The sequence below is a fragment of the Rudaea sp. genome (assembly GCF_057139185.1).
Genome location: NZ_DBNHDN010000035.1, coordinates 1 through 53,682, shown reverse-complemented (window position 1 = coordinate 53,682; position 53,682 = coordinate 1). Strand labels below are relative to the sequence as shown.

41 protein-coding genes and 1 pseudogene are annotated in these 53,682 nt (G+C 64.4%); 24 read left to right on the top strand and 18 right to left on the bottom strand.

All coding sequences use genetic code 11. From position 1 onward, the window contains the following. On the top strand, positions 1–854 hold an 854-nt coding region (locus AC16HO_RS12380), incomplete at its 5' end, for a GMC family oxidoreductase (RefSeq protein WP_484335458.1). On the opposite strand, the gene AC16HO_RS12375 is transcribed toward AC16HO_RS12380, so the two are convergent. Next, positions 851–2,806 carry a M48 family metalloprotease gene (locus AC16HO_RS12375; protein ID WP_484335457.1) on the bottom strand — a complete coding sequence of 652 codons (1,956 nt, stop codon included), beginning with the start codon at positions 2,804–2,806 and terminating at the stop codon, positions 851–853. The genes AC16HO_RS12380 and AC16HO_RS12375 overlap by 4 nt on opposite strands. A 34-nt stretch (positions 2,807–2,840) precedes the next feature. Then, the gene (locus AC16HO_RS12370; protein ID WP_484335456.1) at positions 2,841–3,428 is read right to left on the bottom strand and encodes a LemA family protein; all 588 of its coding nucleotides are present in this window, start codon (positions 3,426–3,428) and stop codon (positions 2,841–2,843) included. Positions 3,429–3,531: 103 nt separating this feature from the next. Between AC16HO_RS12370 and AC16HO_RS12365 the strand changes: the two genes are divergently transcribed. Next, a complete protein-coding gene (locus tag AC16HO_RS12365) occupies positions 3,532–4,794 on the top strand; it encodes a serine hydrolase domain-containing protein (protein WP_484335455.1) in 1,263 nt (420 codons plus the stop codon). A 19-nt stretch (positions 4,795–4,813) separates the two neighbouring features. After that, positions 4,814–5,434 (top strand): GPP34 family phosphoprotein, encoded by a 621-nt coding sequence (locus AC16HO_RS12360; protein ID WP_484335454.1) that lies wholly within the window; start codon positions 4,814–4,816, stop codon positions 5,432–5,434. Positions 5,435–5,482: 48 nt separating this feature from the next. On the opposite strand, the gene AC16HO_RS12355 is transcribed toward AC16HO_RS12360, so the two are convergent. The 3 genes from AC16HO_RS12355 to metJ form a co-directional block, all read right to left on the bottom strand. Next, positions 5,483–6,475 (bottom strand): energy transducer TonB, encoded by a 993-nt coding sequence (locus AC16HO_RS12355; protein WP_484335453.1) that lies wholly within the window; start codon positions 6,473–6,475, stop codon positions 5,483–5,485. Between the two features lie 183 nt (positions 6,476–6,658). Then, positions 6,659–8,326: a glycoside hydrolase family 44 protein gene (locus AC16HO_RS12350; protein WP_484335452.1), complete on the bottom strand. Its 1,668-nt coding sequence runs from the start codon at positions 8,324–8,326 to the stop codon at positions 6,659–6,661. 317 nt (positions 8,327–8,643) lie between these two features. After that, positions 8,644–9,021, bottom strand: coding sequence for a met regulon transcriptional regulator MetJ (metJ, locus tag AC16HO_RS12345; RefSeq protein ID WP_484335451.1), 378 nt, complete (start codon positions 9,019–9,021; stop codon positions 8,644–8,646). A gap of 295 nt (positions 9,022–9,316) precedes the next feature. Here metJ and AC16HO_RS12340 point away from each other — a divergent pair, with 295 nt between their 5' ends. Then, positions 9,317–9,445 carry a hypothetical protein gene (locus AC16HO_RS12340; protein WP_484335450.1) on the top strand — a complete coding sequence of 43 codons (129 nt, stop codon included), beginning with the start codon at positions 9,317–9,319 and terminating at the stop codon, positions 9,443–9,445. 139 nt (positions 9,446–9,584) lie between these two features. On the opposite strand, the gene gcvH is transcribed toward AC16HO_RS12340, so the two are convergent. Beyond that, entirely contained in the window at positions 9,585–9,983 is a 399-nt protein-coding gene (gene gcvH, locus AC16HO_RS12335) for a glycine cleavage system protein GcvH (protein ID WP_484335449.1), read from the bottom strand. A gap of 94 nt (positions 9,984–10,077) precedes the next feature. Next, entirely contained in the window at positions 10,078–11,163 is a 1,086-nt protein-coding gene (gene gcvT / locus AC16HO_RS12330; RefSeq protein ID WP_484335448.1) for a glycine cleavage system aminomethyltransferase GcvT, read from the bottom strand. 129 nt (positions 11,164–11,292) lie between these two features. Here gcvT and AC16HO_RS12325 point away from each other — a divergent pair, with 129 nt between their 5' ends. From AC16HO_RS12325 to AC16HO_RS12310, 4 genes are read left to right on the top strand one after another with little or no spacing between them, the layout of a single operon-like run. Continuing rightward, complete coding sequence (locus tag AC16HO_RS12325; protein ID WP_395641708.1) at positions 11,293–12,324, top strand: metallophosphoesterase family protein; 1,032 nt, start codon at positions 11,293–11,295, stop codon at positions 12,322–12,324. A 40-nt stretch (positions 12,325–12,364) separates the two neighbouring features. Continuing rightward, a complete protein-coding gene (locus tag AC16HO_RS12320; protein WP_395641707.1) occupies positions 12,365–12,733 on the top strand; it encodes a cupredoxin domain-containing protein in 369 nt (122 codons plus the stop codon). Positions 12,734–12,758: 25 nt separating this feature from the next. After that, a complete protein-coding gene (locus AC16HO_RS12315) occupies positions 12,759–13,337 on the top strand; it encodes a sigma-70 family RNA polymerase sigma factor (RefSeq protein WP_395641706.1) in 579 nt (192 codons plus the stop codon). Then, complete coding sequence (locus AC16HO_RS12310; RefSeq protein WP_395641705.1) at positions 13,327–14,121, top strand: anti-sigma factor family protein; 795 nt, start codon at positions 13,327–13,329, stop codon at positions 14,119–14,121. Before AC16HO_RS12315 ends, AC16HO_RS12310 begins: the two co-directional genes overlap by 11 nt. Positions 14,122–14,161: 40 nt before the next feature. Here AC16HO_RS12310 and AC16HO_RS12305 read toward each other — a convergent pair whose 3' ends face one another. The 5 genes from AC16HO_RS12305 to AC16HO_RS12285 form a co-directional block, all read right to left on the bottom strand. Continuing rightward, positions 14,162–14,389 (bottom strand): hypothetical protein, encoded by a 228-nt coding sequence (locus tag AC16HO_RS12305; protein ID WP_395641704.1) that lies wholly within the window; start codon positions 14,387–14,389, stop codon positions 14,162–14,164. Positions 14,390–14,410: 21 nt separating this feature from the next. Continuing rightward, positions 14,411–14,839 (bottom strand): NfeD family protein, encoded by a 429-nt coding sequence (locus tag AC16HO_RS12300; RefSeq protein ID WP_395641703.1) that lies wholly within the window; start codon positions 14,837–14,839, stop codon positions 14,411–14,413. Between the two features lie 31 nt (positions 14,840–14,870). After that, on the bottom strand, positions 14,871–15,857 hold the full coding sequence (locus tag AC16HO_RS12295; RefSeq protein WP_395641702.1) for an SPFH domain-containing protein: 987 nt from the start codon (positions 15,855–15,857) through the stop codon (positions 14,871–14,873). An 87-nt stretch (positions 15,858–15,944) separates the two neighbouring features. Then, the gene (locus AC16HO_RS12290; protein WP_395641701.1) at positions 15,945–18,251 is read right to left on the bottom strand and encodes a protein kinase domain-containing protein; all 2,307 of its coding nucleotides are present in this window, start codon (positions 18,249–18,251) and stop codon (positions 15,945–15,947) included. 58 nt (positions 18,252–18,309) lie between these two features. Continuing rightward, the gene (locus AC16HO_RS12285; RefSeq protein ID WP_395641700.1) at positions 18,310–18,873 is read right to left on the bottom strand and encodes an ECF-type sigma factor; all 564 of its coding nucleotides are present in this window, start codon (positions 18,871–18,873) and stop codon (positions 18,310–18,312) included. Between the two features lie 170 nt (positions 18,874–19,043). Here AC16HO_RS12285 and AC16HO_RS12280 point away from each other — a divergent pair, with 170 nt between their 5' ends. Then, positions 19,044–22,952, top strand: coding sequence for a hypothetical protein (locus AC16HO_RS12280; RefSeq protein ID WP_395641699.1), 3,909 nt, complete (start codon positions 19,044–19,046; stop codon positions 22,950–22,952). Between the two features lie 164 nt (positions 22,953–23,116). Further along, positions 23,117–25,066: a Kelch repeat-containing protein gene (locus tag AC16HO_RS12275; RefSeq protein ID WP_395641698.1), complete on the top strand. Its 1,950-nt coding sequence runs from the start codon at positions 23,117–23,119 to the stop codon at positions 25,064–25,066. A 137-nt stretch (positions 25,067–25,203) separates the two neighbouring features. Here the strand turns inward: AC16HO_RS12275 and AC16HO_RS12270 are convergent, their stop codons facing one another. Then, positions 25,204–26,538 carry a sensor histidine kinase gene (locus tag AC16HO_RS12270; RefSeq protein WP_395641697.1) on the bottom strand — a complete coding sequence of 445 codons (1,335 nt, stop codon included), beginning with the start codon at positions 26,536–26,538 and terminating at the stop codon, positions 25,204–25,206. A 137-nt stretch (positions 26,539–26,675) separates the two neighbouring features. Between AC16HO_RS12270 and sorA the strand changes: the two genes are divergently transcribed. Further along, complete coding sequence (gene sorA, locus AC16HO_RS12265; protein ID WP_395641696.1) at positions 26,676–27,920, top strand: SorA family sulfite dehydrogenase catalytic subunit; 1,245 nt, start codon at positions 26,676–26,678, stop codon at positions 27,918–27,920. 10 nt (positions 27,921–27,930) lie between these two features. Continuing rightward, complete coding sequence (gene sorB, locus AC16HO_RS12260) at positions 27,931–28,266, top strand: SorB family sulfite dehydrogenase c-type cytochrome subunit (protein ID WP_395641695.1); 336 nt, start codon at positions 27,931–27,933, stop codon at positions 28,264–28,266. 6 nt (positions 28,267–28,272) lie between these two features. Here the strand turns inward: sorB and AC16HO_RS12255 are convergent, their stop codons facing one another. Further along, positions 28,273–29,613 carry a sigma-54-dependent transcriptional regulator gene (locus AC16HO_RS12255; protein ID WP_395641694.1) on the bottom strand — a complete coding sequence of 447 codons (1,341 nt, stop codon included), beginning with the start codon at positions 29,611–29,613 and terminating at the stop codon, positions 28,273–28,275. Between the two features lie 122 nt (positions 29,614–29,735). After that, positions 29,736–32,438: a phosphoenolpyruvate carboxylase gene (ppc, locus tag AC16HO_RS12250; RefSeq protein WP_395641693.1), complete on the bottom strand. Its 2,703-nt coding sequence runs from the start codon at positions 32,436–32,438 to the stop codon at positions 29,736–29,738. A 107-nt stretch (positions 32,439–32,545) separates the two neighbouring features. Between ppc and AC16HO_RS12245 the strand changes: the two genes are divergently transcribed. Then, the gene (locus tag AC16HO_RS12245; RefSeq protein ID WP_484335447.1) at positions 32,546–36,004 is read left to right on the top strand and encodes an NHL repeat-containing protein; all 3,459 of its coding nucleotides are present in this window, start codon (positions 32,546–32,548) and stop codon (positions 36,002–36,004) included. Between the two features lie 10 nt (positions 36,005–36,014). Here the strand turns inward: AC16HO_RS12245 and AC16HO_RS12240 are convergent, their stop codons facing one another. Further along, positions 36,015–37,106 carry a cyanophycinase gene (locus AC16HO_RS12240; RefSeq protein WP_395641691.1) on the bottom strand — a complete coding sequence of 364 codons (1,092 nt, stop codon included), beginning with the start codon at positions 37,104–37,106 and terminating at the stop codon, positions 36,015–36,017. A 129-nt stretch (positions 37,107–37,235) separates the two neighbouring features. Between AC16HO_RS12240 and AC16HO_RS12235 the strand changes: the two genes are divergently transcribed. From AC16HO_RS12235 to AC16HO_RS12220, 4 genes are all read left to right on the top strand, one after another. Then, a complete protein-coding gene (locus tag AC16HO_RS12235) occupies positions 37,236–37,799 on the top strand; it encodes an RNA polymerase sigma factor (protein ID WP_395641690.1) in 564 nt (187 codons plus the stop codon). A 1-nt stretch (position 37,800) separates the two neighbouring features. Then, positions 37,801–38,820 (top strand): FecR family protein, encoded by a 1,020-nt coding sequence (locus tag AC16HO_RS12230; RefSeq protein WP_395641689.1) that lies wholly within the window; start codon positions 37,801–37,803, stop codon positions 38,818–38,820. An 82-nt stretch (positions 38,821–38,902) separates the two neighbouring features. After that, positions 38,903–41,941 (top strand): TonB-dependent receptor domain-containing protein, encoded by a 3,039-nt coding sequence (locus AC16HO_RS12225; protein ID WP_395641688.1) that lies wholly within the window; start codon positions 38,903–38,905, stop codon positions 41,939–41,941. A 217-nt stretch (positions 41,942–42,158) separates the two neighbouring features. Further along, complete coding sequence (locus AC16HO_RS12220) at positions 42,159–44,900, top strand: TonB-dependent receptor plug domain-containing protein (RefSeq protein ID WP_395641687.1); 2,742 nt, start codon at positions 42,159–42,161, stop codon at positions 44,898–44,900. On the opposite strand, the gene AC16HO_RS12215 is transcribed toward AC16HO_RS12220, so the two are convergent. Then, on the bottom strand, positions 44,885–45,181 hold the full coding sequence (locus AC16HO_RS12215; RefSeq protein WP_484335446.1) for a hypothetical protein: 297 nt from the start codon (positions 45,179–45,181) through the stop codon (positions 44,885–44,887). The two genes, AC16HO_RS12220 and AC16HO_RS12215, sit on opposite strands and share 16 nt — an antisense overlap. On the opposite strand from AC16HO_RS12215, the gene AC16HO_RS12210 reads away from it, so the two are divergent. Continuing rightward, positions 45,159–46,007 (top strand): MurR/RpiR family transcriptional regulator, encoded by an 849-nt coding sequence (locus AC16HO_RS12210; RefSeq protein WP_484335445.1) that lies wholly within the window; start codon positions 45,159–45,161, stop codon positions 46,005–46,007. The genes AC16HO_RS12215 and AC16HO_RS12210 overlap by 23 nt on opposite strands. A gap of 185 nt (positions 46,008–46,192) precedes the next feature. Here AC16HO_RS12210 and AC16HO_RS12205 read toward each other — a convergent pair whose 3' ends face one another. Beyond that, positions 46,193–47,653, bottom strand: a complete 1,461-nt coding sequence (locus tag AC16HO_RS12205; protein WP_395641685.1) for an APC family permease — start codon at positions 47,651–47,653, stop codon at positions 46,193–46,195. A gap of 49 nt (positions 47,654–47,702) precedes the next feature. Here AC16HO_RS12205 and dgcA point away from each other — a divergent pair, with 49 nt between their 5' ends. The 6 genes and pseudogenes from dgcA (at position 47,703) to AC16HO_RS12175 (ending at position 53,422) form a co-directional block, all read left to right on the top strand. After that, complete coding sequence (gene dgcA / locus AC16HO_RS12200; protein WP_395641684.1) at positions 47,703–48,692, top strand: N-acetyl-D-Glu racemase DgcA; 990 nt, start codon at positions 47,703–47,705, stop codon at positions 48,690–48,692. A gap of 50 nt (positions 48,693–48,742) precedes the next feature. After that, a complete protein-coding gene (locus AC16HO_RS12195; protein ID WP_395641683.1) occupies positions 48,743–50,245 on the top strand; it encodes an N-acyl-D-amino-acid deacylase family protein in 1,503 nt (500 codons plus the stop codon). 1 nt (position 50,246) lies between these two features. Continuing rightward, on the top strand, positions 50,247–51,251 hold the full coding sequence (locus AC16HO_RS12190; RefSeq protein WP_395641682.1) for an N-acetyltransferase DgcN family protein: 1,005 nt from the start codon (positions 50,247–50,249) through the stop codon (positions 51,249–51,251). 198 nt (positions 51,252–51,449) lie between these two features. Next, a pseudogene (locus AC16HO_RS12185) lies at positions 51,450–51,548 on the top strand (IS5/IS1182 family transposase); the annotation flags it as partial. Positions 51,549–51,747: 199 nt separating this feature from the next. Then, complete coding sequence (locus tag AC16HO_RS12180; RefSeq protein WP_395642149.1) at positions 51,748–52,494, top strand: phospholipase A2 family protein; 747 nt, start codon at positions 51,748–51,750, stop codon at positions 52,492–52,494. Between the two features lie 247 nt (positions 52,495–52,741). Beyond that, complete coding sequence (locus AC16HO_RS12175) at positions 52,742–53,422, top strand: hypothetical protein (RefSeq protein ID WP_395641681.1); 681 nt, start codon at positions 52,742–52,744, stop codon at positions 53,420–53,422. Positions 53,423–53,682 lie beyond the last annotated feature (260 nt).

The window sequence follows — 53,682 nt, the reverse complement described above, 5'->3', positions numbered from 1 at the left end:
AAGCCCGCGAGGTGATCCTGTGCGGCGGTGCGATCAATTCGCCGCAACTGTTGATGCTGTCGGGCGTCGGTCCGGCCGATCATTTGCGCGCGCATGGCATCCGCGCGGCGCACGATCTGCCCGGTGTCGGTGCAAACCTGCAGGATCACCTGGACATCTGCACGTTGCAGCACTGCACGCAGCCGGTCAGCTACGACCGGCTCAACGAAGTGGCGGTGGCGCTGGAATACCTGCTGCGCCACGACGGGCCGGGGACATCCAACATCGCCGAAGGCGGCGCATTCGTGCGCACGCGACTCGCGCCGGACGAGCGCTGCGACGTGCAACTGCACTTCATCCCCGCCCTGCTCGACGACCATGGCCGCCATCGCCTGCCCGGCTACGGCTACACCCTGCATGCCTGCAACCTGCGCCCGCGCAGCCGCGGCACGATCCGGCTCAAATCCGCCGATCCGGCGGCGAAAGCCGAGATTCGCGCGAATTATTTGAGCGACGGCGACGGCCACGATCTTGCAACCATGATCGAAGGCGCCAAGCTATCACGCGAAATCTTCGCCGCCACGGCTTTCGATGCGTATCGTGGCGAAGAAATCTTCCCGGGTTCGGCAGTGACGACCGACGCAGGTCTGGCGGACTTCATCCGGCGCAAGGCCGAGACTGTCTACCACCCGGTCGGCTCCTGCCGCATGGGCAACGACGATCAGGCCGTGGTGGATTCGCAACTGCGCGTGCGCGGCGTCGCCGGATTGCGCGTCGTCGACGCCTCGGTGATGCCCTGCCTGCCCGGCGGCAACACGAATGCGCCGACGATCATGATCGCCGAACGAGCGGCAGATATGATCGCAGCTGCTTAAGCCGCCCGGTCGAGTTGCGGCGGCAACGGGCAGTGCAGCGCCGCACAGATGGTGCGCAGCAATTCCGCTTCGGTCACGCTGACCTTGCCGTCGGCGCCGATTGCGGCAGTGAAGCCGCGCACCAGCAGTTCCTTGCCGGCCGGCGCGAGCGCGTCAAGCAGGGGCAAGGCGCGATCCAGAGCCACGATCCATTCCTCGCGCTGCAGATAGGGCGCGATGTCGTCGGGCAACACTTCGTTCATGCCCACGAGGTAGGCGCGCTCGGCATCGGCTTCACTGTCGGAGCCGTACTCGGCGACGATGGAAATAGCGTCGGCCACTTCGGACGCGCAGGTCGTCAATTTCGTCGAGCCCGTCGGCCGCGCCTTGGAAGGATCCAGCGCATCCATGACCTGCACGCCGACAAGTTTGGCCAGGCAGTACTCCTCCAGATGCACCTCGCCGTCGGCCTGGATCAGTTCGTTGAGCGCGACCAGGAAGGTCTGCAATTGCGGTCGTGGCTGGCGACGCAGTGCCGGAAACGCGAGCTGGGCGAGCGGCAGGCGCTGCATCGGATGCAAGGTGTCGGTGTCGACGAGGATTTCCTCGACGCCCTTGCGCACGTTTGCGTCGTAGCGCTTTTCCAGCAACGCGAGTTGCTTGCCGCGCATCGTCGCGTCGGTGTCGACGGCAAGCGCGAACACGACTTGCTGGCATCGCGTGCCCATGTAGGCGAGCGCGCGCAGCTTGTCGGAAATGGTGCCGTGGATGGCGCCGGCAGTCTGGTAGTCGTCGTTGCCGGGATGCGCGACTTGCTTGACCACCTTTTGCGCCGAAAGCGCAATCTGCGCGTCGGCTTGCGGCAGGACCGCTTCCGCGGCAGGCGCAACCGGTGCAGCAGTCGCCAGGGCGGACGCGATGGGTGCCGGGGCGAAACCCGAGATCGAGACCTGTGCGCCGTCGGACTCGCCCACCGGCACCGGATTCGACCAGGCCTTGGCGATGGCGTCGAGTTCAACCGGATCGAACGCCGGATCAATGGCTTTGATGCGCAAATGCAGCGGTGGATGCGTGGCGAACAGCGCCGAGTAGCCGACACCATCGCCGAACAGCATGTGCGCGACTTCCTCGGTCTCCCCGCTGGCCAGTTTTGAGCCATCTGCCAAGCCGCCAATCTTTTTCAGCGCTCCGGCAATGCCGGTCGTCTGGCGGGTGAACTGCACGGCCGAAGCGTCGGCCAGGTATTCGCGCTGGCGCGAGATGCCGGCCTTGATCAGGCGGCCGAAGAACACGCCGATGTAACCGATGGCGAGGATCGCGATGCCGATCAGCACGGCATAGCCCGAATCGCGGCTGCGCCCGCTGTTCGCCGCGATCTTGCGGCCGATGATGCCGATCACGAGGATGCCGAACAGCACACCCATCAGGCGAATGTTCAGGCGCATGTCGCCGTTGAGCACATGGCTGAACTCGTGCGCGATCACGCCCTGCAATTCTTCGCGGTTGAGCTTGTCCAGGCAACCTTGGGTCACCGTGACCGCCGCATCCGCAGGCGTATAGCCGGCGGCGAAGGCGTTGATCGCAGATTCGCCTTCGAGCACGTAGACCTCGGGCACGGGCACGCCGGAGGCGATGGCGATTTCCTCGACCACGTTGCGCAGGCGCTTGTGCGCGAAATCGGTTGTGGTCGGCTCGACGAAGGTGGCGCCGAGCTGGCGCGCGACCACGCCGCCGCCGCCGCGCAAGGCGGTGATCTTGTACATCGAACAGGCGCCGATGATGCCGATCACGAGCACGCTGTTCCAGAACATCACCGCGCCGATGCCGGGATGCACGCCGTGCCCGGACGAACCGAACGCGAGGAACAGCACGAAGTCGAGCGCGGCGACGATGCACGCCACCGCAAGCACGAACAGCACGAGCATGCGCTTGGTGTGTGCGCGGGCGCGCTCTTGCTGGGCGAAGAAATTCATCGCCGCACTCCGCCGCTGTCAGCCGGAACCGGGATCAGGAAAACGATACCTTGACCGCCTTCTTCGCTTCGGGCGATTCCACTTCCCACGACGTGGCCGGCGCGAAGTTGAACATCCCGGCGATGATCGAGCTCGGGAAGACTTCGCGCTTGTTGTTGTAGTACATCACACCGTCGTTGTAGGCCTGGCGCGCGAACGCGACCTTGTTCTCGGTCGAGGTGAGTTCTTCGGAGAGCTGCATCATGTTCTGGTTCGCTTTCAGGTCCGGGTAGTTCTCGGACACCGCGAACAGGCTCTTGAGCGTTCCGGTCAGCTGGTTCTCGCCGGCGCTCAGCTGCTGCATTGCCTGCGGGTCGCCCGGATTGGCCTTCGCCGCGGCCAGCCCGCCCATCGCCGCGCCGCGCGCCGCGATTACGGCTTCCAGCGTCTGGCGCTCGTGCGCCATGTACGCCTTGGCGGTTTCCACGAGGTTTGGAATCAAATCGTAGCGGCGTTGCAGCTGCACATCAATTTGCGCGAACGCGTTCTTGTAGCCGTTGCGCGCCGTAATCAGGCCGTTGTAGATGCCGACCAGCCAGAACACGATGGCGACAACGACGACCAGGAAGATTATCGTACCCATAACACTTGTGCTCCGATTTGGCGTTACCATGACGCCCCGTGCGAAAAGCATAGCACGGCCGAATCCGCCGCCGTGCGGACGTTCCGGAAGAGGGATTCATCGAATGTTTCACCTGCGTACGCCGGCAACACTGGCGTTGCTCATGCTCGTCGCGCATGCGACGGCAGCCAATGCGCGCGATGTGCGCGAGAAGTGGGTTCATCGCAGCGCCGACCAGGGCGTGCACGTTTCCACGAACCCGCAAGCCATCGCCAAGCAGTTCGGCGAGTGGATGGACCAGGTCGATGCCTCGGGACAGATTTCCGGCATGGCTGTCGCGATCGTCAAGGACGACAAGGTTCTCCTGCAACGCGGCATCGGTTACGCGAACGCGAGCACCGGCGCGCGCATCACGGTGGACTCGCCGTTTCGCCTGGCTTCGCTGTCCAAGGCATTCGCGAGCGCGCTGGCCGCCATGCTCGTCGACGAGGGTATGCTCGACTGGAACACCCGCGTTGCCGGCGTGTTGCCCACGTTCGAGCTGAAGAACATCGAGGCCAGCGACAAACTTACCGTGCGCGACATCTTGAGCCAGCGCGTAGGTCTGCCGCACAACACCTACGACCGTCTGCTCGAACAGGAAGAACCCTACGAAGAACTGGTCGACAAGCTGCGCGACGTGCCCATGACTTGTGATGTCGGCGACTGCTACGGCTACCAGAACATCACGTTCGCACTGATCGGCGACATCGCCTACGCGGTCAGTGGCGACTTTTTCTATCACATGGTCGAAAAGCGCATTTTCCATCCACTGGGAATGACCGATGCCACCTACGGCCGCGCGGCGCTGGAAGCAAGCCGTGACTGGGCCCAACCGCACGCGCGCCACGGTCACGGTTGGGCGCCGATACCGATCAAGGAAGCGTATTACCACGTGCCCGCCGCGGCCGGCGTCAACGCCTCGATCCGCGACATGACGCAATGGCTGATCGCCCAGATGGGCGGGCGCACGGATGTGCTGCCGCAGGAACTTCTCGACACGGTCCACACCCCGCTGGTCGAAACACCGAGTGAGCGTCACGCCACGCCGTGGCGCCGCGCGCGCCTGGATGATGCCCAGTACGCGTTGGGCTGGCGCGTGTACGACTACGCCGGACAGACCCTGATCTTCCACGCCGGCGCGGTGCAGGGCTATCGTTCGATGATCGCGTTCTTCCCCAAATACCGCTTTGGTGCGGTGATGCTGTGGAATTGCGAGTGCGCCCTGCCCAGCGGCCTGATGCCGATGTTGCTGGATCGCTACCTCGGCCTGCACGCCGTGGACTGGGCGGGACTGGAATCCTTGCGCTCTTCGCGGCACACTGTGGCCAGCAGGGGTGCTCAGTAGTCGACGGCGGGAGATGGGAATGTTGATCGCCGAACACTTCTTCCTGATTGCCTGTGATCCGCGCACCGGAATGCTGTCGTGGCCGCGCCGCGGGCTGGATGCCGGCGAACTGGTTGCTGCCGCGATCCTGGTCGACCTGGCGGCGCTCGAACGCGTGCACTTGCACGACACACGCCTGCGCGCTGATTCGCAAATGCCGCTGAATCATCCTCTGCTCAGCGAGGCGATGGAACTGCTGGGCGGGAAGAATGCAACCGTCGCCGAAGCCATGGACCTGATCACGCGCAGCATGGCCCCGTTGCCGCCGAAAATACTGGACGCGCTGTTCCGCCGCGACCTGGTGCACCGCATCGAATTTCGCGACTGGCGCCTGCGCAAACGCCTGCGTTATCCGTTGCGGTCGGTGCAGGCGCGAAACGAAGCACTGCAGTTGCTCCAGTCCGCCGCGCACGCGGACGACACCCATGGCCTGGCGCTGCTGCTGTTGTCCGACGCGAGCGGCATTTTGCCCAAATACCTGAACGCGCACGATCATGCGCCGGCCGTGAAGCGACTGCTCGCACTCAATCAGGTCGAGGCCTGGGCGCCGCAATCACGGCGCGTACTGGCGGAAGTCAGGCAGGCTCTACTGCGCGATTGACCGGTCCGGTGCCGCAGCGTGCCACCGTATCGCCGCGGCACGCAGCGTTCATTTGTTGAGTTTGAATTCGATCCTGCGCGTGGCCTGTTCTTCGGTCGGCTTGCCATCGACCATGCGCGGCTTGAACGTCCAGCGGCGCACAGCCTCCAGCGCGGCCTGGTTGAAGACTCGATTCGGCTGGGCATTGGCGACCTTGGCATTGGTTACCGAGCCATCCGCGGTAATCGTGAACTCCACTTCCACCCAACCCTCGCGGCCGGAGCGGAATGCGTCGGTCGGATACGTCGGCGGCACCGCCTTGAGCAGTTGCGCTGGACTCGTCACGGGCGCCGGCGCGGGTGCGGCGGCGACCGGCGCAGGTGCGGGGGTAACCACGGCAGGCTTCTCTGCGGGCGTGGATGCGGGTCTTTCCGCAGGCGGCGGCGCAGCGGCCGGCGCCGGAGTCGCCGCAGCCTGCGCGGCCTTTTGATCCGCCGCGGCCTTGGCTGCTGCCGCAGTTGCCGCAGCCGCGGCGACCTGCTGGTCATGGTCGGCTTGCTTCTTCCTGGCATCGAGCTTGCCGCGCAGGATGGTCAGCGTGTAGTTGCTCGGATCGAACTTGGCCAATTCATCGATGACGCGCGAAGCCTCGTCCAGATTGCCGCCGTTGATTTCCTGCTCAACCGCGCCGGTCGCGAATGGGAACATTTCGCGCAACGCAGAATCGGCAATGTGGTTTTTCGGATCCTTGGCGAGGACCTGCAGGTAGTACTCCACCGCATTGTTGCCCGGCGGTGCAACATAGCGTTTCTCGCCAAACGCGGCGTTGGCGGCCTTGAGCAACTGATCCTCGGTCATCTCCGGGGCGGGTGCAGGCGTTGCTGCGGTTCCCGATGCTGCCGGCGTTGCCGTCGCCATCGCGGGTGCTGCCGGTTTCGCCGGAGCGGCCGGTGGCGGCGCGCTGCCGCCGCAAGCGGCGAGGATCAGGCCGGGGATGACGACCGCAAGAAACCGGACCACGCCGGAAGCCGCGGGAAACGTGTTGGGTACTTTGTCGGCCATGATCGCATCGTCCGCTGAAGGAAAAGAAACCGCGCTTTTTTGCTTGCAACTTTCCGGCCAACCGCGTCATCGGGCATCTCGGCCCCCTGACACGGCCACAGTGCGGTAAGCGCAAAGGTAACTCACTGTGACGGCCGTCGCAAATGCGCACTCGCTTCCCGCCGGCCAGGCCGGCCCGATGCACTACTCGAAACCGTCCTTGAAGATTTCGTCATTGTCTGGCACTACCAGCAAACTGGCCGATAGCGCCGGTAACGCGGTCAGGGTGAGCGACGGGCTGTTCATGCTGCCGCTGCCGGTTTGTGCAAGCGCCGTCGCGCCGGTGAAGCCGTACAGTTTCCACGCCGCCACATGAGGGGTATTGAAGGTCAGTGACACATCATGGGCGACGCTGTCCTTGTTGGTCAGCAGCACGAACGTACGGGCATCGCCGTGGAAGGCATAGGCGCCGATCTGGTCGACATTGGCGCTGGTCGCACCGACGCTATCGCCCAGCACTTTCGATCCGGAGCCGTCATAGTTCAGGAAAATCGAAAAACCCTTCTCGGCGTTCGTGCCGGCAGCTGGCGCAATCCAGCGCGTGGCCATGTCCACGCCCTCACGAGCGAAGATCGCCAACACTTCGGCCTGCGCCACGGCGCCGCTCACGGTACCGTCGTTGCCCCAGTTGTATTCGGTGATCGCCAGCTTGGTGCCGGGACAGTACTGGCTGATCCAGGCGCGCACCCGCGGAATCAGATCGGGCTTGTCGTAATGGTTGGCGTCGGCATCGCCGAGGTTGGCGATCCACGATTCCGAAACCCAAGTTGGATCGTACAGCTCTTTCAGCGCACGCAGCCGCACGCGGGCGGTCGCTGGATCGTCGGCGTCGCTGAGTGATACGTTGGTGCCTTGCGGGTAATAATGCAGATCGAGATAGTCAACCAGGTGCTTGCCGCCGGACAACGGGTTCGCGCAAACCTGCTGCAGGTACCAGGCCACGAACGGCAGGCCGCCATGGGCTAGGCGATCGGTGCCGTCCACGCAATTGTCCGCGGCCGAACCGAACAGATCGCAGTAGCCCCACGTCACCGGTCCGGTCACCAGCGCACCTGGCTCCTGCTGCTTGATCGCGCTCGCGTAGGCGACGGTCTTGCTCCAGATTTCGTCGTACGTCGCCGGAGCAGGATGCACGTCGCGATGGGTGGAATTCCACAACATCACTTCGTTGTCTAGCGTGTATAGCTTCACGCCGCCGTTCGCCGCAATGCCGAACGCGGATTGCAGATGCGCGATCCAGCCTTGTTCGAACGATGGCGGCGCGACCACCGACGTATCCGCCGGATCGTTGCCGGTAATTGCCGTGCCGTTGGTGCGATACCCGTTGCCGGCGTTGGTGTCCCAGGGATCGACTGACTGTTGTGCGCCGTACTTCGCCACCGAAAAGCCGACCGTGTAGGGATGCTGCTTCGCACTGTCCGGTCGCGGCGTCCAGCCGATGGTCGGAATCGTCAGCAGCGGCTGCGCGCCCGCGCCAAACGCGCCGTGCACAAACGTGTCGGCGGAATTGCCGGCGGGCGGTGTGCCGGCGCAGGTCGGCGCCGTGCAATCCGGGATGTTTTCGAAGTAATAGTCGTTCGCCGTGTTGTGAAAATCCGTCTGCCAGTTGTAGCGCGTGGTCGAATTTCCTCCCCAGCGATCCACGGTGTAACCCATCTGCGCGTTGCGGGACGTATCACCGTAGGCCACGCCAAAAATCAGCGGGCTGAACGGATGCACGTTGGCGGTCAGATCGACGCCGACATTGACCGCGGCAGCGGCCACGATGCCGGACCAAAGCACTGCCGGCAGCGATACAATGATCTTGCGCACGCACCAATCTCCGATGAAGGGATATCGAGACTAGGCATGCCGAGATGCGCAAACCAGCGACTGCATCACAGTGTGGTCTGCAGAAGAAACCGGGAATATGAGAACTGGGGTTAAGGACTCTCCCTGCGCTGGGCAAGTCACAGGGAGAGTGAACCGTACTGCTGAAAGTTATTGCTTTGGCATTTCCGGTCGTGAAGTCGGGCTTGCGCCCGGCTTCAGGACATTTCCGGATGCGGGTTCCTCATCCGGTCGGCTCAGGCTGTTCCGTCAGCCGTGCAAGGAGCCTGGTATTGCAAGTGGTTACAAGGTGCGAAGTCTTACTTCTTCTTCGCGGTCTTGCGAGCGGTCTTCTTGGCGGCCTTGGCCTTCACGGTTTTCTTGGCGGCCTTCTTAGCGGGTTTCTTTTTTGCAGCTTTCTTCGTAGCCATATCGCGTCTTAGCTCCTCGTCAGTGGGTAGTTGCTGCCCAGTAAAAGCGTGCAGGAACGCTTCGCACAGCAGGTCGCTGTTCGTTGCGTGCCTGAGGTTGTTCACTTGCCGGCGTGTACGTTCATCGGAGAGAAGTCTGAGCACGTGAAGCGGTATCGACACCGTCACTTTTTTCACGGCGACAGATTTGTGGCCGTGCTCAATGTAAGGTTGTACGAACTTCGCTCCCGCCATAAATCCTGCAATGCGCGTGTAACGCCGGGGCAAAAATTATTCCCGGTTTTTTTTCCTGTCAACAGGTTTTTGCAACCCGTCCCAGGCAAACCGCGGTTGCGAAACACGCAACGCAAGCGCGATGGCTACGCCACAAATCACTGGCGAGCACACAAAGTCCAATCTGATTTAGACGCCTATACGTCTTTCATCCCAATCCACAAACACAGGCCGATGTCATCCCGCCATTTTGGAAGATGGCGCGCAACCCCAGCAAACATGCGGGCTGCAAGCAATCGCACTGTCTTCGTGACGCAACGACACTCGCGTCATCCGCAATACAACAACCATGCGCACGTATCTTTCGATTCACGATGCCGGACACAGCCCGGCCAGGCGCGAGACCCTCGAATATCACCGCCTGGCCGGCGCTGTTGCCCCTAAAAAAATATTTCTTCCCGAGGTGAAAAACGCGTGATCGAACGCAGTGATTGCGCAAAATTGCGCAACTTTTTCGAACCCGCAAACGCATCGCGCGCATCGGGTGACGATGCGCGCGAGGAAAATTCTGGAAGATTATTTCGTGCAGCGCGTGACACAGCACGCATGCGTTCGCGTCAGTGTTCTTCGTTTTCGATCAGCTCGGCGTACGCATCCGGATCAAGAAGCTCTTCGGATTCTTCGGCAAGGTTGCTCGGTTTCACGACGAAGATCCAGCCTTCACCGAACGCGTCTTCGTTGATCGTTTCCGGTTTGTCCGCGAGCGCGCTGTTGACCGAAACCACTTCACCGGAGATCGGCGCGTAGATGTCGGATGCCGCCTTGACGGATTCGACCACGGCACAGGCGTTGCCGGCCTTGACCTCGTCGCCAACACTGGGCAACTCGACGTAGACCAAATCGCCGAGCAGGCCCTGGGCATGATCGGAGATGCCGACCGTGACCGTGCCGTTGTCTTCGATGCGTGCCCATTCGTGGGACTTCATGAATTTCAGATCGCCGGGGATTTCGTTCATGACCGAGATTCCTAGATGTCGATTATTGCGAGGTCCAATGCTGCGATGTCGAATTTCACGATGCCGATTCTACACACGAACTGGCGGGGTGAGGTCAAACGCCATCGATTGGTTTGCCGTCCCTTACAAAAGGATATTTCACGACGCGCACCGGCGCCAGCCTGCCGCGGATATCGACGCTCACGCCGTCCTGCGCACCAGCGGGCACGCGTGCGAACGCGATCGCCTTGCCGAGAGTCGGCGAGAACGTGCCGGAAAGGATTTCGCCGTCGCCGTGCGCGGTCACGACGCGCTGGCCGTGGCGCAGCACGCCTTTCTCGTCCATCACCAGGCCCACCATCGCGCGCGCGACGCCAGCGGCCTTTTGCTTTTCCAATGCGGCGCGACCGATGAAGTCGCGGCCTTCGTCGAGCGCGACCGTCCACGCGAGGCCCGCTTCCCACGGGGTGATGGCTTCATCCATGTCCTGACCATACAGATTCATGCCAGCCTCCAGGCGCAGCGTGTCGCGTGCGCCGAGGCCCGCCGGCTTGACACCTGCGGCGAGCAGCCTGTTCCACAATTCCACGGCCTGCGCCTCGGGCACGATGATCTCGTAACCGTCCTCGCCGGTGTAGCCGGTCCGGGCAATGAACAAGCCGTCGCCCTCGCAGGCGACGAACTTGCCGATCTTGGCGGCCTTCTCGCGCGTGCCCGGACTCAATAGTGATTGCACCTTGGCCCGCGCGTTCGGCCCTTGCACGGCGATCATGGCCAGGTCCTTGCGCTCGGTGACCTTGACGCCAAACGCGGGGGCGTGCTTTTCGATCCAGGCCAAGTCTTTATCGTGCGTGGCCGCGTTGACCACGACGCGGAAGAAATCCTCGGCTAGGTAATAGACGATCAGGTCGTCGATCACCCCGCCCTGCTCGTTCAACATGCATGAATACAGCGCTTTGCCCGGGACTTTCAGCTTGTCGATGCTGTTGGCGAACAGATGGCGCAGGAAATCCCGCGTGTTGGCGCCGTGCAGATCGACCACGGTCATGTGCGAGACGTCGAACATGCCGGCGTCGCGGCGCACGGCATGGTGTTCCTCGATCTGCGAACCGTAATTGAGCGGCATGTCCCAGCCGCCGAAATCGACCATCTTCGCGCCGAGCGCACGGTGGGCATCGTTCAAAATCGTCTTGTTCGTCATCGGAAGCATCCGGCAGGTCGGGGGCCATTCCCGGCGTTGATCGGCTCTGCCTCTCGAACGCCGGAACTTGTCACTGCAAACGCCGCTTGTTGGCGATTCCAGTAATTATCGCATGCCGGGAATAAAACCGTGCTGCGCACGATCTTGTACGTCGAGTCCCTCACCCGCCACCAGGAAACCACCATGGATACGAACGACAAAACCCCGCCCCTCGCGATCAACGACAGACATGACCCGAATCGCCGCAAAGCCTTGAGTTGCCTCGCCGCCTGGACTGGCGCCGCCGTGGTCTGGACCGTGGCCGGCGGCGTACCGCGCGCGCTCGGCGCCACCACCGACGGCAAGACCGCCGCCGCCGCCAAGAATGCGCTCACCTTCGTCCAGATCAGCGACACCCACTTCGGCTTCAACAAGCCCGCCAACCCCGACATCGTCGGATCCTATCGTCGTGCCGTCGCCGACATCCATTCCCTGCCGCAGGCGCCGGCCTTCATCCTGCACACCGGCGACATCACCCACCTCTCCAAGGCCGACGAGTTCGGTCGGGCCCGCGAGCTGTTCCAGGAGCTGAAGGTCGACCGCCTGCACACCGTGCCCGGAGAACACGACACGATCGACGACGGCCTCACCGGCTACCTCAAGTTCTTCGACCACGACGGCAAAGGCAAAGGCTGGTACAGCTTCGATCAGGGCGGCGTGCATTTCATCGGCCTGACCAACACGCTCAACTTCAAGATGGGCACGATGACCTCGCTCGGCGAGGAACAACTCGCCTGGCTCAAGTCGGACCTGGCGCGCATCTCGCATTCCACGCCCGTCGTCGTGCTTGCGCACATCCCGATGTGGACGGTGTACGCGCAATGGGGCTGGGGCACGGCCGACGCCGACCAGGCGATGGCCCTGCTGCGTCCGTTCGGTTCGGTCACCGTGCTCAACGGACACATCCACCAGGTGCTGCAGAAGGTCGAGGGCAACGTCGCCCTGCACACCGCCATGTCGCTCGCCTACCCGCTGCCGACTCCGGGACAGGAAGGCATCGGCGAACCGGGACCGCTCAAGGTGCCGGCCGGCGAACTCGGCAAGCGCCTTGGCGTCCGCCAGCTCAGCGTCGTGCGCGGGCATCGCGAACTGGCGCTGATCGACCGCCCGCTCGATCGCTGATCACCCGGCGCACAAGCCTCATTCTCGGATGCCCATATATATGTACGAATTCACCACCCGCCTTGCCGCGACGCCTGCCCGCGTCGCCGCCATTCTCGTCACGACCTTTTCGATCGCCTTCGCCACGCCGTCGCTGCTCGCCACCCCCACCCCGGCAACGCCGACCATCGACATCACCAAGTTCACCTACGCCCCCAAGGAGATCACCGTTGCTCCCGGCACCAGGATCGTCTGGACCAACCGCGACGAAGTCCCTCACACCGTCACCGCCAAGGACAGGAGCGTCGACTCCAAGGCCATGGATACCGGCGACAAGTTTGAGTATACTTTTACTCAGGAAGGCGATTTCGAGTACTTCTGCGTCGTCCATCCGTTCATGACCGGCGTCGTGCACGTACGCAAGCAGTAGCAAACCCGTATCGAGGCTCGATGCAGTGACCGCGGCGGCAGCACCCGTCTGGATTGGCGAACTCGCGCTGTGTCATCTCGACGCGGCCTACAACCTCGGCCGCTGGCTGCTCGGCAACGAACACGACGCGGCCGACGCCGTGCACGACGCATTCCTGCGTGCTGCGCGCGCGGCCGACACCTACGCCGGCGGCAACGCGCGCGCGTGGTGGCTGGCGATCGTGCGCAACTGCTGCCTGGCGCGGCTCGAAACGCGCAATCGCGATGTGCGCAATATCTCGATCGACAGCGTGTCGAACGACGACGATGCTGCGCGCGGCGGCGGCGCACAACTGCTGCCGCGCAGCGAAGCCAGCGAAATCGAGGACCGCCTCGATCAAGCGCAACGACGCGCACTCATCACGCGCGCACTGCACGAGTTGCCGACCGAATTCCGCGAAACGCTGATCCTGCGCGAGATCGAGGAACTCTCCTACCGCGAGATCGCCGACGTGCTGCAAACGCCCATAGGCACCGTGATGTCGCGCTTGGCGCGCGGCCGTGCGCTGCTGCAGAAAGCCCTGGCCGGAACCGCTGTGACCAGCGAGGTGACGCATGGACTGTAGGACCGCACAAGACACCCTGCCGCTCTACTTCGACGGCGAACTCGACCGTGCCGCGAGCCGCGAATTCGAAACACACCTCGATACCTGCGCAGACTGCCGCGCCGCGCTGATCGAACTCGATGCGCTGCGCACCACGCTGCGCCGCGATGCGCCGCGCCATGCCGCTCCGGAATTGCTGCGCAAGCGCATCGAGAAACTCGCCGGTGCGCAACTGGATGTGCAGGCTCCGGCTTCCGCGCGCCGCGCCGCCGCGCATCCGCCGCGCTGGCTCGCCTACGCCGCATCGACGGTGCTTGCGTTCGCTGCCGGCGGCATGGCCGTCTCGCTATGGAACTCGACTAACCGCAACGCCGAGTCCACACAGGCGTCCGCCAGCGCGCAACTCGCACGCGACCTGTTCGCGAGCCACTGGCGCGCGCTCGCCGCCACCTCGCCGGTCGACGTGATCTCGACCGACCGGCACACGGTCAAGCCCTGGTTCGAAGGCAAGATCGGCATCGCACCCGCGGTGCACGACTTCGCCGAACAGGGTTTCGCCCTCGTCGGCGGGCGCATCGACTATGCCGGCAACCTGCGTGTGCCCGCGCTCGTCTACCGCCACGGCCAGCATCTGATCGACGTGTTCGTGCTGCCGGACTCCGCCACCCTACCCGGCGATGCCCTGCGGCAAACCGGCTACCGGATCGAGGCAGTCAGGCTCGGCGGTCAGAACGCGGCGATCGTGTCGGACATGGATCCTGCCGAGCTGGCGCATTTCGTCCAGCTGCTGGCCGCGACGAAATAAACAGACAGCCGCGCGATGCGTCGATCGAAGCGCCGCGCTTCTACGGACTTCGCTTCGCGACGGATTGCAACAGAGCCCACCCTTTTCCGGTCAGCGCGACGCGACGGCTGTCGCTGGCGTCGACGAAACCGTCGATGCAGGCGTCCTCCCAGATCGACATGCGCGGACACGTGCTGCGCCAGGCCTCCATCACCTCGGCGTACGAGCGGGGCGACGCTGCAATGAATTCCAGCAATTGCAGGGTCAACGCGGCGTGGGCTTGTGACATCGCCGGATCCCGGTCAGTAGGTCAAGCGGCCGCGCGTACTTTCAACGTGGTGCCATCAACGGCGACAACTTCGACTTCCGCGCCGACCGGAAGATCCGGCCCCTCGGCCAGCCACGGCGAATCGCCGATGCGCACCTTGCCGCGGCCGCCGACGATCGGGGTTTCGAGCTTGTAGCGCTTGCCGACGAACTGCTCCGCGCGACGATTGAGCAATGGCCGGTCGCTGCGCTCGTCGATCACGCGGCGCACGAAACGCCAGTAGACGAAGCAACTCGCCAGGGCGAGCACAGCGAACAGCACGGCCTGCACGAGCAAGGAAATTCCCGGCACCAGGAATGTGACGATGCCGAGCGCCGCCGCGGCGAAGCCGATCCAGATCAGGAAGTAGCCCGGTGCGAGCAGTTCGGCGCCGATCAGGACCAGAGCGAGTATCCACCAGCCATAGTGCATGCGATCACTCCGTATCTACGCTTGCGTGCCTTCAGGCCTGATAGTTCGGCGGCAGCGCGGGCGCCTTCGGCGGCGCAGCCGGCTTCGCCGCAGACGCGCCCTGCTGTTCCTGCAGGCTCGACTTCGCCAGTTCGGCGATGCCGGCGAGCGAACCGAGCACGCCGGTCGCCTCCATCGGCAGCAGCATGATTTTCTGGTTCGGTGCGCCGACCATGGCCTTGAGCGCATCGACGTATTTGGTCGCGACGAAGTAGTTGATCGCGTTGATGTCGCCGGCGCGAATCGACTGCGACACCATCTCGGTCGCCTTGGCCTCGGCTTGGGCCTGACGCTCGCGCGCTTCGGCCTCGCGGAACGCGGCCTCGCGCTTGCCTTCGGCGGAGAGAATGGCGGACTGCTTCTCGCCTTCGGCTTTGAGGATCGCCGCCTGGCGCAGGCCTTCGGCCTCGAGGATGTTCGCGCGCTTTTCGCGCTCGGCTTTCATCTGCCGCGCCATCGAATCGATCAGGTTCTGCGGCGGCTGGATGTCCTTGATCTCGATGCGGTTGCACTTCACGCCCCACGGATGCGTCGCCTCGTCGACGACCTTGAGCAGGCGCGCATTGATCTCGTCGCGCTTGGACAGCGACTCGTCGAGATCCATCGAACCGAGCACGGTACGGATGTTGGTCATGATCAGGTTGAGCACGGCCTGGTTGAGGTTGGCGACCTCGTAGGCCGCCTTGGCCGCATCGAGCACCTGGTAGAAGACGACACCGTCGACGCGCACCACGGCGTTGTCCTTGGTGATCACGTCCTGCGAGGGCACGTCGAGCACCTGCTCCATCATGTTCATCTTGTGCCCGACCGAGTGATAGATCGGCATGAGGATGTGCAGACCCGGCTCCATCGTCGAGGTGTAGCGACCGAACGTTTCCTTGGTCCACTCGTAGCCTTGCGGCACGATGCGGATCGTCTTCGAGATGCCGATGAAGATCAGCACCACCAGCACCAATGCGACTACGCCACCACCGCCCATGCTCCTCTCCCCGATCGGCTGTTTGCAGGATCCGAGTATATCGCGCGCATCGGTTGCAATTGCGAAGGATTCATTGCCGCTGCGGCACTATTTTCCCGTCACCCTCGCGGCAAGGCTGGTTGCCGCGTCCAGCGTCGCCTGTGCTTTTTCGCGCCGCCCCGGCTCCAATGTCTTCGCCGCGGCGTAGATTGCCAGCGCCTCCTTCGCCTGCACGATCGCCGCAGCCGCGTCGCCTTGGGCGAGTGCGATCCGCGCAGCGACCGCGTGCAGGTTGCCGAGCTTCTGGTCGTCGGCGCTGAGCGTTTGCGCGGCGAGGTGCAGAGATTCGTCGATCGCCGCAGCCGCCTCGTCGTGACGGCCCAGCTTGGAATACCACAGCGCGAGATTGCCGAGCTTGATCGTCAGGCCCTGATCGACGCCGAGGATCTTGCGGTTCAGCGCGATCGCGCGTTCCTGCGACTTCACCGCAGCGGAGGTGTGACCCATCTCGTCCTGCAAGTAGGCGAGGTTGTTGAGCAGGATCGCCACGTCGAACTCGGCCGGCGCACCCAGTGTTTCGAGTTCGCCCAGTGCGTTCTGGTAGGTCGCAAGTGCCTCGTCGAAACGGCCAAGGCCATCCTGCGCGTTTGCCAGGTTCGACAGGTTCACTGCATGCTCGCGCGGCGACACATCGGGCAGATTTTCCCTGAGGCGCAGCGATTGCCCCGCGCTCGCAAGCGCCTCGGCGTAGCGGCCGGTGTCGGCGAACAGCGCGGCCTCGTCGTTGAGCAGATCGGCGCGTTGCCGGCGCCCGCGTGCATCGTCCGTGCAATGGGCGAGCGCCTGCCGATACAGTGCGCCGGCCTCGTCGTAGCGGCCCAGTTGCCATTCGAGGTAGGCCTGCGACTGCAGGATTTGCGCGTACTCGTTGCCGCCCGCGTGCATGCGCAGCGCGGCGGCGAGATCGAGCTGGGCTCTGGCGTCGCCGTTGCGATTGAGCACCGCGTAGGCCTGACCGATCGCACGCCGGATATCCGCTTCGAGCAGCGGCTGGCCGGCCAGGCGCAGCGGAATTTCAGCGACGGCGCGATCGATCGCATCGACCAGCAGCGGCGGCTTGCCACCGTAGTACGGATTGGCGTTGCCGATCAGGTTGACCAGAAACTCGTTGCCACGTTCGGCGCGCTCGGCCGCGGCGCGCGCATGCCGCGCCTGGACGATGGCGACGCCGAAGCCGCCGATCAGTGCGAGCATCGCGACCGTCGCGGCGCCCACGGCGATGCGGTTGCGCACGACGAATTTGCGCAAAGTATAGAATTTGCCTTGACCCAGTGCGGCGACCGGTCGCCCTTCGGCAAAGTTGTGCAGGTCAGCGGCGAAGGCTTCGGCGGAAGCGTAGCGTTGCTGCGGATCGCGCGCGAGCGCGGCCAGCAGCACGCGGTCGAGGTCGCCGCGCAGCGCGCGCCGGCGCGCTGCGGCATCGGCCAGGCTCGCGTCGACCGTCGCGCTCGGCAGCGCGGGCTCCTCGCGCAGCAGGGCGTGGATGCGTGCCGCGCCCTCGCCCGCATGCGCAAACGGGCGCACACCGGTGAGGAGTTCGTGCAGCACGACGCCGAGCGCGTAGACGTCGGTAGCGGTCGTCACCGCTTCGCCGCGCTGCTGCTCGGGCGCGGCATAGTCGAGCGTGAGCAGACGTTGGCCGGTGCCGGTCGGCGCGGAGGCATCGCTTGCCTCGAGTATTTTCGCGATGCCGAAGTCGAGCAGCTTCGGCGTGCCGTCGGTGCCGACGAGGATGTTCGACGGCTTCAGGTCGCGATGCACGATCAGGTTCTGATGTGCGTAGCGCACACCTTCGCAGATCTGGAGCATCAGTGCGACGCAGGCACGCACGTCTAGCGCTCGGTTACGCGCGAACGCGGTGACCGGCATGCCATCGACGTACTCCATCGCGAAATACGGCGTGCCGCGCGCATCGACGCCGCCATCGATCAGGTGGGCGATGTTCGGGTGCTCGAGCCGCGCGAGAATCTGCCGTTCCTGGCGGAAGCGCTGCAGCAGGCCCGGCGTCGGATATGCCACCTGCTTGATCGCCACGCATTGCTCGTACTCGCCGTCTGCGCGTTCGGCCAGCCAGACCTCGCCCATGCCGCCGACGCCGAGCGAGCGCAGCACGCGCCACGGACCGAAGCGCCGCGGAACTTCTTCCGCGGCAGCCTGCGCATGCGCCTGTGCGATCAGGCCCGGCGGGATTTCGAGAAAGGTGTCGAGGGACGAATCGGCGGCGAGCCAGCGCTCCAGCGCTGCGCGCAGCGCCGCATCGTCGCCGCAGGCGCGCGCGACGAACGCACCGCGCTCGGTCGCGGGCAGATCCAGTGCGGCATCGAACAAATCGTGCAGGCGTTGCGGTTCTGCCATCGTCGTGCCCTTCACTCCCGCAGCGGGAAACGAGATCCAGCGGACGGAAACGCCACCCTCACTCCGGATTCAGGGTGAGGTACAGTTGCACCTTGGCACGCCGCCAGTCACGGTTGAGCGTGCGTTCGCTGACCTGCTGCAGGTTTGCGATCTGGTCGAGGCCGAGGCCGGCGAAGTAGCGCAGCTCGACCAGCCTTGCCAGACGCGGTTCCTCGCGGTCAAAACGGTCGAGCGCCTCGTTGAGGCGCAACAGCGCTTCGGGCCCGAGCTCGCCACTGGCGACGTCGAACGCGGCATCGATGTCGACCAGTTCGCGCCGCGCGCCGCCGCGCTTGTCTGCCACCTGAGCGCGTGCGCGATCGATCACGATCTGGCGCATCGCACGCGCCGCGAGCGAGAAGAAATGTTCGCGATCGCTGAGTCCGCGCTCACCGGGCTGGGCAAGCTTGAGATACGCCTCGTGCACGAGACCCGTGGTGTTCAAGGTCTGCCCGCCGGCACGGGCAAGCTGGATGTGCGCCAGGCGCTTCAGTTCGGTGTACACGTGCGCAAACAGCCGGCGCAACGCCTCGGCGTTGCCGTCGTTCGCGGCGTAAATCAGTTCGGTAACGCTTTCGGACATCACCCGCCCCTGCAGGGTCGTCGGGAAGTATAGCAATGCGCCGCTCCGATCCGGACGCAGGCAAACTCCCGATGTCGTTTTCGCCGCAGTTTTCCGTTTCCCCCGATGAAACGAGTACTGCCCGGCATCCGTTCCACCGGGCGCAACCGCAGGCCAGCCGGACCATTCCGATGAAAACGACGAAGTGCCTCATCTTCCTGATGTTCGTGACCCTCTGCGCCGCGATGTCGCCCATCGCCGCAGCCCCACCCACCGCGGTCGACCTTGACCAGCAAGGGCTGACCGGCACATGGATCAGCCCGTCCATGCCCGGGCAAAGCCTGTCACTGCAGGTGCTGCCGGATCTCAACGGTCCCGGTCGCGCCAGCGTGTTCGCCGGCTGGTTCACCTTCAATGCCCTGCGCAGCGTCGATGCACGCAACCAGCAATGGTTCACCTTGCAGGGCGAGGCCGTTGCCGGCGAGACCGGCATGAACATGACGATCTACCAGAGCACGAACGGCAGCTTCGATTCGGCGACTCCGACCAGCGTAGTGACTGCCGGCCAGGCGACATTGACCTTTGCCGACTGCAATCACGCCACGCTGGACTACACGTTCGAGGATTCCGCGCGCGGCACGATCGTCGAACCGATCGACTGGCGCCTGCCGAAGAGCGGCACGATCCCGCTGTTGCGCAAAGGGGTCGGCCCGACCTGCGCCGAACCGGGCCCCGGCGCCGCTCCGGTCGGCATCGCCGGCCTTTCCGGCGCTTGGTACGATGTTGGCAAGAACGGCCAGGGTCTGTTCGTCGACGTCGACCCGCTGAGCAGCGTACTCACGGCGAGCTGGGCCACCTATGTCCCGCCGGGCAGCGAAAGCAAATTCGTCGGCACGGGACGCCAGCGCTGGTACACGCTGCGCGCGCCGATCCTGGACCTGGCATCGATGCCCGGCATCCCGATCTATTCCAGCGTCGGCGGCACGTTCGACGGCTCCACTGCGGTGACCAGCATGCCGGTGGGCAGTGCCACGCTCGGCTTCGACGACTGTGGCCGCGCCAGGCTCGACTACGCATTCACCGTGGGCGACAACGCCGGCTTGCTGGGTTCGATCCAGCTCACGCACCTCGCCGACAGCCGATCGTGCAACGCGACCTCGCTTGCCGTTCCGGGCGAAGTGAACATTCCGCAGGGCATCGATCCGGGCGCACTCACCGCGCTCGGCGCATTCAGCGAAACCCGCGTGGACGCGCAAGGTCGCTTCACGTTGCCGCGTAGCGGCGGAGCACCGAATCTGGCCGGAGTCGTCCACGACACCGGCGGCGTATTGTGGTTCGGCATGCTCGACAACGCGATCGCGCCGAAGGTCACCTTCGACGCACACAGCAGCGCGGTCGCGCTGCTGTTCCAGGCGATCGGCGGGCAATTGCTCACTACCGATCAGCGCCGCCAGGCGATACGTTTGATCGAGCAGGATCCGGCCACGACGACGCTCGAGCAGGTGATCATCGCCGAGCAGAAGAAAAATCCGTTCGTCATGGACAACCTGAGTTCCGCGGTCGTCGAGGCGCTCAACTCGGCCGTGGCGGGTTGGCTGCCTTCGGCGCAGGCGGTCGCCACGTTGCGCGGCGCCACGCGCGTGCTCGGTCGCGTCGCCAGCCTGGTGTCGACGTCGAACCATTCGCCACGCGTCACCGCAGCGGCCGAAAACAGCAGCGCGCCGCAACAGTTGCTGCTGCTCGGCGAGGCCGAACAAAGCGGCTTCACCCTGCTGCTGAACGATGACAATGCCAGCGTGCGCCTGCAGAACAGCAAGCGCCGGCCCGGCACGGCCCGGGTTTTCGTCACCGGCTATACCGACGAGGACGGCATCCACACCACCCTGCCCAGCGTGCAGATGCAGGGCGACAAAACCCCGATCCCGGCGACGCGGCGACTGACGGCATTCTCGGCGTTCGGTTCGATCGGCAGCCTGCTGAGCGCGGCATGGCGAGGAAAGGACGTAGCCACCGGAACGATTCCCTGGTCGCCGATCGAGTCGCCGACGATTTCGATCGGCGGCCGCGACCGCGCCGTCACGACCGACGTCGACCTCGTCGTCATGGCCGGCGTGTGGAACGGCCAGCACCCGAGCCTTGGCGCCAGCTACGCGAACTACGCGGACCTGATCGACAACGACCTGTTCCGGTTGCGCGCCAAGCAGGTATTCGACGCGACGATCATGGCGATCCTCGAGAACCTGGGCATCGGCGGTGCTGCGGCGTCGAACCTGCCGGAAGATACGACGATCCGCCTGCTGAACTACATGGCCAACCCGGACTTCGATGCGATCCTGTTGCAGATCCGCGAAGGTACTTCGTTCTACAGCGCGTTCCGCGGCCTCATGAGCTACCTCGACAAGGCCCACCTTGAGACCCTGTTCGAGGAGGAAACGTACTATGCGGCGATCGAACAGTACACGCTGGCCGCCCAGGAAACGACGGCGATCAACGCCGCGGCGCTGCAAGTCAACCTGCAACAGGTGAAGACCGCTGCGACCAACGCGCGCAACAAATTGGTCAATGCCGGCCGGCGCGTGGTCGCGGCCGTCAGCGCCGTGCTCGCGGGCGTCGACACGCTGGCACAGGGTGCCGACCAGCTCAACGGCGACAACCAGATCAGCATCTTCCATCTCAAGGTCGTGCGTCCCACGGTGCGCCTGGAGCCGCGCGACGGCAAGGTCAACCTCGGCGACTCCTTGCGGCTCAAGGCCACCGTGCGCGGTTTCGAGAACGACCCGAACATCAAATACACCTGGCTGCTCGACACCAGCGATCAGTCCCTGCTCGACGACCTCAACGGTCGGCGCGTCGCCGGCAAGGGCAGCTTCGTCAGTCGGCTGCGTGAAGTCAGCTTCGTCACCGGAAACCTCATAACGCAGGTCGATGCGGCGCACCGGGTAACCGTGCAGGCGTACTTCACCGACAGCCACGGCGAAGACCAGTTGCTCGGCACCGCAACCGTGTCGATCACGATCGACGGTTTCCAGGTGCAGCTCTCTCCGGACGAAGTCCGCATGCCGCACAGCGGCACGCGCACATTCGGCATACTCGTCACGCCGTTCCCGGACGCCAGCACGCTGGCCGCGCTGCGCTACGAGTGGAGCGCAGACACCAACGGCCGCTGCGGCACGCTGACTTCGGCCGGCATCAGCAATTCGATTGCGCATCCGGTCGTGATCACGTCGTCCGCGCACGCAACCTACGCCGGCGATGCGAGCAATCCGCCGAATTGCACCGCCGAGATCGTGTACGTCAAGCTGTTCACGATGATCGACGGCGTGCGCAAGGATATCGGCAAAGCCGATGCGAGGATCACGTTCACCGACTTCGACATCGTTTTCCCGGCGATCGCGCCGGTGCAGATCAACTCGGGCACGTCCGTCGTCGCCACGCTGAGCCCGCCGCCACCGGCCGATGCGAGCGTGGTCTGGACCTGGACGGTCAGCGGCAACGCCAGCATACAGTCGCAGACCGATACCGGCGTGCTCGGCTCGGCGATCATCCTGCGCGCGGGCGGTGTGACGGGCACCGCGACGATCACCGTCAGCGCAACCGTGACGCTGTCGAACGGTCTCGTCGAAAACCTCGGCGCGAAAACGCGCCAGGTGCAGGTCGTCAACGACGGCAAGACGCCGGTAACTTCGGGCGCGACGCAGTTTTACACGACCGATCGCTGCACGATTGCCTACCTGGATATTCCGAAAGTGGCTGGCGCGAACTACTACCGCGTCACCCAGGTATCGGGCTTCGGCCCGTGGCCCGACGTCACACCGTCAAACAATACCGGTGGCTTCACCGTTGCGGAAACACCGCGGGTCAGTGCCGGATCGGTACTGGAGGCCATCGACACTCCGTCGGAGATCTCCTGCCTGGCCTCGCCTAGCAGCTCCGCCCTGATCGGCAACGGCAGCTCGTACCGGCTCATCATCGCGCGCGCGCTGATCGTCGACGGCAACCCGACACCGTCCTGGACCGCCGCGTGGCAGGCCATCTTTGCGAACGCCTACTCCGGCGCCGTGGTGCGCATGGAAGCATTCCACTCGGACATCACGCCGTAGCCGATCGACATCGGGAACCGTTCGCCCTTCGCGCAGCGAAAGGGCGAACGGATTAAGCGCATTGTTTTCGGGGTGTGTCGTTTTGCATGTCGCCTTTGCGTTTCTCCTCGAAAGCCGTTGCTACGCAGCGCCGCCTGGCCTTACCCTGATTCCGGAGAAGACGTATGGCTGCCCGATTTTTTCCTGCCCCGCTGCGCTGCGTTACCGCACTCATTGCCTGTGTCATCACTCTCATGCCACCGTTCGCGCATGCGGCCGGCCTGGCGTCCGCGGCACCCATGACCGTGCCGCGTTCCTATGCCACGGCGGACATGTTGTTTTCGACTGGCAAAGTCCTCGTAACCGGCGGCTACGGCAGCACCAGCTACGAAAACCGCGTCGAGCTCTACGACGCGACCAGCGGCTCCTGGTCCGCAGGTCCGTCCATGGCCACCGCACGCTATCGGCACACCTCGACCGTCCTGTCCGACGGCAAGCACGTGCTCGTCGTCGGCGGACGCAGCGCCTTGGGCGCCGAGACGAGCGCCGAAATCTACGATTCCACCAGCAACACCTGGAGCGGCGCCGCACCGATGGCGGCGGGTCGCATTTACCATTCGGCTACCTTGCTCGGCAACGGCAAAGTTTTGGTTGTCGGCGGCTACGGCAATGGTGGCGTCGTACTCGCGAGCGCCGAGGTGTACGACCCGGCGACGAATTCGTGGAGTTCTGCCGGCACGCTTGCGCAGGCGCGCTTTGAACACGGCGCGATCCTGGCCGGCAGCAACAAGGTGTTCGTCATCGGCGGCGACACCGACGTCACCAACCATCTGCGCGCTGCCAGTGTCGAGATCTACGATCCGGTCACCAATTCCTGGAGCGCCGGCGCACCGATGGCGGTCGCGCGCGATGCGTACTTGCGCGTCGTTGGACTGCCTTCCGGCAAAATTCTGGTCGCCGGTGGCGCGGGCAATGCGAGCAATCTTGCCAGTGCCGAACTGTACGACCCGAGCAGCAACACCTGGAGCGCCGGCGGCAACATGGCGCAGGTACGTTCCGGCCACCGCCTGATCGTGGTGCCGTCGGTTTCCGGCAAGGTGCTGGCTGCGGGCGGGTTCGACGGCAGCGCGTATCTGGCCAATGCCGAAATCTACGATCCCGCATCCAACAGTTGGAGCTCAGCGGGTGTGTTATCGGCGCCACGCTCGGCCTATGCAGCGACAGCGATGACCGCGGGCAAGGTATTGATCGCAGGTGGCGCAATCGGCACCGGCGTTACCGGCGCTGCGGATGCGTACACCGATGGCACCACCGCCCCGCCGACGATCGCGGCGAGCTTCAATCCCGTGTCGATCAGCGCGGGCGCAACCTCGACGTTGAGCATCACGATCACCAACCCCGCATCGAACACGGTGCCGCTGACCGGAGTCGGCTTCAGCGCGACGCTGCCCGCAGGGCTCAGCGTGAATTCGTCGACCGGCGGCCCGATCACCACCACCGCCCCGGGCACGATCAGCGTCAACGGCGCGACGATCGCTGTCGGCGGACAGTTCACGTTTACCGTGCAGGTCGCCGGTTCCACGCCCGGCAACTACGCGCCGGCCTTTGGCCCGGCGAGCGCCACCGGCGCTACGGGCACGGGCAATGTCGCGACGGCGAATCTGAGCGTCACCGCGGCGAGCGTGTCGAATCCGACTGTGACCACGCTGAACGCAACGCCTAATCCGGCGACGGTCGGCCAACCGGTGCTGATGCAGGTCAGCGTGAGCGAGGCGGCCCGCCCGGGGAGCGCGGCGCACCGCGGCATCGCCGCCGCCTCCGGCACTGCGCCCACCGCAGCCAGCGGTACGGTCACCGTCGCCGAAGGCACGAACACCTGCACCGCGACACTCAATGCCTCGGGCAACGGCAGTTGCAGCCTCGTCTTCGCCACACCCGGCACGCACACGCCGAACGCAAGCTACGCCGGTGATGCGACGCATCAGGCTTCGACCAGCGCGCCTTACAGCCTCGTCGTTCTCGTCGCCGTGCCGGCCGCGAATGCCGTGCCTGCGCCGTTGCTCGACCGCGCGGGTTTGCTGCTGCTGGCGATCGGCCTCGGCGGTCTCGTGCTGCGCCGCCGCCGGGCGCACTGAGGAACCGCCGAACAACTCCGGATTCCGTCAAATTCACCCCCGACGAAAGGCTGAATTGCGAACTTGCGCAGAGTCTCCACGTTTGCGCGCGCAGGCAGGATCCATTCGACGCGACGCCCCCGCGCACACGGGGAGTGCTACGCGGATCGCGGCAGCGTCAAGCTCACCGCGAGGCCGCCGCCGTCGCGGTTGGCGAGCGCGATGCGGCCGCCGTGTGCCTCGACGATCTCGCGCGCGAGCGCGAGGCCGAGACCGGTGCCGCTGCGCTTGGTCGAGTAGAACGGCAGCAAGGCGCTGGCGAGCACGGTTTCGCTCATGCCGCTGCCGCGGTCGCGCACTTCGATGCGCACATCGTTGCCGCGTTCGGCGAGCGCAAGTTCGACCTCGTCGCCGGACCCGCCCGCTTCGTGCGCGTTCTTCAGCAGGTTGATCAGCACCTGTTCGACCTGCGCGCGATCGAACGCACCCGCCTGCTTCGGCATCGCGCCGACCAGGCGGAACGGGTATTGCTGTGCAAGGCCATCGAAGAATTTCGCCCACGCCACGTTTTCGATGCGCGGCTGCGGCAGCTTGGCGAATTCCGCATAACCGCCGATGAAGCCGTGCAGGTGACGCGCGCGGCCTTCGATCGTGTCGAACACGGGCGCGAGTTTTTCGGTCGCGCCGCGGCGCGCCAGCTCGCGCCCGGAATGCGCCAGCGAGGAAATCGGCGCCAGCGAGTTGTTGAGCTCGTGGCTGATCACGCGGATGACCTTTTTCCAGGTCTGCACTTCCTGACGCGACATCTCGCGCGTCAGGCGCTTGATCAGCAACATGCGATGCTCGCGGCCATGCAGGCGGAACGTCTTCTGGGCGAGATGGAAGGTTTCTGCCTCGCCGTCGATGTCGACGCTGAACAGGCCATCCTGATGGCCGACCAGCGCGCCGCACAAAACCGGCGGGCAACCTTCGGCAAGTTCGGCGAATGCCATGCCGTTCATCACGCGACCGTCGTTGAGCAACGCGCGCGCGGCGAGGTTCGCGTAGACGACGCGCTGCGCCGCGTCGATCAGCACCAGCGCGGTCGGCGAGTTCTGCACCATCGTGTCGAGCAGCAGTTCGCGCTCGATCAGGTTCTGGCGCTGCTCGCGCAGCACGCGGCCAAGTTCGTTGTGCGCGGCGATCAGCTCGCCGAATTCGTCGCGCCGCGCCTCGACGAGAGAGGTCGAGAAATCGCCGTCGCGGTAGCGCGCGACACCCCCGGACAGCGCGCGCATCAGGCTTTGTACGGGCTTCGCCGCCGCATGTGCGAGCAACAACACCGGAACCACGAGCACGGCGACGGCCAGCGCCGCGGCGAACCATGATGGCAACCACAACGCCAGCAACGTGGTCACCGCACAGCCGGCGATCAATGCCGCGGCAAGCAGCGCGGCGAGCTTGCCTTCGAGTGAAAAGAAGCGCATGCCGCCAAGGCTAACCGAACAAGGCATGCGGCGGGAATCGTGCTGCGCCACCGCAACGATGCGACGCAAAAGGAACCGGCGGCGATTTGTACTATGCTTTGCCCCGGCGGCGGCGACGCGAATGACGCGGACCGCCGTGACATTCATTGCTCGGGGGCTTCGCCATGCGCCATCGATCTCGCAGTGATTCGCCCAATTCTCCACGTAGAAACTTCCTGCAACGCGCCGGCATGCTCGGCCACGGCGGCATGTTCGGCAGCGCACCGCTTGCCGCGCTAGCGGCCGACCGTGTCGTCGACCTGCCGTTCGGCAACGGCACGCGCGCCCTGGTGAAGTATCCGCAGAAGCGGCCGCTGCTGCTCCTGACCGCGCGGCCGCCGCAACTGGAAACCCCGTTCGCGGTGTTCGACGAGAGCATCATCACGCCGAACGATGCGTTTTTCGTACGCTACCACCTCGCCGGCATTCCGACCCGGATCGACACGGCGAAGTATCGCATCGCGGTGCAGGGCAAGGTGACGACGCCGCTGTCGCTCGGCGTCGAGGACTTGAAGAACAACTTCGAGCCGATCGAATACGTCGCGGTCAACCAATGCTCGGGCAACAGCCGCGGCTTCTCCGAGCCGCGCGTGGCGGGCGGCCAGCTCGCCAATGGCGCGATGGGCAACGCGCGCTGGAAGGGCGTGCCGCTCAAGGCGGTGCTCGAAAAAGCCGGCGTGCAGGCCGGCGCGAAGCAGGTCAGCTTCAACGGCCTCGACACGCCGGTGCTGCCGACCACGCCCGACTTCGTCAAGGCGCTCGATCTCGACCACGCGCTCGACGGTGAGGTGATGCTCGCCTACGCGATGAACGGTAACGACCTGCCGATGCTCAACGGCTATCCGGTGCGCCTGATCGTGCCGGGCCATTACGGCACGTACTGGGTCAAGCATCTCTCCGAGATCACGATACTCGATGAGACGTTCGATGGATTCTGGATGAAATCGGCCTATCGCATCCCGGCCAACGCCTGCGCCTGCGTCGAACCCGGCACTGCGCCGGCGAAAACCGTCCCGATCGGGCGCTTCGACGTGCGCTCGTTCATCACCAATCTTGCCGACGGCGCCAAAGTGAAGGCGAACCAGGCGCAGACCGTGCGCGGCATCGCCTTCGACGGCGGCTACGGCATCCGCGAGGTGCTGTTCTCCGACGACGGCGGCGCGAACTGGCGCGCAGCGAAACTCGGCGAGGACCTCGGCAAGTATTCGTTCCGCGCCTGGACGATCGAAACCACGCTCGCACCGGGTGCGCACGCGTTGCAGGTGCGCGCACTCAACCGCATCGGCGCCTCGCAACCGCTCGCGCCGCTGTGGAACCCGCCGGGCTACATGCGCAACGTGGTCGAGACCACGCACGTCGTCGCCGCCTGAGGAGACAGCCATGCCAACCCTGCATCAGGTCATCGTCATCGCCACCGCCATGCTCGCCGCGACGCCGGCCAGCGCCGCGGCGCTCAAGATCGATCTGCCCAGGGAGTCGGCGCCGAGCTACAGGCCCGGGCCGAACCTCGAACTCGTCAACGCGCGCTGTCTGATCTGCCATTCGTCGGACTACGCTGCGATGCAGCCGCCCAACTGGCCGCGCAAGACCTGGGAGGCCGAGGTGACGAAGATGAAGAAGGTCTACGGCGCGCCGATCGCCGACGAAGAGATTCCCACGCTGGCGGACTATTTCGCCAAAACCTACGGCAACGAATCCATCACACCGAAGCCGTAGCGTCCGCTAACTTTCGATCCCCATCTTCTCCATGCGCCGGTACAACGCCTGGCGCGACAGACCCAGTTCGGCGGCGGCCTGGCTGATGACGCCTTTCGCGCGCACGATTGCCTCTTCGATCGCGGCGCGATCCGGCTCGCTCTCGGCGCTCGCGCGCACGGGTGCAGGCGCGCGCACGGCGAGACCGAGGTCTTCGGCTTCGATCACGCCGTCGCGACAGAGCAGGCTCGCGCGCTGGATGGCGTTCTTCAGCTCGCGCACGTTGCCCGGCCAGGCATGCGCGGTCAACGCCGCGCGCGCCTGGCCGCTCAACTTCACGTCGCCGCCGGCGAACGCTTCCGCCAGCGGCAGCACGTCGTCCGGCCGCGCCGCGAGCGGAGGCAATACCAGCTCGATCACGTTGAGGCGGTAGTACAAGTCCTCGCGGAACGTGCCCGCGCGAATCATCGCGTGCAGGTCGGCATTGGTCGCGCTGAGCACACGCACCTTTACCTCGCGCGTCTTGCTCGAACCCAGTCGCTCGAACTTGCCGGTCTCGAGAATACGCAGCAGCTTCATCTGCCCCGACAGCGGCAGGTTGCCGATTTCGTCGAGCAACAAGGTGCCGCCGTCGGCTGCTTCGAAGCGGCCTTCGCGCGCCTTGTTCGCGCCGGTGTAGGCGCCCGCCTCGGCGCCGAACAGCTCGGCTTCGATCAGATCCTGCGGCAGGGCGCCGCAATTGACCATGACGAACGGGCCGGCCTTGACCGCCGAGTTGTAGTGCACGATCTCGGCGATGCGCTCCTTGCCCGCGCCGTTGGGCCCGGTGATCAGCACCGGCGCATCGGCGCGCGCCACGCGGCAGGCGAGTTCGATCAGGCGTTCCATCGCGCTCGACGCGAACACGGTACCGCGCAGGTCGAAGCGCTCGCGCAGCGCGCTGCGGTGCGCGCGGCGCTCGCCGTGCAGGCGCGAGACTTCGCGTGTGCTTTCGGAAAGTTCGAGCAGATTCTCGACCGCGGCGACGAGTTTGTGGTCGTCCCACGGCTTGGCCAGATAGTCGGCCGCGCCGGCCTTGATCAGTTCGACCGCGGTTTCCAGATGCGTCCACGCGGTGAGGAGGATCACCGGCAGATCCGGCTCGCGTTCGCGGATCGCGCGGAACAGGGCCACGCCTTCCTCGCCCGAGGTCGTGTCGGCGCGGAAATTCATGTCCTGCAGGACGAGATCGACGCGTTCGCGCGCCAGGGCTGCGAGGCCCTCTTCGGGCGAAGCGGCGTGCAGCGTGCGGATGTCGCGCAGTCCGAGCAGCACGTCGAGCGCGGTGACGATCGCGGGATTGTCGTCGATGACGAGTACGGTTCGCATTGCCTTGCGGAATGAAAAGTGGCCATCGCGCATGTCGACTTGGATGCGCGCAGTCCGATTTTGGTTGCACGCGAGGATACAGGGTGTTGCCATCGCCGCGAAAGCGCCGCCTGCGCCTTGCGTCAACCCGTGTTCTGCATGCCCTGCGCGATGCCGTTGACCGTCGCCACGAGCGCGGCGAACAACGCATCGTCCGCGCGCCCGGCCGCACGCCAGCGCGAGACGAGATCAATCTGCATCAGGTTCATCGGGTCGAGATACGGATTGCGCAAACGGATCGACAGCGCCAGCCGCGGATCCTCGGCGAGCACGCGATCGGTACCCTTGAGGCGCAGTATCCACGCCTCGGTGCGCGCATACTCCGCTTCGATGCGCGCGAAGAATTGCGCATGCAGCGGGCCTGCCAGGCGCGAGAACGCGGCGGCGATTTCGAGATCGGACTTCGCCATCACCATCTCGACGTCGTCGAGCATGGTGCGAAAAAACGGCCAGTGCTGCGCCATTTCGCCGAGCACCTCTTCGCCGATCTCGGCCGCGGCCTTCTCCAGCGCCGTGCCGACGCCGTACCAACCGGTCAGGCCGCAACGGTTCTGCGTCCACGCGAACACCCACGGGATCGCACGCAGGTTGTCGATCGAGCCCGAGCCGCGCCGCGAAGGCCGCGAACCGAGCGTCATGCGCTCGATCACGTCGATCGGCGTGGCCTCGCGGAAATAGTCCATGAAGCCGTCGGCACGGACCAGCGCGCGATAGGCGTCTGCGCCGTGCCGCGCGGCGACGTCAACCGCGCGACGCCACGTCGCCTCGCGCGGCTCGGGCGGGCGCGGGCGCAGCGAGGCTTCGAGCACGGCGCCGACGGTCTGTTCCAGGTTGCGCAGGGCGAGCGCGCGGATGCCGAACTTGCGATGGATCACCTCGCCCTGCTCGGTCACGCGCAGACGCCCCGCGATCGAGCCGCGCGGGGATGCGATCACCGCGCGCGTGGTCTTGCCGCCGCCACGGCTGACCGAACCGCCACGGCCGTGGAAGAACGCGATCTGCACGCCGGCGCCCTGCGCGATCCTGAGCAGTTCCACCTGCGCGTCCTGCAATGCCCAGCGCGAGGCGACGATACCGCCGTCCTTGCTCGAATCGGAATAGCCGAGCATCACCGTCTGGCGATCGTCGCGCGCCGCGATGTGGGCGCGATAGACCGGATCGGCGAACAGCGCGGCCAGCGTCGCCGGTGCGTGCTTGAGGTCATCCACCGTCTCGAACAGCGGCGCGATGTCGAGCGGCACATTGCCGTCTGCATCGACGAACTGTGCCCGGCGCGCGAGCGCGAGCACCGCGAGCACGTCGGCCGCGCTGCGTGCCATGCTGATGATGTAGAGGCCGATCGCGCCGGTGCCGTAGGCATCGCGCGCATAGGCGAGCTGGTCGAACACGGCGTCGAGCATCGTGCCTTTTTCATCCGCCGGCTCGGGCAATTCGGCGTCGCCGCGCGCGTACGCTTCGAGTTTTGCGGCTTGCGCCGCCGCGTCGCGCGCCTCCCATTGCGCATCGTCGAGCGCGGCAGCGAGCGCCGCCGCATGCACGCGCGAGTCCTGGCGCACGTCGAGCCGGGCAAGGTGGAAGCCGAAGGTGCGCACGCGCCAGAGCAAGCGCCGCACCGAGAACCAGCCGGCATTGCGGCCCTTGTTCATGCGCAGGCTGTCGGCGATGAGTTGCACATCGGCGAGGAGTTCCATCGCCGAACCGTACGCCGCATCTTTCTCGGCCACCGTCGCCTGCAGGCGCGCGCGCACGAACGCGAGCAGCACGCGGTACGGCATGTCCGCATAGCGTGGATTGATCGACGCCGCGACCTGCGGCAGCTGCACGCGATAGTGGTCGATGCGCGCCAGCACCGCGGGATCGAACCGGGTGTGGCCCACGGTCTGGCTCAGCTCGCGCGCCAGCTCGACGATTTCGACGTCGTAGCGGCGCAGCGCCAGTTCGCGCTGCGCACGCAGCGTCGCCGCGATCGTGTCGGCGTTGACGTTCGGGTTGCCGTCCATGTCGCCGCCGACCCAGGAGCCGAAGCGCAGCATCGTCGGCAACGGCAGCGTTTCGCCATAGACCTCATTGAGCGCCGACTCGAACACTTCGTAGAACACCGGCACGACGCGGTAGATCGGCCCGCCGAGGTAGAAGCCGACATGTTCGAATTCGTCCTGCACGCGAGGGCGCGCGTGCGAGGCATCGGCCGTCTGCCAACCCGCGGTCAGCGCGGTGCGCAGGCGCGCGAGGTCGACTTCGCGCTCGTGCGGCGTGCGCTGCGCATCGAGGTCGGCGACCAGGCAGCGGAAGATCACGGATTCTTTTTCGAGCAGCGTGCGGCGCACGGCTTCGGTCGGATGCGCGGTGAACACGGGCTCGATGTCGAGCCGGACCAGCCAGGCGGAGATTTCCTGCAGGCCCACGCCCGCGGCTTTCAAGCGTTGCAACACGTCCTTGATGCTGTCGGGCTGCGCGGTCGAACCCGAGCGCTCGTAGTCGCGGCGGCGGCGGATGCGATGCACGCGCTCGGCGAGGTTGACGACCTGGAAATAGGTCGAGAATGCGCGCGTCAGCTGCTCCGCGAGCTGCGGCACAAGGCCGGATACTTGCGCGGCAAGCGCGGCAGGCGACTCGCCCGCGCTGCGCAGCCCGATCGCCGCCGTGCGGATCGCCTCGACCTTGGCGAAGAAGGCATGCCCCAGCTGTTCCGCCAGCATGTCGCCAACGAGCGCGCCGAGCCGGCGCACATCCTCACGCAGCGGTCCGTCGGTCGGAAGGAAATCGATTTCGCGTCGCTTGTTCACGGCCACCGCTGTGCTTCCGCTGATTTTCTGATGGAATGAATGCTTTTATCGAATGGCTACTGTGCCATCTCTTGTGCGTCGCAACAAGATAGCCTGCGCAGTGCGAAATGCGCACAGTTGCCGGAAACAGCCAATCGAGCCATTCTTCGAACGGCGTGAGTTTTGACCAATCCATGAAACGAGGATTCAACCGGGAGGTGCTGATGCGGTCGTCACTGTTGCGCGCGTTTGCGTTGTTTCTGGTTGTCCTGCCTCGATTTGTCTTTGCGTGGGATTTGAGCTTCATCGCAAACGGCTCCCTGCCGTCGAATTTTTCCCCTGCGATCGTTACCCCGGCCGACGCGAGCGGTTTCTGGGCAGGAGGTACCGCCAACGGGATGCCGGTGCTGGTCCGGTACAACAACAACGGCACTGTGAATTTCTCCCGCTATCTTTCGGGAAGCGCCTTGTTCCAGGGGGATATCGGAGGGATATTCGCATTGGCCACCTATCCCGATGGCGGCGTGGTCGACGTTGATTCGGTGACTGTCCTCGGATACTCGCGCTGCTACATGCGGCGGTTCGACGCCAACGGTCGCCTGCGCTGGTCCATCCAGGAAGGCAGCACCACCATCGGTTCCGGTTGTGTCAACAAAGCGCAGGTCGACGGCGCGGGAAACATCTGGCTGTCTCCCGGCATCCGCGCAATCGCCCCGGACGGCACTCGGCTGCCGCCCATCCAAGGCACCACCGTCGGCGGTCAGATCCTCGTCGATCCGCACTCGGATGCGGTCTACGTGTACGGCTCCATTGGCAACGGCTATCTGGAGACCACCACGAGCACGAACACCGCGGCCATCGAAAAGATCACCAGCAAGGCGCTTGTGTGGACGGTACAGGCGTCCGCCAGCACGCCCGCATCCAAACTGGACAGCTTGGCCATCGGCAGCGACGGCAACCTCTACGCATACGGCCGCCGTGTCAGCGGCGCGAACGGCGCCACCACGCTGTACGCAATGAGCGCGACTGCAAACGGTGCGCTGCGCTGGGAGTACTCCACCGAAGAAGTCGCCAACGGCGAGATCGTTGCCGCAGCGGCAAGCAACGGTGACAGCGTCGTGTTCTATGGCGACTATACGAATCTCATGGCGCCAAATCCGACCGCGTCGCTGTGGATCGCAAAAATATCTTCTTCCGGCGCGCCGCTGTGGCGGCGCACAGCCGGGTTCCAGCTGCCCGCTGCCACATTCACGAATTCGCAAGAACAATCAGCGGCGGCGCTCGTGGCCAACAATGGGGACATCGTTGCCGCCTTTCTGTTTTGCGGCATGAACGCAGGGGTATATACCTGCCCATTCCAGCAAGCGCGTCTGGATAGCGGCGGCAATATTGTGTTTGCAGCTAAAGACCTCGGGTCGGATAGCTCCAGTACGGCGAGTCTGACGCTCTTGCCCGACTCGAGCAGCCTCGCCCTGAAACACTCCTTCGTACGTCTGGATCGCAATGGCAACTCCATCACCGCCCCGCAAACCGTAGCAGCAGTCCAAGATGCAAGCTCGGACATCGCTGAAACCGTTGCGCGCGATGGTTCGGCCTATCTACTGACCTCAAACCAAAGTACCAATTCGTACGCCGTGACGGCGTATGCCAAGGACGGTACAAAACTGTGGCGCACCGTCCTCACTGCCGCGACAGCGAACGGCACGGTCACGCAAGCGATTCTGGTCGCGCGCAGCGCCGATGTCTGCCTCGCAGGTGTCGTCGATGCGGCCCAAGTGGTGCGGTGCTACTCGCGCAGTACCGGGGCGCTATCGACAAGCGTTCAACTTGCCACACCAGTCGTTGCCGACACGCAAAGCCTCCGAGCCGTGGCTTTGGTCGACGATCAACTGCTCGTGCTCTATGGCATTCAGGGGACCAGCAACCTGCATCACGCCTTGCTCGATGGTCAAAACCACATACTCCACGACGTTGCCGCATTGAATGCGGGCGAAACCTGGGGAATCACCTCGACAAACGTCAACGGCAGCGCACTGATCCAGACCTCCACCACATCACTGGTAAAATTCAAAGCGGACGGAACGCGTGCGTATTCCGTTGCCCCCGACATCTCCGGCTACTCACTGCGCTTGGCCGACGACGAAAGCGCACTGCTGTCGCCGACTGCGCCGGGAACGCCGGTCGAGAGGCTGGATGCCAACGGCAAGCTGCTCTGGAAATCGGCAATCCCCCTGCTTTCGCAATCCAGAAGAATCACCACGCGTTCGATCCGGTTTTCTTCCAGCGCGGTGTATTTTTACATGTATGACAATTCGCCTATCAACTACGTCGAAAACGCCACGGCGAGGCAAGGTTATGTCGTGAAACTCTCCCAAAACGACGGCCATGTCGAGTGGAGTGTCGCCGCTTCGTTCCCCTTCATCGCCGTTGCCGACGTTGTCGTACCGCCGATCCTCCTGCTCGACCCCGTCACGCAAAACTTGTTGCTGCTGACGAGCTACGCCAAGAAGATTCAACTGCGTCAAATCAACGGCGTTGACGGCTCGGAAATGGCCGAACATGCGGAAAGCATGAACGTCGACGGTTTCTCTTTATACGACGCCTGGCCGCTGGATGGCGGAGGACTCACCCTCGTCAGCGACACCACCGACACCGTTACAGGGTCGGCTTGGGGAATCACCACTCTTTTCCATCCTTTTGCAGTGGCTGCGCCGATCCGCATCGACCAACCCGGTATTGCGGGGGCCTGGTATGCCCCATATTCCACCGGCCAGGGTTTCACGCTCGACTACATCGCCGGCAACAACACGGTCTTCATGCCGTGGTTCACCTTTACCCAGACTCAGGCGAACGATCCAGCATCCAACGTGTGGTACACATTGCAAGGGCAACCCGATGCCGGAGCCACATCGGTCGACTTGAAAATGTACGTCGCAGATTCACCCGGCGTGTTCAATTCGGGCAAGACGGGAGCAAAGCAAGTCGGGACTGCCCAGCTGAGCTTTTCCGACTGCAGCCACGGCAACCTGCGCTATCAGTTCGACGCAAATACCAACAGCGGCTACAGCGGCGCAATCACCTTGACCCGTTTGACGCCGCAGATTGCGAATTGCACTCTTGCAAACCACGCTACCCAGACAGTGCCCGTCAGCCTGCCGGCGCAAGGGTTCGACGCGAAACAAAGCGGCTCGTGGTACGACCCGAACACAAGCGGACAGGGCATCGAACTGACGGTGGTTCCCGCCGGCAGCGATTCCAACGGCCTGCTGTTCGGCGCGTGGTTCACCTACGATCCCGCCGGCAAAGGCGATGATCCGCTCAACCAATACTGGTTCACGCTGCAGAGCGATCTCGCCACTGCGAGCAATGGCAAAGTCGTGCTGCCCATTTTTCAAATACTCGGCGGCACGCTGGACGGCCTGCCGACGCACAACAGCAGCCAAGTGGGAACGGCGACCTTGACGTTCAGAGGTTGTGCCGAAGCGCGACTGGATTATCAATTCGCCGACATCGCCGTAGCGCATGCCTATGCCGGACTGACCGGCAGCCTGTCCCTCACGAAGATCGGCGGATGCGCTGCGCCTTGACTTGGAGGACTCAGTCTTCGCCGGGCAACGGTTTGTCGCGGGTGAAGATTTTCGAAGCCAGCGATTCCGCGTCGAGCTTGCCGGCGCGGATCGAGATCGTCGCCGCGGCGACGGGCTTGCTCACGGCGCGGGTTTTCAGGTCGAGACTGCCGGCGGCGCCGAGTTGCACGAGGCGGACATCGGCGATCGACAGCGGCTTGCCGGGGGCCAGGTCCGTGGCCGCCTTTTGCGGCTGCACGATCCAGGCGCTGCCGGCGGAACCTGCGGCGAGGCGGCCGATACCGTCGGCGCCGATCAACAGCGCGGTCTTCTCGTCGACGCCGATGCCGTAGACCTTGCCGGGATTCGACGCAGGCGATTCGTCGAGCCTGGCAAGAAAGGTGAGCAGCCGGCCGAGGCGATGGCGTTGCGAAAAATGCGTGTCGGTGATGACGTCTTCGAGAAACCGGTAGTGGAGAAAATCCGCTTCCAGGGTCACGCCCTTGTCGAACGGGTCGGCGAGCGCGACCTTCGACTCCATGCTGCCACCGTCGAGCGCGCCGTAGCTGTAGTGGCCGAGTATCGCCAGTCCCGCGCTCGAACCGCCGATCGGCCGGTTCGCGGCGACGTGCGCGTTGAGCGCTTCCTGCACCGGCGTGCCCTTCCAGTAACGGATGTAGTTCGACTGATCGCCACCGGCCAGGAAGATGCCGTCGGCGTTCCTGATCGCGCCGATCACGCGCGGATCGCCGGACGCCTCACGATGATGGAAGACGATGGTCTCCGCCGAGACGACCGGCCCCCACTCCTTCATGAACGCCTCGCCGTAGTTGCCGTCGGTCGGATCGTAACTGTCGTCGCTCACGGCACGCAGGATCACGATATGACCTCCGCCCGCATGCGTGGCGATGAAGCGGTAGGCTGAATCGAGCTTGCCGCCTCCACCCATCAGCGCCAGGCCGAACTCGGTGTGCGCGGCACGCGGCTTCGCCGGATCGCCGCTGACGAAATAGTCGAAGTTCTTGTCGCGGTAGTTCCCTGCCCCGGCAGTGCCGTCGGCGGCATGCGCGAACGGAACGCAGGCGATCAGCGAGAAGCAGGCGGCGAAGGTGCGTAGGTTCATGCGGCGGACATCCTCGTTGGCGGCAACGGTTCCATGACGAATCCGGCGCCGGATTTTGAAATTCCCCCGAATTTCAATCCGCGGCCGCATAATCGTCTTGGCAACCACACGGCACGGCAGGCAGCGGTCTTGAACCAGGCGGATTTCCAGCGCGAAACGGCTTTGCGTCAATCCGACGCCGGCGCCGCCGAGCATGCAGCGCAGGTCGCCAGCCTGTTCCGCGAGCACAACCGGGCGCTGACCTCGTTCCTGTCAAGCCGGCTCGATTCGATGGCCGAGGCGCAGGAAGTCGCACAGGAAGCCTACGTGCGCCTGCTGCGCCTCGAAAATCCCGAGCAGGTAGGCTTCCTGCGCGCCTACCTGTTCCGCATCGCCTCCAATCTCGCCGTCGATCGCCTGCGCCAGCGCAACGTGCGCGCCGACGCCGCGGAAGAGGATCTGTTCGCGGAATGGCTGGACACGCCCGCGCCCGAGCGCCGCGCGCTGGCGATCGACCAGTTGCGTCTCGTGCGCGAGGCGCTGCGCGAACTGCCGCGCAAGACCAGCCAGGCCTTCGTGATGCACGCGATCGAAGGCCGCGGCTTCGATGCGATCGCGCGCGTGATGAAGCTGACCGAGCGCATGGTGCGCTACCACGTGACGCGCGCGATGGCCCATTGCCGCGCGCGCGTCGATGCGAAGGAGAACGACTGACATGGACAAGATCAAAACCGGACCGAAGATCGATCCGGCATTGCACGTCGCCGCCGACTGGTGGACGCGCCTGCGCGATCCGCGCCGCGCCGCGCACAGCGACGAGCAATGGCTGGAATGGAGCCGCGGCGACGCGCGCCGGCTCGACGCATTCGCGCGCGTGAGCGAACTCGGCGCGCAACTCGGCACACTCGACCCGGAAACCAGACGCGAGTTCGTGCGCGAGTTCGCGCCTGTGCGCCCGCGCGCGTGGCGCGTCCTCGGCTATGCGGCCGCCGCCGCAGTGCTGGTTGCCATCGCGGCAGCCGGCACGCTGGCGTGGCAGAGACATCTTGCCGGCGCCACCGACGCCGGCAGCTTCGCAACCGCGGTCGCGATCGATCGCAACGTCGCGCTGGCCGACGGCTCGAAGATCGCGCTCGGCGGCGCGACGCACCTGACCACGCGCTACACGCGCGAGCGCCGCGACGTGAACCTCGACGCGGGCGAAGCGTTTTTCCAGGTCGCGCACGACACCACCAGGCCGTTCATCGTCGCCGCGGGCGAAGTGTCGATCCGCGCGGTCGGCACGGCGTTCAACGTGCGTCGCACCGGCGAGCGGGTCACGATCGCAGTCGCCGAAGGCCGCGTGCGCATCACCAGCAGCGAGGGCCTGGCGAACGGGCGGTTCTCGGCCGCGGAGGCGCTCGAAGCCGTCGCCGGGCAGCAGATCTCGTTCGATCCGCGTGCCTCGGGCCTCACCGTCGGTGCGATTCCTCCCGCACGCGCGGCGAGCTGGCGCGAGCACCGCCTCGAATTCGTCAATGAACCGCTCGCTTCCGTCGTCGCCAACGTCAACCGCTACTCGACGCGCCCGCTCACGCTCGTCGACGCCAAACTCGGCGCGCTCGTCTTCACCGGCACGGTCGATACCACCGCGCTGGACAGCTGGATCGAAGCGCTGCCCAAGATCCTGCCGCTGCGCGTCGACGCGGACGGCCAACACGTGAACCTCTCGGCCGCCGATCGCGAAACACGCTGAACCGGCGCGGCGATCCGAAATCCGTCAAAATACCCGTCAGGCTTTGGGTACGGCGCCGTGTGCGCCGGTGACGGGGTTGCGCATGGCGGGTCGAAATGAGCGATTGCATGCACGCGTGCCGCGCCTGCTCACCGTCGCCGTCGTCCTGTTCGCCGCCAGCGTGCTCCGCGCGCAGCAAACGCCGGATGCGCGCGAGTTCTCAATCCCGCCGCAGCCGCTGGCAAGTGCGCTGATCGAATATTCCCGGCAGGCCGGTGTGCAGGTGCTCACTTCGGGCGCGGACATCGGTGCCGCGCAGTCGCCGGGGGTGAGCGGCCGCTTGCCGGTCGCGGGCGCACTCGGGCGGCTGCTCGAAGGCACCGGCTTCACGCCGGAGTTCACTACGGCGGGAACCGCGGTGGTCACACCGCGCCCGGCCGCCGCCGCAACGACGCAGAACGGCATTTCACCGCCACCGGCGACGGCCGCGGCGGCGCTGCAACTGCACGCGGTCACCGTCACCGGTTCGCGCATTCCACGCGCGCAAGTCGAGGGGCCGGCGCCCATCGTCACGATCACCGCCGAGGAGATCCGCAACAACGGATTCGGCTCGGCCTACGAGATCATGACTGCGCTGACCCAGAATCTCGGCTCGGTCGACAACAACTCGAATACCAACGGTTTTTCCCCTGGCGCGATCGGCGTCGATCTGCGCAGCCTCGGCCCCAACCACACGCTTGTGCTGATCAACGGTCGCCGCATCGCCGACTACCCGCAATCGTATCTCGGCAACAGCAATTTCACCGACATCTCGAACATCCCGGTGTCGCTGATCGAGCGGGTCGAGATCCTGTCCGGCAGCGCATCGGCGGTGTACGGCTCGGATGCGATCTCCGGCGTGATCAATTTCATCCTCAGGCAGAAGGCCGACGCCACCACCCTGAGCCTGCGCGTCGGCGGCACGCAACACGGCGGCGCAGAAACCCATCGCCTGCAGTTCAGCAGCGGCTGGACGGGCGAACGCTTCGATGCGGTGCTGGGCGTGGAGATCTACCACCAGGCGCCGCTGTGGGGATTCCAGCGCGACTACGCCGACTCGCGCCTCGACTCGCCGCTACCATCCTTCGCCTCGCCGGTGTTCGCGCGCATCGACGAACGCGGCAACTACATCGACCCGGGAGCGGCGACGTGCGCGGCGCTGTCCTCGCTCGACAACGGTTCGGTGTTCCGCGCCTATCGCAACAACGTCGGCTACTACTGCGGCAGCAACGAGGATGTCGGCTACGGCACGCTGGTGAACGGCCGCAGGATGGCCAACCTGTTCGCCTCGGCGAGCTGGCACCTGCGCCCGGACCTCGATTTCTTCGTCGATCTGCTCGCCGGCACCTCACATCAGGAAAGCTACAACACGCCACTGCAATGGCAGAACAGCGAACCGCTCAACGGCGATGCGGCCCCGGTGCCGTTCTACAACCTCGCCAGCGGCCAGATCGAACAATGGCAGCGGCGCTATTTCACGATCGAAGAGAACGGCGGCTTCGAGGCAGGCAAGATCCGCAACATCGGCAACAGCTATTCGATCAACACCGGGTTGAAGGGATCGTTGCCGAACACGGACTGGTCCTTCGAAATGCTGTTCGGCCACGCACAGAATCGCCTCGAAAGCAAATGGCCCGTTCTGGTCGCGGCCGCGGCGCAGGCGTTCTACCTCGGTCCCGCACTCGGCATCGATCCGGCCAGCGGCTATCGCGTATACGATGCGCCGATCAGCCGCCTGTACACGCCGCTGACCGTCGCGCAATTCCGCTCGATCACGCGCGATTCGATCGACCGCGATTTTTCGCGCGCGGAAAACTTCAGCGCGACGCTGACCAATCCCGAGGTGCTGCGGCTCCCCGCCGGGCCGGCCGGCTTCGCCGCTGTCGTCGAATACGGCAACCAGTACTATGGACTCGAGCCCGACCCGCTCTCGCTCGACGGCAGCTACTACGGCCTGCACAACACCGGCGCGGTCGGTTCGCGCGACCACGCTGGCCTGGGCGCGGAGTTCAAACTTCCGCTGCTGCACGGGCTGGACCTGAGCACCGCCGCACGCTACGACCGCTACGACTACGCCTCGACCTCGTCGGGGCGATTCACCTGGTCGCTCGGTATCGAGTACCGTCCGGTCGAACAACTGCTGCTGCGTGGTTCGGTGAGCAGCGGCTTTCGCGCGCCCGATCTTGCGTACCTGTTTGCCGGCGACAGCGGGTCGAGTTCATCGGGCATCGACTACTATCTCTGCCGCAAGCTCGAACCCTCTGTTCCGCTGGGCTCATGCAGCTACAACTATGTCTCCTTCAACGGACGCGGCCACGGCAGCACGGACCTGCGCAACGAAACGAGCACCTCGCTCACCTGGGGGTTCGTCTGGTCACCGTGGCGTGGCGTCGACCTCAGCGCCGACTACTACCGCATCCTGCTCAGGCACGAAGTACTATATGAATCCAGCGACCTGATCCTGCGCGAAGAGGCGCAGTGCCGGCTCGGCGGTCTCGACCCGGGCTCCACGCTGTGCCGGCAGGTGCTCGCCCAGGTCGCGCGTCATCCGGCTAACGACCACACAAGCCCGGAACAGATCACCTCGGTACTCGTTCTGCCGATCAACGCCGCCGCCGACCGCACCTCGGGCATAGACCTGAAAGCGCACTATCGCATCGAGACCGACCGCGCCGACCGCTTCGATTTCGACCTTGCCTATACCTACGTTGCCACACACACACTGCGGCAATTCCCGGGCGACGCGCCGGTCGATGAGTTGCACGACCTCTACAACTTCGTCATCCCGCGCGACAAGGCCAGTTATTCGGCGAGCTGGACGCGCGGCAGGTTCACCGCAACGCTGTACGGCTATCGCCTCGGCGGCCTGCCCGATTGGGCCGGAACCCGGCGCCTCAGCCCTACCTTCGTCTACAATGCCTCGCTCAACTGGCGTTACAACGCCGCGACGACATTCACCCTGCTCGCCGACAACCTGTTCGATTCCCCACCGCGGCGCAGCGGCGACTGGTCACGCTATCCGTACTATCCGAACCGCTGGTACAGCCCGCTCGGCCGGCAGATCCTGCTCGAAGTGGACCACCACTTCGGCGGGCTCGACTGAAACCCGCCTCCAGTCTGTCATTCCCGCGTGCTTCTGACGGAAATCCAGCGACCTGGCTTTTGCTGTTCACGGGGCGAGGGGCAAAGGCGCGTCATTCCCCTTTCGCAGGAATGACGCGCAGAAGCTCCATTTCAAAAATCCTTCACTGAACCGTCATGGCCCTGACCCGGCAGTTTCGCCGTCAGCTATGGGGATGTTCATGGATCGTCACGGGGTTTTGAAGCACACAGCTCTCTCGCTGCTCATCGCGGCGGCTCTTCCGTTCGTCATCAGCGACGCGCAGGCGCAGGAGAACGCCTCGACCGCGCCGCAGACGACGCAGCTCGAAAAAGTCGTCGTCACCGGGTCGAACATCCCGCGTGCGCAGGTCGAAGGCCCGGCACCGATCACCATCATCAGTGCCAAGGACATCACCGAGCGCGGCTTCGCCACGACGGCGGACATCATGACCTCGCTGAACCAGAACCTCGGCGCGCTCGACAACAACCAGGTTACCAATGGTTTCTCGAACGGCGCGCAGGCGGTCGATCTGCGCGGCCTCGGCCCCAATCACACCCTCATTCTTATCAATGGCCGGCGCATCGCCGATTACCCGCAGTCGTACAACGGCGACAGCAACTTCACCGACATTTCGAGCATTCCGGCCTCGATGATCGATCGCGTCGAGATCCTCACCGGCAGCGCCTCGGCGATCTACGGCTCGGATGCGATTTCGGGCGTGATCAACTTCATCATGAAGAAGAAGGCCGATGGCACCACGCTCGATTACCGCATGGGCGACACCCAGCACGGCGGCGCGGCCTCGCAGCGCTTCACGCTGACCAGCGGTTTCTCGCACGACAAATTCGATGCCGTATTCGGCGTGGAAATCTACAACCAGGACCCGCTGTGGGCCTATCAACGCGACTACCTGTCCTCGCGCACCAACGACCCGCGCTGGACCACGAGCCCCACCCGGGTCGCCGCGCCCACCTTCGCCATTCTTGACGGAGACGACAACTACATCGACCCGGGCAAGGCGCAGTGCGATGCCTTGTCCTACCTCAATCAAGGCACCGTGCAATATCTGAAACGCCGCAGCTATGGCTGGTACTGCGGCAGCCTGGCCGACGTGCGCTACGGCACCATGCAGAACGCCCGGCGCGCGGCCAATTTCTACGGTTCAGCCACCTATCACCTGACTGAGCAGATGGAGCTGTTCGCCGATCTGCAGTACAGCACCTCGCACCAGGAGACCTACAACACGCAGTTGAAGTGGCAGAACAGCTATCCGATCAACGGCGACGCCTCGCCGACACCGTTCTACAACACCGCAACCGACCAGGTCGAACAGTGGCAGCGCCAGTACTTCACCTACGAGGAGAACGGTGGCCTCAAGCGCGCCATGATCCGCAACATCAACAACACCTACTCGCTCAACACCGGTATCAAGGGCACGTTCGGCGATAGCTGGAACTACGAAGCCTTGTTCAGCCACGCGCAGAACAAGCTCAAGGCCAAGTGGCCGGCGCTGCTTGCCGCCAAGGCGCAGATGTTCTATCTCGGCCCAGCCCTCGGCGTGGATCCGGATTCGGGGTACCTGATGTACAACGCACCGCACAGCCGGTTCTACACGCCGCTGACCCCCGACCAGTTCGCCTCGATCACGCAGGACTCGATCGATCACGACAAGAGCCGCGCCGAAACCTATTCGGCCAAGGTCAGCAACACCGATCTGTTTTCGTTGCCGGCCGGCCCGGTCGGCTTCGCCGCCACGGCCGAGTTCGGCAACCAGTACTTCGGCCTGAAGCCCGATCCGCTTTCGCTCGACGGCAGCTATTTCGGGCTGCACAACACCGTGGCCGTCGGCTCGCGCAGCCACTCCGGCGCCGGTTTCGAGTTCAGCGTGCCGATCTTCTCGCAACTGACCGCAACAGCAGCTGGTCGTTACGATCGCTACTCGTACAGCAGCAACGCGGCAAGCAAGTTCACCTACGCACTGGGCCTCGAATATCGCCCGATCGAATCGTTGCTGCTGCGCGGTTCCTATTCCACCGGCTTCCGCGCGCCGGATCTGTCGTACCTGTATGCCGGGCCGAGCGGTTCGAGCTCGAGCGGTACCGACTACTATCGCTGCGCGACCGAGGAGCCGGACCTCGACATCAGCGACTGCGACTGGGGTAGTGTTCCGTTCAACGGCCGCAGCCATGGCAGCATCAACCTCAACAACGAGACCAGCAAGTCGATCAGTTACGGCTTCGTGTTCTCGCCGATCAACAACCTCGACATCCAGGCCGACTACTACATCATCAAGCTGACCGACGAAGTCCAATATCAGGACAGCGACCAGATCCTGCGCTGGGAAGGCCAGTGCCGCACCGGCAAACTCGACATCAACTCGGGACTGTGCCAGGCCGCCGTCAATCAGGTGTTCCGCAATTCGGCGAACAACATCACCTCGGTGCTGGTGTTGCCGATCAACGCGGCCACGCACCGTACCTCGGGCGTCGACTTCAACATCCACTACCTCTGGGAAACCGACCGCCTCGGCAACTTCGATTTCAAGCTTGGCGGCACCTATGTCGTGACCAACCGCATCCAGAACTATGCGGGCGACCCGTTCGTCAACGAGCTGTCCGACTACTACGACTACGTGATTCCGCGCAGCAAGGCGAACTACTCGGTGACCTGGAGCTATGGCGACTTCACCACGACACTGTACGGCGCGCGCCTCGGCGGTCTCCCCAACTACGACGGTACCCAGCGCCTTGGCCCGACGATGATGTACAACGCGTCGTTCGGTTACCGCCTGGCGAAGAACGTCAACCTCGGCGTCACCATCGACAACCTGATGGACTCCAAACCCGGGCGCGACAGCACCTGGACGAGCTATCCGTACTACACGCGGCGCTGGTTCAGCCCGATGGGCCGTGCGCTGTTCCTCGACCTCAACGTGAAGTTCGGTCACAACGACGGCTGATGCGTCGCCCGCTGCTCCGGCCCGAACGGCCGGAGCTGCCAGCTGCGACCATTCGCATCGAGCAACGCCGCGACGGCGTTGCTTTTTTTTTGGCGCACCAGCCCATGGGCAAGGCATACCATGCGCCGAGCACGGACAGGAGGCATACTCTCCCGCGGAACCGAGATTGCGAAGCCGAGGGAGAGATCGCCGATGCCGCCAAAACAAGCCCGTGCCGATCGGCGCCTGTTTGCCCAACTGCGCACGCGGACGAACGAGATGACCGCATCGGAACGGGTCATCGCGAACTTTCTTCTCACCAATCGCCAGACGGTGCCGTTCGAAACCGCGAACTCGCTCGCGGCCAAGCTCGCGATCAGCGCCGCGACCGTCGGGCGATTCTGCCGGCGACTTGGATACCGGAACTTCCGCGAACTCAAGGCGGCTTTCAAGTTCGACGTGGCTGTTGCGCCATGGCCCATCGGCGAAGGGCTGCGCTCGATGCTCCAGGCGGGCAGCGGCGAGCCCGCGCTGCAACGCGATCTCGACCTGACCATCGCCGGGCTGATCGAAGTCTACCGCCTTGCCGAAACCCGTGAATGGCAGCGCGTGATCGACCACCTCGCGCATTGCCCGGCCTTGCACGTCGTCGGATTCCAGACCGAAAGAGGCCTCGCCGCGCACTTCGCCCACCTGCTGCAGTACGTGCGCCCGGGCGTGCGCGTGGCCGATCTCGCGGCGGGAAACTTCGCCGAGATACTGATCGATGGCACGGACAAGGATTGCGTCGTGATCGTGGAAACGCGTCGCTACTCGCGCCAGGCAAGGCTGCTCGCCGAGCATTGCCGGCAGCGCGGACTGCCGCTCGTGATGGTCACCGACAAGTATTGCCATTGGGCCGGCGAGTACACCTCGCATGTGCTTGCACTGCCGACCGAAAGCGGAATCTTCTGGGGCACCACGGTTCCCGTTCTTGCGGCATTGGCATTGCTGGTCAATGGCGTGGTGCTCGCGCTGGGTGATCGCGTGGAGCAACGCCTCGGCCGCGTCTCCGCCCTCTATCAGGACTTCGTCGGCCACGTCGGCAAGCCCGCACGAAACCAGAAGCGCGCACCGGGCAAGGGCTGAGGCGTCACTGCGGCACGATGCGGTGTCGATGCAATCACGCTTAGACGACCAGTCGCACAAAGCAGAAGAGCCGGGACCACGAAGCACGCGAAGAAAGGCTCCGAATCACGGTTTCTCTTGCTTCGTGTTCTTCGTGGTCCGATCTTTTCATCTGAGGATTGCCAGTTGATCGTACAAGCTTGGGCTCAACGATTCCTGGCGTATCCGAAGTAGATCGCCAGACCGATCACGAAGTAGCCACCGACGATGGCGAGTGGCAGCCCGTCGCCGCGCGCCGCGCGCAGCGCCATGTCGATCAGCAGCGGCAATCCCATCAATGCGGCGAACAGGATCCCCAGCACGGGGATGATGCCGATCCACCAGCCGCGTACGTGCCAGCCGCCGAGCGGCACGCGGAACGAGCGCGGTCGATCGGGCTCCACCGCGCGCAGGCGCATCACCGCCGCGCAGACGATCGCGAATGCGACCGCAGTACCGAGACTGATGAGATCGCCGAGCACGCTGATCGGCAGGCAGGCCGCAAGCAGCGCCATGGCCAGGCCAGTCCAGACCGTGCCGGCAAGCGGCGTGCGCGTCTTCGTGTCGATGCGTGCGAACAGCGGCGGCAGCATGCGGTCGCGCGCCATCGCATAGAAAATGCGGCTCTGGCCGTAGATCGAGGTCAGCAGCACCGAGAGCAGGCCGATCACGGCCGCGGACTTGATCGCGAAGCCGAACATCGGCAGCTGCATCGTGTCCACGGCGACGGCAATCGGATCGGCAACGCCGAGCTTGGCATAAGGCACGATGCCGGTCATAACCAGCGCGACGGCCATGTACAGCGCGGTGCAGATCAGCAGCGTCATGAAAATGCCGATCGGCAGGTCGCGCTGCGGATTGCGCGCTTCGGCCGCACTCGTCGATACGGTTTCGAAACCGACGTAGGCGAAGAAAATCGCCGACGCGCCGCGCAGTACGCCGGGCCAGCCGAATTCGAAATTGTCCCGCGCCGGCGGCACGAATGGCCTGAGGTTGGCCGGATCGACGAAGGCAATGCCGGCCAGCACGAAGGCCACGAGCGCCACGATCTTGAGCAAGACGATCGCGGTGTTGAAAGCGAACGACTGGGTCACGCCACGCATCAGGACGGCGGTCATCGCCAGAATCGCGCCACCGGCAACGAGATTGATGCCACCACCGAACGCCAACCGGCTTGTATCTCCGTGCGGGCGGAAATCGAGCACCGGCGTGGTGATCGATGCGGGCAGATGCACACCGAGCTGATCGAGCAAGGCCACCGCATACCCGGCGAAGCCGACCGCAACCGTCGCCGCGGCGATGCCGTACTCGAGCAGCAGCAGCCAGCCCGCGCACCATGCGGCAAAGCGGCCGAACGTAAGCAGCGCGTACGAATAACTCGACCCCGAAAGCGGCAACGTCGCGGCAAGCTCGGCATAACAGAACGCGGTGAATCCGCAGGCGATCGCGGCAACGACGAACGACAGAACGACCGCCGGTCCGGCATGCGTCGCCGCCGCGCTGCCGGTCATGACGAAGATGCCGGCGCCGATGACACAACCGACGCCGATCAGGGTGAGCTGGAGCGGCCCGAGCGTGCGCTCAAGGCCGGATTCCGCGTCGCCGCCGGATTGACAAGTTTCTTTCATGATGTAACTTATGGCATAAAAATGTCATTTCTGTCCAGATACGAACCGCATGCACGCCGACATCCGCCATGAGCGCTGGGAACTCGCCACGCCGTTCGTCATCGCGCGCGAGACCTACCTGCACGCCGACGTCGTCGTAGTGACGCTGACCCACGCTGGCGCCATCGGCCGCGGCGAATGCACGCCGACGGCGTTCTATGGCGAGAGCGTGGACGGCGTGATGGCTGACATCCGCCAGCTTGTCGCCCGGCTAGCCGCCGGTGAAGCCTGGGAACGCATCCACGATGGCGCCGCGGCAGGCGCAGCACGCAACGCGGTCGACTGCGCTGTATGGGACCTGCGCGCGAAGCAGGCGAACCGGCGCGTCTGGGAGCTGGCCGGCATTCCCGCGCCGCACCCGCTGCGTACCGCGCAGACGATCAGCGTAGCCGATGCCGCGACGCAGACCGGCAAGGCGCGCGCCATCGTCGCCGCCGACGGCGCGCATGCCTTGATCAAACTCAAACTCGACGCGACCGACATCGTCGCGCGGGTCGATGCCGTGCGCGCGGCCGCGCCCGCGGCAACGCTCATCGTCGATGCGAACGAGTCCTGGGACGCGGCGTTGCTGTACGTCGTCATGCCCGCCCTGCATGCGGCCCGCGTCGCACTGGTCGAACAACCCTTGCCGGTCGGCGAGGACACCGCACTCGCCCGGATCGATCACCTCGTGCCGATCTGCGCCGACGAGTCCGCGCACGTCGGCGCCGATCTCGACGCGCTGCGCGGACGCTACGACTTCGTCAACGTGAAGCTCGACAAGACCGGTGGTCTGACCGAAGCGCTGCGCATGGTCGCGCGCGCGCGCGAACTCGACTTCGGGCTCATGGTCGGCTGCATGGAAGGCACTTCGCTGGGCATGGCGCCGGCGATGCTGATCGCAGGTTTCGCGCGCTTCGCCGATCTCGACGGCCCGCTGTTGATCGGCCGCGATCGCGAGCCGGGCCTGCATTACGAACACGGCATCGTCGCGCCGCCAGTCGCGGAACTATGGGGCTGAACCACATGCGCCACCTGCACGAATTTCCCTTGCGGAGCATTGCTTCCAGCATGACCCGAAACCTGATTCTGCTGATGTTGTCCGTGCTCCCGGCCGCACAGCAGGTTGCGGCCGCCGACTTCGTCGTGCGCAATGCCAGCGTCGTCGATGGCACCGGCGCACCAGCGCGACGCGTCGACGTACGCGTCGCCGGCAATCGAATCGCGGCGATCGGCGAGCTTGCGCCGAAGCAGGGCGAGCAGGTCGTCGATGCGCGTGGTCTCGTGCTCGCGCCGGGCTTCATCGATACGCACAGCCACCACAACCGCGGTCTGGAAGCCCATCTCGACGCGTTGCCGGTGGTGAGCCAGGGCGTCACCACGATCGTCATCGGCCAGGATGGTTTTTCCGAACTTCCACTCACCAAACTATTCCACCAGTACGACACCACGCCGGCGGCGATCAACCTCGCCTCGTACTCGGGCCACAACACGCTGCGCGAGAAAGTCATGGGCGCCGACTTCAAGCACGCGGCGACGGCGGCGCAGATCGAAGCGATGCGCCGCCTGCTCGTCGCCGACATGAAAGCGGGCGCGTTGGGCCTGTCGACCGGTCTCGAATACGATCCGGGTCTCTACTCCGAACGCGCCGAAGTCCTCGCTCTCGCGCGCGCAGTCGCCCCCTACGGAGGCCGCTACATCAGTCACATGCGCAGCGAAGACCGCAAGGTCTGGGACGCGCTCGACGAGTTGCTGACGATCGGCCGCGAGGCGAAGATTCCGGTGCAGGTCAGCCACGCGAAGCTGGCGATGACCGACTGGTGGGGCCAGGCCGGCCGCTTTCTCGGCATGCTCGACAAGGCGCGCGCCGACGGCATCGACGCGACGCTCGATGTCTATCCCTACGACAGTTGGCACAGCGAGCTGATCGTGCTCTGGCCCGAGCGCGATTTCGAAAACCGCGCCACCGCCGAATTCGTGCTTGGCCACCTCGCTCCGGCCGACGGCCTGCGCCTTTCGGAGTTCGACCCGGAACCGAGCCTGGTCGGGAAAACCGTTGCCGACGTGGCGCGTTTGCGCAACACCGACGAGCCATCCACGGTCATGGCGTTGATCCGCGAGTCGGAAGCCGCCAACACGAGGGCCCAGGTCGTCAGCCGCAGCATGGACGAGCGCGACATCGCCAAACTGGTCGCCTGGCCCTACGCGAACATCTGCTCCGACGGCACCCTCGACGGTATGCATCCACGCGGCATCGGCACGTTTCCGCGCGTACTGCGCGTATACGTGCGCGAAAAGAAATTGCTGACCCTCGAACAGGCCGTGCAAAAAATGACTTCGCTCGCGGCAAGCCACGTGGGCTTGCGCGGTCGCGGCGAGATCCGGGTCGGCGCAGCGGCGGACCTGGTCCTGTTCGATCCGCAAACGGTGTCCGACCGCGCGACCTACACCAGTCCGCACGAGCAGTCCGTCGGTATCGCACGCGTCTGGGTCAATGGCACCACGGTCTTTGCCGACGGCAAGGCAAGCGGCGCCCATCCGGGCCAGGTGCTGCGCCGCCAGGGGGCGCGCTGACATGCAGATTCCCGGCCCCTACCTGCTTTTCCTCGGCGACACCCCGCATCGGCTCGATGCGAAGACCGCGAGCGGCATCCTCGACTGGCGCCCCGAACTGTGCGCCGGACAATGCCGGCTCGATGCGAACACGGTCGACCTCGGCCTGCCGGACATGAGCCCTTCGGCAGCAGCGGCCGCCGGCGCGCACACGCTGGTGGTCGGCGTGGCGGCGTTCGGCGGCGTACTCGACGCGGCGTGGATCGACACCCTCCTCGCCGCGATTCGCGCCGGCCTGAACATCGCCAGCGGCATGCACATGCGCCTGCGCGACAACGCTGCGATCGTCGCCGCCGCGCACGAGGCGGGCGTCCAATTGTTCGATGTGCGTCACGCCGACAGGCGCTTCGATGTTGCCTCCGGACGCAAGCGCAGCGGATACCGGCTGTTGACGGTCGGCGTCGACTGCGCGGTCGGCAAGAAGTATGCCGCGCTCGCGATCCATCGCGCATTCGCCACGCGCGGCATCGCCGCCGATTTCCGCGCGACCGGCCAGACCGGCATCCTCATCGCCGGCGGCGGCGTCGCCATCGACGCGGTCGTCTCCGATTTCGCCGCGGGCGCCGCGGAATCGCTGTCGCCCGACAACGCGCCCGACCATTGGGACGTGATCGAAGGCCAGGGCTCGCTGTTCCATCCGGCCTACGCCGGCGTCAGCCTTGCCCTGTTGCATGGTTCGCAGCCGGATGCGCTCGTGCTCTGCCACGACACGCGGCGCACGCACATCGATGGCTACCCCGACTATCCGCTGCCGACGCTCGCCGAATGCATCGCCGCGAACGAGCGGGCTGCGCGTCTCACCAATCGCGCCGCGCGCTGCGTCGCCGTCGCGCTCAACACGTTCGGCATGAGCGAAACCGAACGCGAACGCGCGTTTGCCGCGACCCGCGAAGAAACCGGCCTCGTCGTCTTCGATCCCATCGCAACCAGTGCCGATGCTGTCGTCGAAACGCTGCTCGCCGGGTAATCCCCCGCCATTTCGCTGACGCAGAAGTGGAATTTTCTCGTATACCTTCCCGAGAAGGTTCCATGAAGAAGTCTCACTTTACCACATGCATCGTGTTCGCCACGCCAGTCCCCAGCCACCACCCCATCCTAAGGATTCTCTGATCTATTCCCCTCAAGTTGAGGCAAGATAGCGCCATCGCATGATCGAGGAATATCGATGAAGCAGCCGAGCTTTGCCAGTCTGAGTTTTGCGGTGAAGAAGAAAAAGACGCGGCGCGAGGTGTTTCTGGCGGAGATGGAACAGGTGGTGCCGTGGTGCTGGAAGCACTGATTGCACCGTGTTGTCGCACTCACGCCGAAAGCGTTTTGTTCAGATGTTCCCTAAGCGACTTTCTTACACATCGTGTAAGAAAAATCCTACCTATCAACGCAGGAAATTCTCTCGTTTGAGGCGGGGGAAGGGTCTAATGTCTGCGTCAGTTTCCGTCCGATTCATGGAGGGTATCGTGCTCAGTATGGCCCCATTTGTCGCCTTCGTTTTATTCTCACTTGTCGCGTTCGCCAGCAATTCGCACGCACAATCAACCACATCCTTTGAAGTAATCAAGGTGAGGGGATATTCCTTCTATGTCCCAATTTCCTCATCTGGTCGATTTCTAGACCTCGTTTCGGGTTCAGGAGGACACGATTGCGATCATCAGAAATCTGACGGTTATTGCAATGACAGTCGAGAACAAGACGCACGCGATTTCTTCTGCAGTAGCGTAAAGAAGAAGGCCGCAGCCATCAATTGTAATTTGACGGCCTACCCCGCCATTCCGGGATTCACCGCCTATCCGGGAGGCTCGCTGGGAGCAGCATATGCCGCCAACGGTTGTGGCGCTGGCCCCATCTCAACCGCATTTGCTTCGATGTCGCAGAACTTAATTCACCTTGGGGAGTATTCCCATAACTTCGACAGACCTGTCAAAGGCTATCCCAACCTGAGCTTCGCGGCCGCCTGTGGTGCTCATGATGCGTGTTACACCACCGCAAACAATCCAAGAAACTCTTGCGATCTCGCTTTCCGGAACGAAATGTATAGGGTTTGCGAAAATGCAGACAATAGCGACACATATGCCACATGCCATTCATTTGCCACGACTTACTACAATGGAGTCGCTACTTTCGGAACGAATGCTTATGATTCCGATCAGCGGGATGTGGCTTGCAACCAACTAGGCAGAGCCTACAACGACAAGAAAAATCATTGCACCGCGTGACGGATCGGGCATGAATTCCAAACGAATGGCAGTTTTGCTGGGTTTGACAGTCATGACGTGTGTTGGCGTGCTATGGCATTATCAAACCGCCTCACCACCGCCTCCGCCCGCCCCCAGGTCTACGGCGACCAACGGCAATGGCGCAGAGCAGGCAACGCATGCATCAGCTATCCGTGGCCGTCCCGCCGCTCCGCCGGGGGACGGTGGTCGCACGTCCAACGGGCCACCTTCGTTCCCAGGCATTACCGTGGCCGTCAACAAAGTGAACAGCCTTGATGATTGGCTGGCGCTGTATCCGGAACAGCAAGCGGCCAGTATTCGCGCCTTCTCGCGCAAGTATGCCGGCGTTTATCAAGTTCGCAGCCCGGAGCAGATTCAATGGATGCAGCGTCACGGTTACGTCTTGCCGGACGATCTCGTCGCCGCTGCCGGCATGAGCGACGAAGCCCTGCGTCAACTCTCCGACCAGGGCAACGACAAGGCCACGATGTTGCTATATGACCGCTTGGTCGACGAATACATCACCCAACGCGATGCCTTCATCGCAGCGGGTGGTGCCAGGGAAGATTTCAACACCGGCGCTGGCCACAGTCGAGTACTAGACATCATGGCACTTGATGTACAGATGTTGAAAAACAATAGTCCGTTCCGGTTTTTTCTGAAGACGCGTGATCAAGAAATGTCACAAACGGTCGACGCTGTCGCATACCAAAACCAGAAGTTGGGAGCCTTGGAGGCGGCCGGAATATTGGGAGATAGTCGTATCGATGTATTGATCGACCAATGCAGGGCCGAGGGAGCATGTGACCCCGCAGCTGTCGCGGTCGCCGCAGCTGTCGCCTCCGATATCTTTGATGCTATCTCCAACCCGCACTGGTTTGGTTGCAAATCCGGGGCCGACCACAGCATGCCGATGCCGCAACGGTAGGTAGTGAGGGAGGATACCTTCGCATCTCTTCATAGCGATTTAGCGATCCCATGCCGCTCGTTACCGGCCGAGCGGCGCTGCATTTTCGCAGGCTAAAACTTCCGTCGGCTCACCAGCGCTCGCAAGATGCTAAGGATTCTCTGATCTATTCCCCTCAAGTTGAGGCAAGATAGCGCCATCGCATGATCGAGGAATATCGATGAAGCAGGCGAGCTTTGCCAGTCTGAGTTTTGCGGTGAAGAAGAAACAGACGCGGCGCG

Coding starts and splice junctions, on each gene's coding strand:
- AC16HO_RS12180 (WP_395642149.1), top strand. CDS start 51,748: ATGGCCCCATTTGTCGCCTTCGTTTTATTCTCACTTGTCGCGTTCGCC.
- AC16HO_RS12255 (WP_395641694.1), bottom strand. CDS start 29,613: ATGCGAACCGTACTCGTCATCGACGACAATCCCGCGATCGTCACCGCG.
- AC16HO_RS12355 (WP_484335453.1), bottom strand. CDS start 6,475: ATGGCCGACAAAGTACCCAACACGTTTCCCGCGGCTTCCGGCGTGGTC.
- gcvH (WP_484335449.1), bottom strand. CDS start 9,983: ATGAACGAAATCCCCGGCGATCTGAAATTCATGAAGTCCCACGAATGG.
- AC16HO_RS12295 (WP_395641702.1), bottom strand. CDS start 15,857: ATGGGCGGTGGTGGCGTAGTCGCATTGGTGCTGGTGGTGCTGATCTTC.
- AC16HO_RS12225 (WP_395641688.1), top strand. CDS start 38,903: ATGGCGGGTCGAAATGAGCGATTGCATGCACGCGTGCCGCGCCTGCTC.
- sorA (WP_395641696.1), top strand. CDS start 26,676: ATGCGCCATCGATCTCGCAGTGATTCGCCCAATTCTCCACGTAGAAAC.
- AC16HO_RS12280 (WP_395641699.1), top strand. CDS start 19,044: ATGAAAACGACGAAGTGCCTCATCTTCCTGATGTTCGTGACCCTCTGC.
- AC16HO_RS12290 (WP_395641701.1), bottom strand. CDS start 18,251: ATGGCAGAACCGCAACGCCTGCACGATTTGTTCGATGCCGCACTGGAT.
- AC16HO_RS12285 (WP_395641700.1), bottom strand. CDS start 18,873: ATGTCCGAAAGCGTTACCGAACTGATTTACGCCGCGAACGACGGCAAC.
- dgcA (WP_395641684.1), top strand. CDS start 47,703: ATGCACGCCGACATCCGCCATGAGCGCTGGGAACTCGCCACGCCGTTC.
- AC16HO_RS12205 (WP_395641685.1), bottom strand. CDS start 47,653: ATGAAAGAAACTTGTCAATCCGGCGGCGACGCGGAATCCGGCCTTGAG.
- AC16HO_RS12210 (WP_484335445.1), top strand. CDS start 45,159: ATGACCGCATCGGAACGGGTCATCGCGAACTTTCTTCTCACCAATCGC.
- AC16HO_RS12305 (WP_395641704.1), bottom strand. CDS start 14,389: ATGTCACAAGCCCACGCCGCGTTGACCCTGCAATTGCTGGAATTCATT.
- AC16HO_RS12245 (WP_484335447.1), top strand. CDS start 32,546: ATGCGCACAGTTGCCGGAAACAGCCAATCGAGCCATTCTTCGAACGGC.
- AC16HO_RS12340 (WP_484335450.1), top strand. CDS start 9,317: ATGCGCACGTATCTTTCGATTCACGATGCCGGACACAGCCCGGCCAGG.
- AC16HO_RS12300 (WP_395641703.1), bottom strand. CDS start 14,839: ATGCACTATGGCTGGTGGATACTCGCTCTGGTCCTGATCGGCGCCGAA.
- AC16HO_RS12195 (WP_395641683.1), top strand. CDS start 48,743: ATGACCCGAAACCTGATTCTGCTGATGTTGTCCGTGCTCCCGGCCGCA.
- AC16HO_RS12190 (WP_395641682.1), top strand. CDS start 50,247: ATGCAGATTCCCGGCCCCTACCTGCTTTTCCTCGGCGACACCCCGCAT.
- AC16HO_RS12270 (WP_395641697.1), bottom strand. CDS start 26,538: ATGCCTTGTTCGGTTAGCCTTGGCGGCATGCGCTTCTTTTCACTCGAA.
- AC16HO_RS12370 (WP_484335456.1), bottom strand. CDS start 3,428: ATGGGTACGATAATCTTCCTGGTCGTCGTTGTCGCCATCGTGTTCTGG.
- AC16HO_RS12240 (WP_395641691.1), bottom strand. CDS start 37,106: ATGAACCTACGCACCTTCGCCGCCTGCTTCTCGCTGATCGCCTGCGTT.
- AC16HO_RS12275 (WP_395641698.1), top strand. CDS start 23,117: ATGGCTGCCCGATTTTTTCCTGCCCCGCTGCGCTGCGTTACCGCACTC.
- AC16HO_RS12215 (WP_484335446.1), bottom strand. CDS start 45,181: ATGACCCGTTCCGATGCGGTCATCTCGTTCGTCCGCGTGCGCAGTTGG.
- sorB (WP_395641695.1), top strand. CDS start 27,931: ATGCCAACCCTGCATCAGGTCATCGTCATCGCCACCGCCATGCTCGCC.
- AC16HO_RS12365 (WP_484335455.1), top strand. CDS start 3,532: ATGTTTCACCTGCGTACGCCGGCAACACTGGCGTTGCTCATGCTCGTC.
- AC16HO_RS12320 (WP_395641707.1), top strand. CDS start 12,365: ATGTACGAATTCACCACCCGCCTTGCCGCGACGCCTGCCCGCGTCGCC.
- AC16HO_RS12360 (WP_484335454.1), top strand. CDS start 4,814: ATGTTGATCGCCGAACACTTCTTCCTGATTGCCTGTGATCCGCGCACC.
- AC16HO_RS12310 (WP_395641705.1), top strand. CDS start 13,327: ATGGACTGTAGGACCGCACAAGACACCCTGCCGCTCTACTTCGACGGC.
- AC16HO_RS12230 (WP_395641689.1), top strand. CDS start 37,801: ATGGACAAGATCAAAACCGGACCGAAGATCGATCCGGCATTGCACGTC.
- AC16HO_RS12375 (WP_484335457.1), bottom strand. CDS start 2,806: ATGAATTTCTTCGCCCAGCAAGAGCGCGCCCGCGCACACACCAAGCGC.
- gcvT (WP_484335448.1), bottom strand. CDS start 11,163: ATGACGAACAAGACGATTTTGAACGATGCCCACCGTGCGCTCGGCGCG.